The 57,287-nt window shown below is 64.6% G+C and carries 53 protein-coding genes and 2 pseudogenes (1 of these 55 only partly in view); 25 read left to right on the forward strand and 30 right to left on the reverse strand.

The window, feature by feature from the left end:
* Positions 1-95: 95 nt before the first annotated feature.
* The 10 genes from QFZ69_RS07975 to QFZ69_RS08020 form a co-directional block, all read right to left on the reverse strand.
* Positions 96-1,433, reverse strand: a complete 1,338-nt coding sequence (locus QFZ69_RS07975) for a hypothetical protein (RefSeq protein ID WP_306917079.1) — start codon at positions 1,431-1,433, stop codon at positions 96-98.
* 125 nt (positions 1,434-1,558) lie between these two features.
* Positions 1,559-2,518 carry an IS481 family transposase gene (locus tag QFZ69_RS07980; RefSeq protein WP_306913615.1) on the reverse strand — a complete coding sequence of 320 codons (960 nt, stop codon included), beginning with the start codon at positions 2,516-2,518 and terminating at the stop codon, positions 1,559-1,561.
* A gap of 111 nt (positions 2,519-2,629) precedes the next feature.
* Positions 2,630-3,970, reverse strand: a complete 1,341-nt coding sequence (locus QFZ69_RS07985; RefSeq protein WP_306917081.1) for a NosD domain-containing protein — start codon at positions 3,968-3,970, stop codon at positions 2,630-2,632.
* Between the two features lie 27 nt (positions 3,971-3,997).
* Positions 3,998-4,135, reverse strand: a complete 138-nt coding sequence (locus tag QFZ69_RS07990; protein ID WP_306917082.1) for a hypothetical protein — start codon at positions 4,133-4,135, stop codon at positions 3,998-4,000.
* A complete protein-coding gene (locus QFZ69_RS07995; protein WP_306917084.1) occupies positions 4,132-5,082 on the reverse strand; it encodes a carbohydrate kinase in 951 nt (316 codons plus the stop codon). Before QFZ69_RS07995 ends, QFZ69_RS07990 begins: the two co-directional genes overlap by 4 nt.
* 152 nt (positions 5,083-5,234) lie before the next feature.
* Complete coding sequence (locus QFZ69_RS08000; RefSeq protein WP_306917086.1) at positions 5,235-6,818, reverse strand: glycoside hydrolase family 32 protein; 1,584 nt, start codon at positions 6,816-6,818, stop codon at positions 5,235-5,237.
* A 39-nt stretch (positions 6,819-6,857) separates the two neighbouring features.
* Complete coding sequence (locus tag QFZ69_RS08005; protein ID WP_306917089.1) at positions 6,858-7,901, reverse strand: LacI family DNA-binding transcriptional regulator; 1,044 nt, start codon at positions 7,899-7,901, stop codon at positions 6,858-6,860.
* Positions 7,902-8,181: 280 nt separating this feature from the next.
* A complete protein-coding gene (locus QFZ69_RS08010) occupies positions 8,182-9,099 on the reverse strand; it encodes a carbohydrate ABC transporter permease (RefSeq protein ID WP_306917090.1) in 918 nt (305 codons plus the stop codon).
* A gap of 50 nt (positions 9,100-9,149) precedes the next feature.
* Complete coding sequence (locus tag QFZ69_RS08015; protein WP_306917091.1) at positions 9,150-10,037, reverse strand: carbohydrate ABC transporter permease; 888 nt, start codon at positions 10,035-10,037, stop codon at positions 9,150-9,152.
* Between the two features lie 65 nt (positions 10,038-10,102).
* The gene (locus tag QFZ69_RS08020) at positions 10,103-11,380 is read right to left on the reverse strand and encodes an ABC transporter substrate-binding protein (RefSeq protein WP_306917092.1); all 1,278 of its coding nucleotides are present in this window, start codon (positions 11,378-11,380) and stop codon (positions 10,103-10,105) included.
* A gap of 1,020 nt (positions 11,381-12,400) precedes the next feature.
* Here QFZ69_RS08020 and QFZ69_RS08025 point away from each other — a divergent pair.
* Complete coding sequence (locus tag QFZ69_RS08025; RefSeq protein ID WP_306917094.1) at positions 12,401-12,823, forward strand: Hsp20/alpha crystallin family protein; 423 nt, start codon at positions 12,401-12,403, stop codon at positions 12,821-12,823.
* Between the two features lie 465 nt (positions 12,824-13,288).
* Here the strand turns inward: QFZ69_RS08025 and QFZ69_RS08030 are convergent, their stop codons facing one another.
* From QFZ69_RS08030 to QFZ69_RS08040, 3 genes are all read right to left on the reverse strand, one after another.
* Entirely contained in the window at positions 13,289-13,897 is a 609-nt protein-coding gene (locus QFZ69_RS08030) for an EAL domain-containing protein (RefSeq protein ID WP_306919634.1), read from the reverse strand.
* A gap of 356 nt (positions 13,898-14,253) precedes the next feature.
* Positions 14,254-14,436, reverse strand: coding sequence for a hypothetical protein (locus QFZ69_RS08035; RefSeq protein WP_306917096.1), 183 nt, complete (start codon positions 14,434-14,436; stop codon positions 14,254-14,256).
* Positions 14,437-14,482: 46 nt separating this feature from the next.
* Entirely contained in the window at positions 14,483-15,307 is an 825-nt protein-coding gene (locus QFZ69_RS08040) for an NAD(P)-dependent oxidoreductase (protein ID WP_306917098.1), read from the reverse strand.
* A gap of 223 nt (positions 15,308-15,530) precedes the next feature.
* Here QFZ69_RS08040 and QFZ69_RS08045 point away from each other — a divergent pair, with 223 nt between their 5' ends.
* A complete protein-coding gene (locus QFZ69_RS08045) occupies positions 15,531-15,704 on the forward strand; it encodes a hypothetical protein (RefSeq protein WP_306917100.1) in 174 nt (57 codons plus the stop codon).
* Positions 15,705-15,750: 46 nt separating this feature from the next.
* Here the strand turns inward: QFZ69_RS08045 and QFZ69_RS08050 are convergent, their stop codons facing one another.
* The 4 genes from QFZ69_RS08050 to QFZ69_RS08065 all read right to left on the reverse strand — a co-directional run bounded on the left by QFZ69_RS08050 (position 15,751) and on the right by QFZ69_RS08065 (position 19,195).
* Complete coding sequence (locus tag QFZ69_RS08050) at positions 15,751-16,161, reverse strand: nuclear transport factor 2 family protein (RefSeq protein WP_306917103.1); 411 nt, start codon at positions 16,159-16,161, stop codon at positions 15,751-15,753.
* An 891-nt stretch (positions 16,162-17,052) separates the two neighbouring features.
* On the reverse strand, positions 17,053-17,739 hold the full coding sequence (locus QFZ69_RS08055) for a hypothetical protein (protein ID WP_306917105.1): 687 nt from the start codon (positions 17,737-17,739) through the stop codon (positions 17,053-17,055).
* Positions 17,740-18,274: 535 nt separating this feature from the next.
* Positions 18,275-18,709, reverse strand: a complete 435-nt coding sequence (locus tag QFZ69_RS08060) for a helicase associated domain-containing protein (RefSeq protein ID WP_306917107.1) — start codon at positions 18,707-18,709, stop codon at positions 18,275-18,277.
* A gap of 333 nt (positions 18,710-19,042) precedes the next feature.
* On the reverse strand, positions 19,043-19,195 hold the full coding sequence (locus QFZ69_RS08065) for a hypothetical protein (protein WP_306917109.1): 153 nt from the start codon (positions 19,193-19,195) through the stop codon (positions 19,043-19,045).
* A gap of 148 nt (positions 19,196-19,343) precedes the next feature.
* Here QFZ69_RS08065 and QFZ69_RS08070 point away from each other — a divergent pair, with 148 nt between their 5' ends.
* Positions 19,344-19,763, forward strand: coding sequence for an excalibur calcium-binding domain-containing protein (locus QFZ69_RS08070; protein ID WP_307000027.1), 420 nt, complete (start codon positions 19,344-19,346; stop codon positions 19,761-19,763).
* On the opposite strand, the gene QFZ69_RS08075 is transcribed toward QFZ69_RS08070, so the two are convergent.
* Positions 19,747-20,106, reverse strand: a complete 360-nt coding sequence (locus tag QFZ69_RS08075) for a hypothetical protein (RefSeq protein ID WP_306917112.1) — start codon at positions 20,104-20,106, stop codon at positions 19,747-19,749. The two genes, QFZ69_RS08070 and QFZ69_RS08075, sit on opposite strands and share 17 nt — an antisense overlap.
* A gap of 152 nt (positions 20,107-20,258) precedes the next feature.
* Between QFZ69_RS08075 and QFZ69_RS08080 the strand changes: the two genes are divergently transcribed.
* Positions 20,259-21,077: an alpha/beta fold hydrolase gene (locus QFZ69_RS08080; protein WP_306917114.1), complete on the forward strand. Its 819-nt coding sequence runs from the start codon at positions 20,259-20,261 to the stop codon at positions 21,075-21,077.
* A gap of 118 nt (positions 21,078-21,195) precedes the next feature.
* Here QFZ69_RS08080 and QFZ69_RS08085 read toward each other — a convergent pair whose 3' ends face one another.
* From QFZ69_RS08085 to QFZ69_RS08095, 3 genes are all read right to left on the reverse strand, one after another.
* A complete protein-coding gene (locus QFZ69_RS08085; RefSeq protein WP_306917116.1) occupies positions 21,196-22,422 on the reverse strand; it encodes an NAD(P)-binding domain-containing protein in 1,227 nt (408 codons plus the stop codon).
* A gap of 409 nt (positions 22,423-22,831) precedes the next feature.
* The gene (locus QFZ69_RS08090) at positions 22,832-23,569 is read right to left on the reverse strand and encodes a VOC family protein (RefSeq protein ID WP_306917118.1); all 738 of its coding nucleotides are present in this window, start codon (positions 23,567-23,569) and stop codon (positions 22,832-22,834) included.
* A gap of 80 nt (positions 23,570-23,649) precedes the next feature.
* A complete protein-coding gene (locus QFZ69_RS08095; protein ID WP_306919635.1) occupies positions 23,650-24,705 on the reverse strand; it encodes a DNA polymerase IV in 1,056 nt (351 codons plus the stop codon).
* A gap of 195 nt (positions 24,706-24,900) precedes the next feature.
* Between QFZ69_RS08095 and QFZ69_RS08100 the strand changes: the two genes are divergently transcribed.
* From QFZ69_RS08100 to QFZ69_RS08125, 6 genes and pseudogenes are all read left to right on the forward strand, one after another.
* A complete protein-coding gene (locus QFZ69_RS08100; protein ID WP_306917119.1) occupies positions 24,901-25,644 on the forward strand; it encodes a cysteine hydrolase family protein in 744 nt (247 codons plus the stop codon).
* 1,320 nt (positions 25,645-26,964) lie between these two features.
* Positions 26,965-27,213, forward strand: a complete 249-nt coding sequence (locus QFZ69_RS08105; RefSeq protein ID WP_306917121.1) for an SCO4226 family nickel-binding protein — start codon at positions 26,965-26,967, stop codon at positions 27,211-27,213.
* A gap of 107 nt (positions 27,214-27,320) precedes the next feature.
* Positions 27,321-27,701, forward strand: coding sequence for a hypothetical protein (locus QFZ69_RS08110; RefSeq protein ID WP_306917123.1), 381 nt, complete (start codon positions 27,321-27,323; stop codon positions 27,699-27,701).
* Between the two features lie 1,079 nt (positions 27,702-28,780).
* Complete coding sequence (locus QFZ69_RS08115; RefSeq protein ID WP_306917125.1) at positions 28,781-29,722, forward strand: PLP-dependent cysteine synthase family protein; 942 nt, start codon at positions 28,781-28,783, stop codon at positions 29,720-29,722.
* 39 nt (positions 29,723-29,761) lie between these two features.
* A pseudogene (locus tag QFZ69_RS08120) lies at positions 29,762-30,142 on the forward strand (transposase); the annotation flags it as partial.
* A 150-nt stretch (positions 30,143-30,292) separates the two neighbouring features.
* On the forward strand, positions 30,293-30,433 hold the full coding sequence (locus tag QFZ69_RS08125; protein ID WP_306917128.1) for a hypothetical protein: 141 nt from the start codon (positions 30,293-30,295) through the stop codon (positions 30,431-30,433).
* On the opposite strand, the gene QFZ69_RS23295 is transcribed toward QFZ69_RS08125, so the two are convergent.
* Positions 30,402-30,524, reverse strand: a complete 123-nt coding sequence (locus QFZ69_RS23295; RefSeq protein ID WP_373461831.1) for a transposase — start codon at positions 30,522-30,524, stop codon at positions 30,402-30,404. The genes QFZ69_RS08125 and QFZ69_RS23295 overlap by 32 nt on opposite strands.
* Positions 30,525-31,187: 663 nt before the next feature.
* Here QFZ69_RS23295 and QFZ69_RS23300 point away from each other — a divergent pair.
* Positions 31,188-31,727 (forward strand): annotated as a pseudogene (locus QFZ69_RS23300) (plasmid pRiA4b ORF-3 family protein); the annotation flags it as partial.
* Entirely contained in the window at positions 31,711-31,995 is a 285-nt protein-coding gene (locus QFZ69_RS23305; protein WP_373461832.1) for a hypothetical protein, read from the forward strand. The pseudogene QFZ69_RS23300 and the gene QFZ69_RS23305, both read left to right, overlap by 17 nt.
* Positions 31,996-32,230: 235 nt before the next feature.
* Here QFZ69_RS23305 and QFZ69_RS08135 read toward each other — a convergent pair whose 3' ends face one another.
* From QFZ69_RS08135 to QFZ69_RS08155, 5 genes are all read right to left on the reverse strand, one after another.
* Positions 32,231-32,914: a response regulator transcription factor gene (locus QFZ69_RS08135; RefSeq protein WP_306917132.1), complete on the reverse strand. Its 684-nt coding sequence runs from the start codon at positions 32,912-32,914 to the stop codon at positions 32,231-32,233.
* Positions 32,907-34,283 carry a sensor histidine kinase gene (locus tag QFZ69_RS08140; protein WP_306917134.1) on the reverse strand — a complete coding sequence of 459 codons (1,377 nt, stop codon included), beginning with the start codon at positions 34,281-34,283 and terminating at the stop codon, positions 32,907-32,909. Before QFZ69_RS08140 ends, QFZ69_RS08135 begins: the two co-directional genes overlap by 8 nt.
* Before the next feature lie 230 nt (positions 34,284-34,513).
* Positions 34,514-36,739 carry an ABC transporter permease gene (locus QFZ69_RS08145; protein ID WP_306917136.1) on the reverse strand — a complete coding sequence of 742 codons (2,226 nt, stop codon included), beginning with the start codon at positions 36,737-36,739 and terminating at the stop codon, positions 34,514-34,516.
* Positions 36,736-37,449 (reverse strand): ABC transporter ATP-binding protein, encoded by a 714-nt coding sequence (locus QFZ69_RS08150; RefSeq protein ID WP_306917140.1) that lies wholly within the window; start codon positions 37,447-37,449, stop codon positions 36,736-36,738. The genes QFZ69_RS08145 and QFZ69_RS08150 overlap by 4 nt, the downstream gene beginning before the upstream one ends.
* Positions 37,446-37,970, reverse strand: a complete 525-nt coding sequence (locus QFZ69_RS08155; RefSeq protein ID WP_306917143.1) for a PadR family transcriptional regulator — start codon at positions 37,968-37,970, stop codon at positions 37,446-37,448. Before QFZ69_RS08155 ends, QFZ69_RS08150 begins: the two co-directional genes overlap by 4 nt.
* A 214-nt stretch (positions 37,971-38,184) precedes the next feature.
* Here QFZ69_RS08155 and QFZ69_RS08160 point away from each other — a divergent pair, with 214 nt between their 5' ends.
* Positions 38,185-38,595 (forward strand): hypothetical protein, encoded by a 411-nt coding sequence (locus tag QFZ69_RS08160; RefSeq protein WP_306917144.1) that lies wholly within the window; start codon positions 38,185-38,187, stop codon positions 38,593-38,595.
* Between the two features lie 302 nt (positions 38,596-38,897).
* On the opposite strand, the gene QFZ69_RS08165 is transcribed toward QFZ69_RS08160, so the two are convergent.
* Together QFZ69_RS08165 and QFZ69_RS08170 are read right to left on the reverse strand one after the other, a co-directional pair.
* Positions 38,898-40,187, reverse strand: a complete 1,290-nt coding sequence (locus tag QFZ69_RS08165; RefSeq protein ID WP_306917145.1) for an MFS transporter — start codon at positions 40,185-40,187, stop codon at positions 38,898-38,900.
* A gap of 25 nt (positions 40,188-40,212) precedes the next feature.
* A complete protein-coding gene (locus QFZ69_RS08170) occupies positions 40,213-41,472 on the reverse strand; it encodes a M20 family metallopeptidase (RefSeq protein ID WP_306917147.1) in 1,260 nt (419 codons plus the stop codon).
* A 127-nt stretch (positions 41,473-41,599) separates the two neighbouring features.
* Between QFZ69_RS08170 and QFZ69_RS08175 the strand changes: the two genes are divergently transcribed.
* Complete coding sequence (locus QFZ69_RS08175; protein ID WP_373461833.1) at positions 41,600-42,634, forward strand: Lrp/AsnC family transcriptional regulator; 1,035 nt, start codon at positions 41,600-41,602, stop codon at positions 42,632-42,634.
* A gap of 268 nt (positions 42,635-42,902) precedes the next feature.
* On the opposite strand, the gene QFZ69_RS08180 is transcribed toward QFZ69_RS08175, so the two are convergent.
* Positions 42,903-43,943 (reverse strand): LacI family DNA-binding transcriptional regulator, encoded by a 1,041-nt coding sequence (locus tag QFZ69_RS08180; protein WP_306917153.1) that lies wholly within the window; start codon positions 43,941-43,943, stop codon positions 42,903-42,905.
* Positions 43,944-44,190: 247 nt separating this feature from the next.
* On the opposite strand from QFZ69_RS08180, the gene QFZ69_RS08185 reads away from it, so the two are divergent.
* From QFZ69_RS08185 to QFZ69_RS08235, 11 genes are all read left to right on the forward strand, one after another.
* A complete protein-coding gene (locus QFZ69_RS08185; protein ID WP_306917155.1) occupies positions 44,191-45,039 on the forward strand; it encodes a sugar phosphate isomerase/epimerase in 849 nt (282 codons plus the stop codon).
* On the forward strand, positions 45,036-46,046 hold the full coding sequence (locus QFZ69_RS08190; RefSeq protein WP_306917156.1) for a Gfo/Idh/MocA family protein: 1,011 nt from the start codon (positions 45,036-45,038) through the stop codon (positions 46,044-46,046). Before QFZ69_RS08185 ends, QFZ69_RS08190 begins: the two co-directional genes overlap by 4 nt.
* Positions 46,047-46,282: 236 nt before the next feature.
* Positions 46,283-47,821, forward strand: coding sequence for an ABC transporter substrate-binding protein (locus tag QFZ69_RS08195; RefSeq protein WP_306917159.1), 1,539 nt, complete (start codon positions 46,283-46,285; stop codon positions 47,819-47,821).
* A 92-nt stretch (positions 47,822-47,913) separates the two neighbouring features.
* A complete protein-coding gene (locus QFZ69_RS08200; RefSeq protein WP_306917161.1) occupies positions 47,914-48,855 on the forward strand; it encodes an ABC transporter permease in 942 nt (313 codons plus the stop codon).
* Positions 48,852-50,747, forward strand: coding sequence for a dipeptide/oligopeptide/nickel ABC transporter permease/ATP-binding protein (locus QFZ69_RS08205; protein WP_373461834.1), 1,896 nt, complete (start codon positions 48,852-48,854; stop codon positions 50,745-50,747). Before QFZ69_RS08200 ends, QFZ69_RS08205 begins: the two co-directional genes overlap by 4 nt.
* Entirely contained in the window at positions 50,744-51,649 is a 906-nt protein-coding gene (locus tag QFZ69_RS08210) for an ATP-binding cassette domain-containing protein (RefSeq protein WP_306917163.1), read from the forward strand. The genes QFZ69_RS08205 and QFZ69_RS08210 overlap by 4 nt, the downstream gene beginning before the upstream one ends.
* Before the next feature lie 62 nt (positions 51,650-51,711).
* Positions 51,712-52,572, forward strand: coding sequence for a sugar phosphate isomerase/epimerase (locus QFZ69_RS08215; RefSeq protein WP_306917165.1), 861 nt, complete (start codon positions 51,712-51,714; stop codon positions 52,570-52,572).
* A 49-nt stretch (positions 52,573-52,621) separates the two neighbouring features.
* Positions 52,622-53,788 (forward strand): Gfo/Idh/MocA family protein, encoded by a 1,167-nt coding sequence (locus QFZ69_RS08220; RefSeq protein ID WP_306917167.1) that lies wholly within the window; start codon positions 52,622-52,624, stop codon positions 53,786-53,788.
* Positions 53,789-53,890: 102 nt separating this feature from the next.
* Positions 53,891-54,952, forward strand: a complete 1,062-nt coding sequence (locus QFZ69_RS08225) for a LacI family DNA-binding transcriptional regulator (protein ID WP_306917168.1) — start codon at positions 53,891-53,893, stop codon at positions 54,950-54,952.
* 56 nt (positions 54,953-55,008) lie between these two features.
* Positions 55,009-56,415, forward strand: a complete 1,407-nt coding sequence (uxaC, locus tag QFZ69_RS08230; RefSeq protein WP_306917170.1) for a glucuronate isomerase — start codon at positions 55,009-55,011, stop codon at positions 56,413-56,415.
* Positions 56,412-57,287, forward strand: the 5' portion of a protein-coding gene (locus tag QFZ69_RS08235; RefSeq protein WP_306917172.1) for a mannitol dehydrogenase family protein. 591 nt of this gene lie beyond the right edge of the window; 876 of the gene's 1,467 nt are visible here — the first part of the coding sequence; its start codon is at positions 56,412-56,414; its stop codon lies off the right edge, out of view. The genes uxaC and QFZ69_RS08235 overlap by 4 nt, the downstream gene beginning before the upstream one ends.

A 57,287-nucleotide genomic window follows, 5' to 3' on the forward strand; every position in this document is an offset into this window, starting at 1 on the left:
GGTTTCTTCAGCGATTCACGACCGTCAGCCTGGCGGGCACAGCGCTGCTGCTCGTCGCAAGATCGTCCGTCGCCGTTCTGACTCGGGTGGGTGCTCTACTGCCGACTAGGAGTGACCGGGTCCTCGCTCGGCTTGGAGGAGACGCTCGACAGCGGGCGCTGGCCAGGGTGCTCGGAGTAGAACACTTCTCGCGCCCGCTGTTTCTCCATGGTGAAGCTTTGGCGCAACTGCGGTGACACCTGCTCAAGCAAAGTGTCTAGCGGAAGAGACTTGCCATACTCCGTCCAGGTCTCGAAGTGCACCCAATCCCCGCTGTTGCCCTGGGCGAGTTCGCCGTCGTGCGGCTCCATGTCGAAGAACACCCGCACGTGCTCGGGACGGGCATCGGGTGGACCTTCGCCGCGGCCGCGAAGATCGAGGGAGATCCCGCTCGGGTGGGAGACCCGGACAATGCAGGCGAAGATTGTCTGGGTCGGGTGGCGCAGCGCCTTCTCCAACCCCGACGGGAGTTCCTCAGCCAGCCGGTCGCGGATGACGGCTTCCAACCTGGCAAGGCGCTGATCGAGGATGCCGCGATGTGCCCACGCAGTGATAAGCCCGACAAGCGCGCCTATGATCAAGCCCTGTACGAGGTTTCGCGCCATGGCCCTCAGTAGTCCGCTTTCGACGGCTTCGCGGAGCACGCTACGGAGAGTGACTGGTAGCAGGCTTCTCGATTCAGCGGTGGCAACCGCCCCCGAAGCCCCACTCGTTACTGCAGCCGGCGGAAGCTGGTGGCTGGGAGGCGTTACAACCCCGCTAACGCGGAATACGCTGACGACTGTTTCCTTGGTTCCCGCGGCGATCACCGTCTGCGGTCCACCTCCCGGATAGGACTTCGGCAGTCCCGGAGCAGCGCTGCTTTCGGGCTGGGAACGTACGGCGCCCGCGACGGTTGGCGTCCCGGCCGGCACCTCGACGACATAGACGTTGACGACCGGGTTTCCGGGCACGGGTGCGCCTCCGGGGGCCTTGGCGGGCAAGGCGCGAGGAAGCCCCGCGGAGTCGCGAATTGCCCCTTCTCCCTTGGCAGCAACTGACTTCGCATAGGCCTCTGCTTCTGCTCGCGACTCAAAGAGATGATCGAACCACAGGCCGTCGGGGCGTTGGGGTCCCGCCACTCGCACGCCGTAGGTCACCTTCTTGGTGACGGAGAAAAACCCGCGTTCGAGATCACCACGATCTGCCGGGATGTTCGCTGCAGGTCCACTTGGCTGACGCTGAAGAGGTGCCGAACCGATCAGCCCGCTGACGGCTCGGTTACCTGCAGCATGCTGCAACGCCAGCACCGTCCCAGTGGCGACTTCTCGTCCGGGCGCGCTCTCGGCGCTGCCACGCCGCGACGTTCGAACGGTCTCCAAACCGGCATCGGCCTTCTGATGGAAATCTCCCACGGCTAGCTCCCGCATTAGGCGTCTCAAGCTTGACACCAAGGACGGGCAAGTTCAACTGAGCATTGCTCGTTCGATCGCGCTCCACCGTGAAGCTGGGCCACAAGTGCACATGCCGCCTAGATGTATTACCCACGGAGGTTGGTGACACGGCTGGCGGGTGGTTGACCCTTGAGTGAGGTGTGGCCTCGGTTGTGATTGTAGTGGTGCAACCAGGCGGGGAAAGCGGCAACACGCTCGGCCTCTGATGCGTAGGGCTTCGCGTAGGCCCATTCGTCGAGCATGGTGCGGTTGAACCGCTCAACCTTTCCGTTGGTCTGGGGGCGATAGGGGCGCGTGCGTTTGTGCTTGATGTCCGCACCGAGAGCCTGGGCGAAGACGCGGGAGCGGTAGCAGGAGCCGTTATCTGTCAAGACCCGGCTCACCGTGATCCCGGCGGCGTTGAAGGCAGCGTTTGCCCGTTCCCAGAAGCCGGCGGCGGTTTCTTTCTTCTCGTCAGAGAGGATCTCGGTGTAGGCAAAGCGGGAGTGGTCATCGACTGCGTTATGCAGGTAAGCGTAGCCGGGCCTGCGGTTGGCGTTTGTGCCGGTCTTGTTCCGGTTCCCCGCGGCCCGGCCGGTCACGCGGTGTCCGCCGCCGTCAGGAATCCGGCCGAGTTTCTTGATGTCCACGTGGACCATGTCCCCGGGGTTCTGGTGCTCGTAGCGGCGGATCACCCTGCCCGTGGCCCGGTCCAGCCACGACAGCCTGGCAAGCCGGTACCGGGAGAGGACCTTGTGCACGGTGGACGGGTGGATACCGAGCAGGTAACCGATCCTCGCCGGCCCCCAGCGGCGGTTGACCCGCAGCGCGATGATTCGTCGTTCCCGCCGGGCAGGAGTGCGGCGCGGGGACCGGGACGGCCGGCTGGAGAGGTCCTCCATGCCGTCTTCGCCCAGCTCCCGGTAGCGGCTGGCCCAGCGCGCCGCGGTCGGGACGGAGACCTGAAAACGTTCTGCAGCCCGACGTAACGGCCAGCCGTCCTCGACAATGCACTTTGCCAGCTCGATCCGTCCCCTGCGGGCGAGAAAAGCATTAGGGTGGGACATTGAAGACCTCCGTTTGTGGAATTGGACTCTAGACAAGCCCCACTCCACTCGGAGGTCTTCTTCATGTCACCACACCACGCCGACCGTCACTAACGTCTGTGGTTAATACACCTAGAAACCGACCGTGGGTGTGGCCCTAAAGGCGTTAACAGCCCTATCTGCGATAACTTGGGCGTCACTTCCGGAATCAAGGATCGTATTCCGAGCTGATTCGGAATCGACCATGACGGCCGTAACGGCGAGGCTGTCCGAAGCCTTGGTCGTCAACAGAGCGTCCACCTGAGCCGAGAAGCAGGAATCACTTGACTTGGAGTGAACGTCCATCGCCACCACATGGTTGTTGGAGACGAAGTTGCCAACCCCCGCCATCAGCCGGATGATGACAGGCGTCGCACCTGTCGGCCGGATGCTCTGTGAGTCGATGATCTGGGAGAAGTGGTTGCCGATGACAGAGTTGTTGTTGCCGCTGACACAGAGAAGTCCGTTGAGGTCGTCCAGTCCGTTGTCGACTCCCAGGAAGGGCGTCCAGGGCTCGTGGTCACGCAGGAAGTGATTCGTGGCCACGAGGTTTTCGGAACTATTCGCTGCGAGAATCAGCATCCCAGGGTAGAACGAATGCAAACGGTTGTTGGTGACGCTTGAACGCGTGACGCCGTCGAGATGGACGCTGCTCGCACCACGGGGGAAGACGTTGTTCGCGGTTATCAGGAGCCCGCCATGGTTCTCGGCGTAGATCGAGTGACCCTTGAAGCCTGCTCCGACCAAGTTGTCGGTGATCTTTGATGCCTGTCCCCACCCGCGCAGCTCGATGCAGCTTCCGCATTCAGCGATGAAGTTGTCGTGAACGGAAAGCGCGTCCGCGTTGTAGATAGTGAGAGCGTTCTCAAGGTAGACGAACCCCATGCCGGTTACGCGGAATGAGTCATTGGCGTTCGCGACATAGATGCCGGTCTTGCCGTTGACGTAGGTGTTCTCCGGATGCATCCCCGAGCCATCCGAGTTGAAGTGCAACCCGTCGATGCAGAAGTTGGAGAACTCGACCGAGCTGATCCGCGGGCTCCCGCTTCGCTCAACGTAGAAGGCGGCTCCCTTGGATTCCTCCCCGTCTCCGCCGAGGGGAATGTCGACAAGAATGCGACTCCCTCCGGGCCACAGCTCATGCAAGTCCGGCCATTCGTCTTCGGGAACGTTGAACCGGATGCTCGACGACGTAAATCCGTGTCCCGAGCCATGGATCCTGAGGAAGCTGACGTCGATCACCACCTGCGTACGAAGGTGGTAGTCCCCGGGCGGAATGTAGATCACCGCGCCTGGCTTTCCTCCATTGTTCGCATCGGTGAGAGTCTGCCGGTCCTTGATGTCAGCGATGATGCTGTTGATCACTTCACCGACGTCCTCGGACGGATTGCCGACGGGCCACGTAGTCACGTCGTAGCAGTTGTTGCTTGGCATAGGTTCTTCCCTTTGTGTTGTGGTTTCTCAGCCCTTGACGGCGCCGGGAGTCAGGCCGGCCACGACGTGGCGCTGCAGGATGATAATTCGGATGATTACGGGGGCCCGGTAGTGGATCGCCTGCGCGGTCATCGCACATGCCAGGGCGCCTGCACCGGGCTTCATTGGGCCACCGGTTGATACTCCGGGAGTTCCGCTCGTAGTTCCTCTGACGTTGGAGGGTGAGCGCCTGGGCGGCGTACTGTGATGGCCGCTGCTTTAGATGCCATGCGGCCTAGCGACTCCAGCACCGACGGTGCCAGCCCATCTGCCCCGCGCATGAGGAGTCCGTAGATCAGGGCAGACATATACGAGTCGCCGGCCCCTATGGTGTCGACCACGGCAGACTTAACCGATGGAACGACTACCCGCGTGCCTCCCGTTGTAAGCAGGGATCCCTCCGCTCCCATGGTGACGACGACGAGCCCGGGCCCAAGTTCAAGGATACGTTTTGAGATGTCTTCCAGGGATAGCCGCGGATAGAGCCACAGTGCGTCCTCGTCGCTGAGTTTAACTACCTCTGTGAACGAGACGAGTTCCTCGAAGATGGTTTTTGCCTCAAATTGGCTGCCGAGCAGTGCAGGGCGGATGTTGGGATCGTAGGTGACGACACAGCGCTGATGTGATTGCTCGAGAAGCTCTCTTACTAATGCCGCTCCCGGCGCCAGGAAGGTAGCTATCGAGCCGGTGTGCAGGACCTTGGGAAGGGTCGCCGGAGCGATCCGCGGGAGGTTCCATCGGATGTCGAAGTCATAATGTGCTGAACCATCGGAAGCCAGAATCGCAGTCGCCGTAGCGGTTCGGCCACGGCCCTTGGAACCGGGCAAGAGATTAACACCGGCGCTCCGAAGGTGCTTCTCGATAGCGGCGGCATAGCGGTCGTCGCCGATCGAGGTCAACAATTCGGTGTCCACACCCAGCCGTCCGAGTCCGTAGGCAACGTTTGCGGGTGATCCACCGGGGTGCTCCACAGTGCCTCGGGGAGAGACAACTATGTCCACGAGGGCTTCACCGACAACAACGACATCAATGCTCGGTTTGGGGTAATCGTCGGTGTGCTGGACTGTTGGCATTCTGGACCTTTCATGGAGTCACCAAGCTGGATTCAGCGCGAAGCGCGAAAGGCGCACTTCTAACGTGGCATCGGGCTGAGGTGGATATTGGTTTGAGGGTATGAGGAAGATTCTCGGAGGCTCATCCCTCCGCCGTTACCTCCAGCCTGCGGTTAGGTGAGTGTTGAGACCGCGAGCTTCAGTATTGTTGCCGCGCCTCCCTCAGCCGATAGCCAGTTCTCCCGGTTTTCGGTTTCGGGGAAGATGAGATCAGTCAGGACGACCTTGCCGCCCTGGACGAATACTTCGACCGAGCAGCGGTCCACGACGATGAGTAATTTGAGCACACCGTTTTCAAGGTCAACTGGTGCTGACTCGACCGAAGCGAATTTCCCGTGGAAGCAGGTGTTTCCTGATTGTCTGCGGTCAAGGATGAGTTGGGCGCTGGTTGTGTTGTAGCTAAGAATGGTGCCCTTGCTCCCGTCACTGCTTCCGAAGAGTCGGAAAACAAAACGTTCGGCGCTTCCGGGCAGTATCTCCGCCTCGATGATTTGGGCGCTACCTGGTACCGCATCCGGCAATCGGAGGGCTGAATTTCGCAGCTCAAAGGTGTCTGCGTTCATTTGGTCCTTGGCAGTAGCCAGCTCTTCTCCTGCGCAGGGGTCCGCCAGGACCGGTTGCTGGATCAGACGGGCGGAGCCGTTGACTGCTGTGAGGCGCACTTCGCGGGCGAGGGTCATCGAGGACCGCCAGGGGGCGGTGGGCAGCTCGTTGGCGTAGTCCCAGTTGTTCATCCAGCCGATGATGATACGCCGGTCATCCGGGGTGTTGCTAAAGGATACGGAGGCGTAGCAGTCGCGTCCCCAGTCCAGCCACAGGCATTGCTGCAAGGCTGCAGGGCCCGCCTCGGGGTCGGGGAGGGAGGCCAGTCCTGCTGGCGCAGCGAGTGAACCGGCGTCCGGGAGGAACCGTGCGCCATCGAAGTGCCCGATGAAGTACTGGCCGCCGGAACCTCCTGCCACTGCGCCGGGGTTAATGTTTACGATCAGTACCCATTTGATGTTGTCCGGGTCCCCGTCCACCGCCAGGGGAAAGAGATCGGGGCACTCCCATTCGCCGGCGTCGGCGTTGGCCGGGCCGAAGTTGCTCAGAAAGTCCCAGGATTTGAGGTCTTCCGAACGATAGAAGACCACCTTTTGGTGCTGCGCTTCGACGGCGATCATGACCCAGCAGGCACCTTGGTCCCCTTGATAGCGGAAGACTTTGGGATCGCGGAAGTTCGCGGAGTTTCTGCTGAGGACAGGGTTTCCTTGGTATTTTCGCCACGTCATTCCTGCATCTGTGCTGTAGGCCAGAGACTGGGCCTGCGTGCCGCTGTGTTCGGACGCGGCTTTGTAGGCACTGGTGTAAATGGCTACGAGGGCAGGTGCGTCCGCCGTGCCGAAACCGGACGTGCTGCCGTGGTCGACTACGACACTCCCTGAGAAGATGTCCTCTGTCTCGTCGCAGGCAATGGCAACAGGGTGTTCCGTCCAGTGCAGCAAATCACGGGAGGTGGCGTGGCCCCAGGACATGTTGCCCCAGACGTTGCCGTACGGGTTGTTCTGGAAGAAGAGGTGGTACAGGCCGTCGTGGAAAACCAGGCCATTGGGATCGTTCAGCCAGGTATCCCTTGCCGTGAAGTGGATGGCAGGCCGGAACCCGGAGGTTCCGGCCGTGGCTGTTTCCTGGCGTGCGGCATCAAGGCAACTGGACATGTCTGGCGTTCCTCTTGGGAAGTGGAAGGGGCTGGCTGCCTATTGCCGGGGCGCCGTGATGGAATCGCGGCGCACCAGGGGGCAGCTCAGAATGGTCGGGTGAAGTGCCATGAGGGTAAGGTCGGTCTTTCCCTCGACGGCGTCAATCAGGTGCTCGGCGGCCCAAGCACCCATCTCGTAGTGAGGCAGGGCCACGGTGGTGAGGCCCGGGTGAAGGTTGGCGGCGATCAGTTCCTGGTCATCGAAGCCGACGACTGAAAGGTCAGCGGGGATGGTGAGTCCCAACTCCGCAGCGGCGCGGTAGGCTCCCATCGCCATCCGGTCGTTGTAACAGAACAAGCCGGTGGGCGGGTCCTCGCGTGCCAGGATCCGCCGGGCCGCTTCATAGCCGCCTTGCACCTCGGAGACCTCGGACTCGACAGGTGCCGCGTCGCCGTCGAGCCCTGCTTCGGTCAGCGTGGCCCGGAACGCCTGGAGCCGCTGACGGGTTGCGGGGACATCATCGGTGTTGTTGATGAAGCCCACCCGGGTGTGGCCCGCTTCGAGGAGCGCGCCCACGGCGGCGCGTGCACCACCTTCTTCGTCCGGAATCACGGCTGTGATGTTTCCACCGGTGGCCACCGAATCGACCAGGACGGAGGGCACACTGCCGAGGTTGGCCGGCAGCTCCACGTTGCGGTGGTACATGGTGGCGTAGAGGATTCCGTCCACCCGGCGCTCCAGGAGGTTCTCGACGTCGGCCTGCCGGGATTCGAGGCTGGCCGAGCCGGAGGTGTTGATGATCATGAGGTTGTACCCCCGGGCTCTGGCGGCCTCGTCAGCACCGAGGATGATCCGGCCGGCGTGGGGCGTGGTGGCGATATCCTCGCTGACCAGACCTAGCATGCCGGTCCTCTGGGTGCGAAGGGCCTGGGCAAGGCGGTTGGGGCCATAGCCTAGTTGCTCCGAAATGGTCCTGACCTTGTCTCTGGTTTCGGGGCTGATTCGGGCGTAGGAAACCTCGTTGAGTACGTGGGAGACAGTTGTCACGGAGACGCCGGCGGCGACGGCCACGTCCTTAATGCCGATGTTCTTGTTGCTCATCTGTCTCCCACGTTCTTATGGTTGGTGTTGCTCTTGAGGGGCCGGGTTTACTCGTCCCAGAGGCCGTGTTCGGGCCAGCGGCGAGGAAGCCGTTCCTCGACCGGAGGCAGCTCTTCGTGGTGCGCGTGCTTGCCGGTCTGGTACCAGTAGGCTGCCGAGGAATAGTCGTTGCCCTTGTGCCAGGCCGTTGAGCGGGCTAATTGGCTGCCAAAATTCCATGTTCCATTGCGTACCTTTCGATTTTCCCGTGCGGGGTGTTGTTCGTTTCGTTGTTGGTGGTCTAGCCCTTGACGGCGCCGAGCGTCATGCCTGCGACGATCTTGCGCTGCAAGAGAAGGGTGAGGAGGATGACCGGGATGGAGTACACGGCGGCAAGTGCCGTCATGGATCCCCAGTCCAGGCCGAACTGGGTCTGGAAGTTTGCGATCACCACTGGGGTGGTCTGGGACCGGACGGCGGTCATCAGGAGGGCGAACAGGAATTCGTTCCAGGAGGCGAGGAAGGCGAAGATCGCCGTGACCGCGATGCCGCCGGACACCACGGGGATGACCACGCGCCACAGGGCTCCGAGCCTGCTGCAACCGTCCACGGTGGCCGCTTCCTCCAGGTCCTGCGGCACGGCTTCGAAGAAACTGGACATCAGCCAGATGGAAAGCGGCAGCGAGATTGTGGTGTGGGCGATGGACAGGGCAATCGGAGTGTCGGCAAGTCCCGCTGCCGACATCATCGATGCGAGGGGGATGCCGATGGCCACCGGCGGCACCATGCGGGTGACCAGGGCCGCCATGATGAAAACGCGGCCGCTGGGTGTTTTGTACCGGGTGATGCCGTACGCGGCCGGAACCGCCAGCACGAGGGACAGGACCGTGCTGATGATGGCCGTCTGCGCGCTGTTGATGAAGGAGGCCAGCACCCCGCTGCGTCCCAGGGCGTTGGTGTAGTTCTCCAGGGTCCATTCCCTGGGCAGGATGGTGGGCGGGACGGCGATGGTGTCGATCGGTGTCTTGAACGACGTGAAAAGCAGGTAGAGGAACGGGAAGCCGTAGAGGATCATGGCCGCCGCGAGGAGGATCCAGAGCAGCGTCCTGGTGCTGCGCTTGCCTGCCTCAAGGCCCTCCGCGTGGTAGCGGCGGCGGCGCGCGCCGTTGCCGTCCGACGCCTTGGTGCTGACTGGGGAAGTCACTGTTGAGGTTGGCATGGTGGTCTCCGTTGCGGCTGGACCTTGAAGGCGGGGGTCTGCGAGGCTCATCAGTTGTCCTTTCCTGGCCGCCAGATGGTGGAAACGGCGAAGAAGGCGACGGCGAGCATGGCCAGCAGATAAATGGTGCCCATGGCGCTTGCCAGTCCGGGATCGCCGAAGCGGATCATGGTGCGGTAAATCAGCAGGCTCATGGTTTCGGAGGCGGACTGGGGTCCGCCGTTGGTCTGGATGAGGATGGTGTCGAAGGCGCGGGCTGCGTCGATGCCGCGGACCACCAGCGCGACGGCGATGACCGGCCGCAGGAGGGGCAGGATGATCCGGAACAGCATGGCGGGTGCACGGGCGCCGTCCAGGCGGGCCGCCTCGATGAGGTCACCGGGGATGTTCTGCAGGCCCGCGAAGAGCACCAGGCACATAAACGACGTGGTGAGCCAGATGTCCGGAATGGCCACCGAGAACAGCACGATGTTGGGGTCGGACAGCCAGCCGATCTGGTTGGGGTTGGCCAGCATCCCGGCCTGGTGCATGAGCGTCCCGATCAGGCCGAAGTTGTCGATCATGAGGAACTTCCACAGCAGGCCTGCCACGATCGGCGCAATCATGAGCGGGTACAGGAACACGGTCCGCCAGATCTGGGAGTTGCGGCCCAGCATGGTGAAGAGCAGGGCCATGCCCAGCCCGAGGGCGAATTCGAGGGTGACCACCACCAGGGTGTAGGCGAGGGTCCGCCAGCCGGCGCCCATAAACGCCTCGGAAGCGAAGGCCCGGAAGTAGTTGTCCAGACCCACGAAGTCGCGGGGTCCGCCGGCGATGGGCGAGATCTTGAAGAAGCTGTCGGCCACCAGGCGGAACAGCGGGTAGGCGACGAAGATGGCGAGGAACAATGCTGCCGGGGCCATCAGATACGTTGCGAAGCGGCGATCGGAGATGCGCACGGTTTTCTCTTCTGTTTGTTGGGGCCGCGGCCGGCACCGGTTGGGCAGGTGCCGGCCGCGGAGTCTTACTTGAGGAGGTCCTGGATCTGCTTCTTGGCGTCAGCCAGGAGGGCTGCGGAGTCCCCGCCGGCCACGGCCTTCTGGAGGAGGGGCACCAGGACGGTGTCCACGATCTGCTGCCACTTTTCCGTTGCCGGCCGGGTGGCAGTGGCGGCACCGTTGAGCGTCTTGATCAGCGGGCCGAAGCTCTCGTACCCGTCCTTGTCCTGGTACTTCTCGAATGCCGAGATGCGCGAGGCGAGGCCCAGGCTGGACTCGATGCCCATGCTGTTGTAGTCGTAGGCGCACTTGACGAACTTTTTGGCGTTGTCCGTGTTCTTGGTGGCCTTGGGGACTGAGAGGTACCAGGGACCCGGAACGCCTGCCACGCCTGCGCTGCCGCCGATCATCGGGGCCGCGCCCACTTTGCCGGCAACCGGTGCGTCCTTGGGGATCTGGCGGTAGGCGTGGGCCCAGAAGCGGGTCATGGCGGTTTTGCCCTGGTTGAACAGGTTCTGGGCAGCGGCCCAGTCCACCTGGGCGGCACCCGGAGGCGCATAGCTGGTCAGACTGGTGTAGAAGTCCAGTGCTTCCTTGTGGGCCGCGTTGTCGATGACTACGTTGTTGTTTTCGTCCAGGACCATCGGGGAACCGGCCTGGAGCACGTGGGCCAGCCATTCGGTCTCGACGCCGCCCTTGACGTCGGTTCCGTACATGCCGTCCTTGGTAAAGAACTCGGAGATGTCCTTGTACTGCTGCCAGGTGGTGGGTGCCGCGAGGTCGTAGCCGTACTTTGCCTTGAAGCCGGCCTTGTTCGCGGCGTCTTCAAAGAGATCCGTGCGGTAGAGGATGATTTCGGCATTGGTCCAGGCGGGCATGCCGATGAAGTGGCCGTCCACGTTGGCTTCCTTGACGAGGGCCGGGAAAATGTCTTTCTTGGCCTCGTCGGTGAAGAGATCGTCGATGGGCTGGATGGCGTCCTTGAAGCTGGGCAGCCACACGGAGTCCAGTGCAGCGACGTCGAAGGAGACGTTGCCGGAGGAGAACTCGCTGGAGAGCCGGTTGAACATGCCGTCATAGGGCAGTTCGACGAAGTTGACGTCGATTCCCGCGTCTTTCTTGCACTGCTCGGCCACGCCTGTCAGCTCGGCGTGTCCGCCGGCCTCCACCAGGACGTTGACGGTGCTGGCGGCGCTACCCGAGGTGGTCGGGCCCCCTGCGCCGCAGCCGGTGGCGGCAAGTGCGACGGCGGTGCAGATGCCGCCGATGGTGGCGAACCTGTTGATGGTCTTTCGAGTGGACATCGCTGTCGACTCACTTTCTCTCGAACGGAATGGCGAGACGGTCTGTGGGGTGAATAATCGTTTTGCCAAAACGACTTGGCAACACCCTAGGATTAATCGCTCGGGCGTGTCAAGGGCCACATTGGGATTGTTTCCCGGTCTTGACGCAAAAGGTTTGCGCGGCCCTAGAGTCGTCGTCGCAGGGATGATAAACCGTTTTGGCTTATTTGGCCGATTTGGCAGGTTTTCGGCATCACGTGCACACCAAGGCAGGCCTAGATTGCAAGGAATGGCGGCTGATGTGTGCCATCGGACCGCGAGAAGGGACGCCCATAAACAAGGACCGAGCAGCTCCTGCGGAGCAGGACCCGGACGATAGCGGTTCCCCGGAAGACGGAAGCGCCATACCGAAGTCGAAGGACGGCGTCGGGCCGCGACGACGCCCGAAAAATCGAACTTCGAGCCGGAGGAGGATGATCCGGCTGAAGACAGCGAAGCCAAATATACCGGAGGATCAGCAGACGGGCCCTGATTGCTGCCACGGTAGCCGTAGACGGGACCTCCAGACGCCTGCGAGCACCCTCGACGGGTCAGTCAGGGTCATCGGGGCCAGCTGTCGATGACAGGGGAAACCACATATGCATTCAAATATCCCCTGCCGATTCCTGACCATTCTGTGACTTGGGCAGCCGCCGAAACGCCTAGTGAGGGCGCGTTCGAGCCTGTCCGCATCGACCACGGACGGGCTACCGCACGCCGACCGCCGACCGTAGCCCCCGACCTCACCTGTGCAGCGCGTTTCCCCGGATGCGTTCCCTCTGGCAACGAGCCTTGGCAGAATTTCGGAAAGATACCCCACGCGCGGCGCATCCGGACGGCTGCCGGACCTCCGTCCAGGGCTCCTGACGCCGGAAATAGGCAAAAAAACCTTTCCAAACCCTTGAAGACTCTTCCCGCCGGTGCTAAAAAATCTATATCAGCCAATACAGATCGGCTGATGGTGGAAATGTGTTGGACTGTCTCATTTCGAGGAGGGAAGCCATGTTGATGCGAACCGATCCGTTCCGCGAGCTGGACAGGCTGGCCCAGCAGGTCCTCGGCACGGCAGCGCGGCCGGCAGCGATGCCGATGGACGCGTGGCAGGAGGACCAGGAATTCGTGGTGGCCTTTGATCTGCCCGGCGTGAATGTGGATTCAGTTGAACTGGATGTGGAACGGAATGTCCTGACGGTACGGGCTGAACGTCCCGATCCGGCAGGCAAGGATACCGAATTGATCGCGTCGGAGCGGCCGCGCGGTGTGTTTAGCCGCCAGTTGATCCTCGGGGACACCCTGGATGCTGAGAACGTGAAGGCAACCTACGCCGGCGGTGTTCTGACCTTACGCATTCCGGTCATCGAGAAGGCCAAGCCGCGCAAGATCGAGATCGAAACCCAGGGGGGACAGCACCAGGTCGCCGCTTAGTTCCCCCGCAGGGCCGGGAGGTCCGGACGCTTTGCCGACTGCCATTTGGGGCGATTCGCCATTCTGTGCACGCCACAGCGCCAGACAGCGCACCGGCAGCAAGCGACCGCACCTTCGGGTAAGGCTGCCCCCGGCACTGCCGGGGGCAGCCGCCAACACAACCCCAGATGGCCTAAACAGGGGGCCAGGCCTTCATGGTGGCCTCGTCCCCCTGTACCTGCAGTTCCGGGTCCGACTCCGGGTGCACCCGGAGGGGCAGACGTCCTGTCCCTCCCGGCCCCGCGAGGTCCAGCGAAAGGACGGCGATTCCTGATGAATTCCGAACTTGAGCGGTTGCGGGCACTGGCGGCAGTGATCGCGACGGCGGAAGCGGCCCTGGACACGGCATACCGGACCGCTGCAGGCATCCGCCGCCGCACTCCTGCGCACCGGAGATGCGACGCTGGCCGAGGCCAGGGCTGGCGGTCAGAACCAGATCGAAGCAAGTGGGGAAGAAGTTTCGGGTCCGGTTTTGGCAGGATCCGGGTGTTTCCAGCCGGCCCAGTCCTGGGGCCGTGTGGTGGGTCGGCCGAGGAAGTAGCCTTGCGCGGCTGTCGCGCCGAGACCGGCGACAGTTGCCAGTTCATCGAGTGTTTCGATGCCTCGGGCGATAAGCGCTGCTCCGAGCTGCTCGGCGAAGCCGACCATGGCCTCGCCTAAGGCGCGGCGGAGGGGGTCCGTGTCGATTCCGGCGATGAGGTTGCGATCCAGCTTGATGATGTCGGGTTTGAGTTGCCTGATGTGGCGGATCGAGTTGAAGTACGAACCGGTATGGTCGATCGCGAGCCGGACTCCGCGCTGTCGCAGGGGTGTCAGGGCGGCGATAAGGGCTACGGGCTGCTCTTCAGTCAGGGCTTCGGGGAGTTCGAGGACCATGCGGTCCGGGGCGAGCAGGGATTCCTCCAGCAACCCCGGCAGCAGGGGATCCAGGCAGGTGGCCGGGGACAGTTTCAGCGCCACATACACGTGGGACGGGAGATGCCCGGCGGAGGCCAGGGCGGACTCCAGGGCAGCGAATTCAAGTTCGCTTCCCAGCCGTGCCTCTGCAGCTTCCGCGAACCAGTAGTCCGTTCAGGCCCAGTGCCTTGTCCCGCAGCGACCCTTCCGGGAAGGACGTCGTGAGCAGTGACAGAGCTGCGGGCATGACGGCCGCGGTCGCAGACGGCTGCGTGGCTGGCTCTGCTGGCGGGCTTGTTCACCGTTCTTATTGGAGTGTTCATGCTCGGCGTGGAGGCCCTCCTCAGGGGGCGACTGCCCCAGTGGGCGGGTGTGGGGCTGGTGTCCGCGCTACCGGCCATGATTCTGGCATTCGCATGGGAACCACTCCTTCCATGGCCGCTTGGTTTGGCTGCCGTGCTCGCCGGTGGCCTCGCGGTGTGGCCAGCGAGCGGTCAGACGGTGTGGCCGACGAGGGATCCGTTGCGCGGGTTGGACCCGCTGAGTTTGGCTGCGGCAGGGGCATTGAGGTCCGGGTCTTTCTCGGCGAGCCCTGCCTTGTATTCGGTCCGGCACGCGTGCAGCGCCTCGTAGACTGCACGGCTCTTCGCAATTTCAGTACTTCGGGCCTTCTTCACCAGGCCTCCCGGCTCCTCTCGTCCGCGCCTGGTGATCAGGAACAGGCTACCTTTGCCGGAGCAGCTGCCGAGTCCAGCTGAGGATCTCGGTAGACCAGGGGGAGTTGGTGCCGGAGACGGCGTACCGGAGCCTGAACGTTTCCTTGGCGGCAAACTCTTCAAGCAGGATCCGGCGGAAGTCCTCGTGGTACAGCCAGGTGCGCTCCATCCGGGCGACCACCTGCTCCGGGCTTCCGATGTAGCGGAAGGCCCGGCTGCCGGCCAAGGCTCGGGGATCATCGACCACGCGCATGGTCCCGATCCGCAACACTGACACCGGCAGGCCGGAGCACTCGGCCGCCGAGCGGCCCAGGGCTTCGACGAACGCCTTGCTGGCCGCGTACAGGCCGTCCGGACGCAGTGGATCCGACGGAGCCGCCTGGGACAGGGCTGCGCCGGCCAGCTGGTCCAGTTCATGCCATCCGGAGACATGGTTGCTGGAGGCGAGGACGACCCGCACGCATCCTGATTCGAGGGCCCCATCGATGACGTTGCGGGTACCGCCCAGCTCCGCGTCCAGGAGTCCGTCCCAGCCTTTCGGGGCGCCGCCGGCGAGGTGCAGGACGTGGTCGGCCCGCGCTGTGGCAGAGAAGACCAGGTCGCGGTCGGCCACGCTGCCGATGATGACATCGAAGAGTTCCGGTTCAGCCGGCGGCTTCAAATCGAGGGAGACGAGTCGAAACCGGCCCTGGAGTGCTGCCGCGGCGATGGTCCCGACCGTCCCTGCGGCGCCGGTGATGAGGAGCGTGCCGAGAGGGTGGGGCGGGGTGGCAGTCGGGCGTCGGCTGGTGCAGACGATGGGCAGTGCCGAACCGGCGGGAGGAGTAGTCACACCCTATTCAAAGCGCAGATGCAAGTCCGACGGAAGGGCATGCGGGAGAAGGGGCTCCGGCTGCCGGAAACATGAGGAGGATGAAGCTTCCTTCCCGCCCCGGCTCCTGGCCGGTCCACATCCACCCGGGATTCTTCATGATCACTCTCGCCACGTCTGCGGCCTGTGGATTTCTGCTCGGCAGCATCCGCTTCCGGACCACCGGAGTGTTCAAGCTCGAGTGGTGGGAAGCCGTCATGGCAGCGGTGCTGGCGCTGTCTGCGGTGGCCCCACGAGGGTGCACACCCGGACCATCGACAGCCGGCTCCGCGAAGTCTACGACGCCGACATCGACGCCGATGACGTTCACACCACCGGCAACGCCATGGCCCCGCAGCCGCAGTACGCCGATGCCTGAGTTTCCGCTGTAACCAGGGCAGCCCTTTGCGGGTACAGCTGTCGGGCTAGGGAGGTGGAGGCGGCGGGTCTGCGGACCGTTCGGCGCGCCAGGGGGTGCGCCACTCGGCGGCCTCCCAGCCATCCATGATGTAGATCCGCTCGTGCGCCACCCGGTCGCCCCTGAACTCCAACAGGTTGACGCTGTACATCCATGGGGCGCTGTCGTAGCTGATCAGGTTCTCTACGACGACCAGGTCGGCACGATGAGTGATGCGTCGAGTGTGGAACTTGAGCCTCGCCGGATACTGCCGTCGCCATTCGCGGAAGTTCTCCACGCCTTCGAACCGTTCGCCAGATTGAGGAAACTCCAGCACCGCGTCATCGTGGTAAATCTCGTGGGAGACGTCCTCGTCCTTGCCTGAGTACTCCCAGTGCCGCCGCAGGGCGTGCATGAGGTCCGGCTCGTCGAGCACCACGCACCTCCTCGTGTCGGAACCAATGCTAACTTCAGGCCTGCTGCATAACAATGGGTACGGCCTGGACCTCAGCACCTGTAGCGGCCGTTTCTGCCTGTGCGCCGCACACACCAGGTATGACCAACCAGAGCTTTGATACGCCAAGCACCCGCCCATCGGCGACGGCACATTCACCGCCGTCACCCGCCCCGAAGGCCCTTCCCTGAACGCGGCCCCTCCCATCCACATCCCCTCGCCCCCGACCCTGCACAGCTGGATCTGACTGGCATCGACACCATCGTCTACGACCCCTGTCCCGCAGCACCGCCACCACCCCGGCCGGCGAAACCCTCGAGCTGCGGATCTTCGGTTCGGAGGCCGACACCATCGCCTTCACCGAAGGCTCGAATTCCACAACGGCTGGCGGAAACGCTACCCCCCGCCTACCTCGGGTCGCTGCCGTTCGGCGCTGACCCGGACGAGCTGGCCGCATCACCGGAGTTCGCCGCCGAGAAGTGCGCCCCGGAGCCGGAAGACCCGGACGACGTCGCCTCCCGGCAGATCTCGCTCGCGGTGACGATCGACGCTGAATTCGCCGCGTCCCTGAAGGGCTGAGCCGGGCCACCGCCCAGCTGCGGATGCGATGGGTTCACGTCCATCGGCGGAGTCGCTGGCTGGAAACGTAGCTATGAATGCAAAGCTCACCCTGTATGACGTCGGCGTCTCAGTTCCTTGGCCAAAGGGAGTAGCCGCCCCCATGGTTATACGGGAAAGTGGGGGCTGCGGATCCCGCAACCCCCACCCTTAAACCAGCTGCCTTGGTGCGCGCCCTAACAGCCCGCCCACTATGCGGAACCCGGCGCGGCCGCCGTCGTTCTTCAGCACCCCTGCTGGGCTGTCTAGTCTCAGGCGTCACCAGCGATGTGCTACATCGATCACCAGCCGAGACCCGTTGCCCGGGCCGGCCAGCGTGAATACCCGGAACGGCAGCCGTGCGCGGACGCCCAGCCCGATCTGCGTTACAGACTCGTAGGTGCCGGCGAAGGCCACCTGGCGGAAGGTCTGGAAGCCGGCAACGTTCACCGCTTCGTCCCGGTTCGCCGGGGTGTAGGTCGGGTTGTAGTTCTGGTCATGGGCCGGTGCCATGACTGTCACATCGATGAACGCGCCGCCCCGCAGCGGAAGGGTAAAGCCGGACCCGTGCTGTGTCACGGCCCTGACATAGCGCACGGTGTATCTGGGGGCCTCGCCGTTGACGTCCACCACCAGGCGGTCGAAGCAGGCGTGGCGCCCGGAGCGGATATTGGTGATCGGGTCCTGGCTTGGACCCAACGCCAGCGTCGCGGTCGACTTGGCCAGCGAACCCCAAGTGATTCCGCAGAAGGAGGCCGCAGAGGCGGTGCCGGGCACAACAAGTCCCAGTCCTGCGGTCAGCGCCAGGGCCGCCAGCAGGGCAGGCACCTTCGCCATGATGCGCCGGCGCTTTGGCCGCGCGGGATTCGGCAGCGTTTGGGACATGGTCCCGCGGGCGAGGATCCCGTTTCCGGGTCCGGAATGCTTGGGCAGCCGTCCCCACGGTGCCCGGAAATTGATGCTCATTTACATCCTGCTTGCTCAAGGGATTGCGAGTGAAGACGTCCACTGGACGTGATGGCCCCATGGCCAGTAGTTGCGTGTCACCTCCGCCCCCGTTCAGGTGCGGTGTGATGCGTTCAGTTTGTGCTGCCCAGATGACGGCAAACAAGCAAGATTCGGAGACGATAATGAAACGGTTTTGCATCTATTCACGAACTTTTTAATCCCCGATTATGGGCGATGAACCAGGGGCATGTGCCGGGTCTGTGGCAGGGCAACTCCTTGCCGCTCCTGTGTATCTGTTCTCGGTTCGGCGGAACCAGCATAAGGAAGTGTCGTGAACTGCGAAAGCGCAAGCTCAGCGAAGACAAGGTCGCCGATGTGCTCCGGGAACTCCAGAGCCACCTGCAGGACACAGGCGCGCGCCCCGAAGAAGCCTTCGGTGGTCCAAAGGACTACGCGGCGCGGTTCCCCGAGGGGAGCACCGTCGCCCCGGGGTCAAAGCTCGGTTATCTGGCCGCCGGCTACATGGCGATGACACTCCTCCTGACAGGGGTGCTCATCGGATGGAGCAACGGCCGGCTGAAAAAAACTTCCCCATCCCATGACGGAAGAGCTCAGCGGCAGCAGTAGGACGCCCAGGCCACGCAGCTGCCGCGGGCCGCCGGCCGCGCTTCCTGCCGACGCGCCACCCCGGCACGGTGGCGTCCAGGGCCGCTGTCTTGTAGGGGTCGAGTTGGCTGCGGCGCTGCTTGATCCGCTGGCCGTGCAGCCAGACGCCGAGCTCGTGTTCCTCGCCGGTCACGGTCACCTTGTGCCGCGGCCAGTCGTTCCCGGCGGCCAGGTACGCTTTCAGCGCGGCCAGCCGCTCCCACCACCGTTGCTCGTCCGCCTGGACGCGCGGTTTCCCTTCCCAGTCAGGCACCGCCAGGCCCTCGCGGACGGCCGGGGCCAGTCGGCCGGCCCGGCGTCGGCCCGGCGGTGCTGAAGCCATACGGCCAGGGTCCGTTCCGAGGTGCTGGCCGCGTTCCGGGACGGTAGCGCCCCGTATCCTGGATCATGTTCACGAGCTCCTGCATCCGTTCCAGGCGGCCGCCGTCACGCTGGAAGGAGTCGCTCTGACGGCCTCCTCGTGGGCAGGCCGCAGCTCCGGGTCCGCGGCGCGCGCGAGGCGCAGGTGATGGTTCAGTGTTGAGGCAGAAACGCCGACTAGCTCCGCGATGCGCTGCCCGGGGAGCCCGCCCCGGTACATCAGTACCACTCCTCATTCGGGGCAGGGGCCCCGCCTCGAGACAGTCACGGAATCGTCCCCGTCGATCATTATGATCTAGTTCGGTGGAAGGCCGTGGCCGCCGCCGGATTGCCGCTTCCTTACTAGGCGCACCGTCCAGAGGACGACGAGAGTCACTGCAACGACGACGGCGACGGCCAGCAGCAGCATCGCCAGAAACACCATGACATGCCAGCCTTCAAGCCTCATCGGTTCTCCCCATTCCGGTCGGTGCTTTGCGCTGACTCTACCGGCCTGACAGGCTTGACGCTTTGTGCCGCTGGTTGCACTGTCTTACGACGGCTACCAAGGCGACCGTCAGCCGCCGTTGCCCGGCCTTCTACGCATGGACTGGAGAGTGCCTATCATCGACCAGAACGACTCAGAGCTCGCAACCCCGACAACTAGGCGCAGCAGGGTCAGCCCCCTGGCATGGACTGCGGGAGGGCTCCTCATCCTGGGCATGACCGCCGGCGCCGTCCTCTCCGTGATCCCGGACGGGACAGTCCGCGGAGCAGCCCCAGTGACAACGACCGCATCCGAGCCGGAACCGTCGGCCACAGCGACTGCTTCCACGAAACCCGGGACCGCCAGGGCGACACCCGTCCCGGAACGGACGCTTCGTTACACGAGCTGCAACGACGTGTGGGCCGGCGGCCAGGGCCCCTTCAAGGAAGGCGAACCCGGCTACACGAAACAACTGGATTCCGACGGCGACGGGATCGCCTGCAAGTCCCCCCGCCCCAAAATAGCCGGACGGGCTATGCCGTTTGCGTGAAGTGTTCCGCGACCGCCTGAAAATCAGCCGCCAGGGCTTCCATGGCCGGCGTAGGCGGCTCCGGCTCGCCCGCGGCCTCCCCGGCACTGTTCCCGAACCACCTGTGCCAGACCGTGGCCACAACATCCGGGGTGATGGTCTCGCGCTCGGCAATCAGCCGGGCAAAGTCCTCCATCTCCGCGTCGTACTCGGTCTCGGGCGCCCCGAGGTCCATGACGCCGAGCAGGTCGTGGGCGTTGAGGTGCCCGGTGAGGGCGGTCTTCGGGGCGGGATGCTCGGGAGCGTTCGGAGATCCTGAGTGACAGAGTCGGGAGGAGCCACAGTCATGGCTCCATGCAATCACGCTTGCGTCAGTGCGGGGTGCTCGAGAGCTGTGCCGCATCCTTATGGGTCAGTAGGTGGCTGCACCAGCGGGCTGGAATCGAACCAGGTCAGCCGAGGTCGTCGGCCTCCATCGGCCTGTACGGAAAGATTCAGGAGTTCTAGGCTGGGGGCATGCCCAGAGTGAGCGTCAACGGCGTCGACCTCTATTACGAAGAACACGGCGAAGGGGTGCCGATCCTCGGCATCCACGGAACGCCCAGCTCCGCCGCCATGTGGGCCGACGCCGCCCTTGAACTCGCCAAGCACGGCCGGTGCATCATCTACGACCGCAGGGGCTTTTACCGCAGCGCGCCCCCCGAACCGTTCAAGACCATGGATCTAATCCACCATGTGGACGATGCAGCCGCCCTCCTTGCCGCCCTTCATGCCGGGCCCGCAGTGGTGATCGGACGGAGCACGGGCGGCCAGATTGCCCTCGAGCTCGCCCGCCGCTTTCCGGACAAGGTGAAGGCCCTGGTCCTCCTGGAGCCCGCCCTGTTCACGATCGACCCGAAGGCCAACGCCTGGGCGGCTGACGCGCGCCGGAGGCTCCTGAGGCAGGCCGCGGTGGACCCTTCAATGCTTGCGGAGGCATTGGTTCGGGACGCACTGGGGGATGAAGTCTGGGATTCCTTCCCCAGCGAGCTCCAGGACATGTTTGCCGCCACCGGTCCGGCGGTCCTGGCCGAGATGAGGGGCCACGGACTGGACCTTGCCCAGGACCCGGTCGAGCTTAGCGAGGACGAACTCGCAGGGATACGCCGTCCCGCTCTGATCGTCACCGCGGAGGACTCGCTGGAAGCCTGCCGGCTCGTGAACGCCCGCTTGGCGGGGGCGTTACCTTTCACCGAGTCGGTGCTGGTGCCGGGCGGCCATCTCATCAATCCCGCCCACCCGGCCGTACTGTCCTTCATCGATCGTCTTGCGGCACGACCAACTTCTTGGACCTAGGCACGGCGTTCAGTTCCGTCGGCGGCCACAGCCCTGTGGCGACGAAGGCTTGGTAGAGCGGATCGCCGATGCGGTCCGGTAAATCAGCGGGCTGGACTGTGCTGGCGGGTCATCTGTCTTAGCCTCTAGCCATGTGATCGGCGAGAAATTCTGCGTCCGCGCCGACACCTGAGAGCAGGCCCGATTTGAAGGTGTGCATCCAGTGCAGCCCGAGGAAGTACAACCCAGGGACTGGAGTGACGCCGCGCTGTTGGATGGGCCGACCGTGGTCGTCGAACACCGGGATCTTGACCCAGTCGAAGTCGTAGGCATAGCCGGTCGCCCAGATGATCGTGTTAATGCCTTCCCTTGCAAGATCCAGCGAGTGGACCTCTTCCACGGCGGGGAGATGGATCGGTTCCTCCGGCTCGTCCTGGTCGAGCTGCCCTTCGATCCCGTTGCTGCTGATGAACTGGCGTGCTGCCGACAGGAAACCGGTGTAGGCCTGGTCGGCCTCATCGAGCACTTGGTTCGCATTGGCCTGGACAGCGAGGTTTCGGCCAGATGCGCCGATGACCCTGCCGATGACCCTGACGCCGTCCGCGGCGAGTTGCCGGACGTTGACGTCGTATCCGCCGTTCACGCCGGTGACGACCGTGGAAGGCGGATATTGACGAGCGGGAAAGCTGTCTATTGTCTGCGCAAAGCGGCCCAGTGCCTCCAGCCACCAGTAGACATCCCTGCCCCTGAAGCGTCTCGGGGCGCGCCGATGCCGGCTTACCGACAGGTACACGCGGCGCCCGGCGTGTAGCAGTTCGTCGGCGATCTGACAGCCTGAGGCGCCGCTGCCCACTACGAGCACGGCGCCCGCCGACAGCGCCTCTGGAGATCGGTAACGCGTGGGGTCGATCTGCAGCACCGAAGGTGAAACGTCACGCGCGAGCTCGGGGATGCGTGCACGCTGAAACGGTCCCGTTGCGATCACTACGCGTTGCGCGTGGATGGAACCTTCGGCCAGGGACACTTCGAAGCCCTCGCCCATGCCGCGTCCAGTGAGGGCGAGAGCTTCGGTGTGCTCACGCACCGGGGCCCCGGTGCTCACCGCGTAGTCCTCCACCACACGAAGGATCTCGCTGTAGTGTGCGAACCGCTCGGGATCGTTTCCCCGGTACGTGTAGCCCGGCAGTTGGAGCGTCCAGTTCGGGAACTGAAAGCGCAACGAATCCCATCTTTCGGCGCGCCAGCGTTCGCCGATTCGTCGACGCTCCAAGACGACGTGCTCGCGCCCTTGCTGCCGCAAGACGCTGCTCATCGCGAGCCCGGCCTGGCCGGCGCCGATGACAACGACGTCGTTTTGCTCCCGCATGCTCAGCTCCTTGCGAACTGGTGACACGCCGAGCGTACCAGCGGCGGTGCACAGGGTGGGAGTGAGGCTATAGCGCCAGGCCAAACCCAGCCGGTCCGGTGAGGGAAGCCCGAGGCCTGCCGCCGGAACCGCCACTTTGGGCTGTGCTCTAACCGCCATTTTCCGCTAACAGCCACAGGTCAGGCAGCGCCGGGTTCCAACCCCTGGTCCAGCGAGGCCTGCTGGTGATGCTCGTGATCGGGTTACCCGCCGGGTCCAGAACATTAACGGGCAAGGCGCCCCTCGGTTTGATCAACCGTGCTGAAGTTTTTCACGTCTGGGCTAGGCAAGCTCGCCATTCCCTACCGCGCCGCCTACATCCGCTGCGTCTGCATAGCCTGGACGCGCGTTTAGGAGCCGAGGCTCTGCGTCAGCCCGGGGTGAGGACGCAGAACTCGTTGCCCTCCGAGTCGGCGAGGCACACCCATGGCACATCGCCCTGGCCGACGTCGGCGTCCGTGGCGCCCAGAGCCCGCAGCCGGGCCGCCTCTGCCGCTTGATCATGACCGGGGTACGGCCTCAGGTCGAGATGGACACGGCCCCACACGGTCTTCGCGGCGGGCGTGCGAAGGAACTCCAGATACGGGCCGGCACCCTTGGCCGAACGCAGCCTCGCATGATCGTCGGTCACCTCGTGCAGGGTCCAGTCCATCGCCTCGCTCCAGAACCGGGCCATGGCCCGCGGATCCGCACATCTGACCACCACCGCGGCGATCGGCCCGGTGTCCCGGTAGATCGATCGTGGCTCCAGCACACGGAACAGGTTGCCCTCCGGGTCGGCCATGACCGTCCACGGCACATCACCCTGGCCCACGTCGGCGGGCGTCGCACCGAGCTCCTTCAACCGTGCGACCAGCTCTGCCTGATGGACCGCAGAGGTGGTCGCGAGATCGAGGTGCGCGCGGTATCTCACTGTCTCGGGGTCCGGGACGGTGACGACATCGACGCAGACGGCGACGGGGTCCGGCCAGACGAGGCCCACGGGTTCAACATTGGTCACACCGGGTCCCTCGCTGGACACACCCCAGCCGAGCGCCTCCGCCCAAAACCGGCCGAGCGCTAAGTCATCCCGAGCCTTGAAATTCACCTGAACAAGTCGCAGCGCCATACCGCCCGACCCTATACCCAGGTACTACCCGATATGGGAGGCACGCCCCAGTTGGTGTGGGCGTAGGCCTCGAGTGTTTTTCACCAGCCGCCGCGCGTCGGCGTGTGTCCCTTTCGGGCATCGTCGGGCATTGCCATTTCGGCCCGCAGGCCTAGGAGTCGGATCGGACGGCCCGCTTCGATTCCGGCTGTGAGGTCCAAGGCCCGCGCGAGGATTTGGTTCCGGTCGAATGTCTCCGGAATCTTCCTCGCGTGGGTCTTGGTGAGGAACGGCGCGTACCGGACTTTGAGGGTCAGGCCGACCACGGGCCGTCCTTCGGCCACAACATCCTCAAGGACACGCGCTGTCAGCTCCCTTACGGCGTCGTCTACCTGGACGGGCTCGGTCAGGTCCCGCTGGAAGGTGGTCTCGCGGCTATGCCCGCGGGCAACCCATGGGGTGTCGTCCACAACGCTGGCGCCGTCCCCGCGTCCGAGCTCCGCGTACCAAGGACCCATCTTGGGGCCGAACTCCGGGACCAGGTCCTGGGGGTCGGACGCGGCGAGCTCGGCGACGGTGTTGATGCCGAGTTTGGTCAGCCGGCCCGACACTTTGGTTCCGACACCCCACAGGTCCTTGGTGGGCCGACTGCCCATGACGTCGAGCCAGTTCCCGGCCGTGAGACGGAAGACGCCGGCCGGCTTGCCGAAACCGGTGGCGACCTTGGCCCGGACCAGCGTGTCGCCGATGCCCACGCTGCAATGCAGCTGCGTTCGCTCCAGGACAGCGGCCTGCACCTGCCGGGCGTAGGCTTCCGGATTCTCAGTCTCGGTGCCTACAAAGGCTTCATCCCAACCCAGCACCTGCACGGTGGCGCCGGGCTGCACGCGCAGGGTAGCCATCACCGTTTCAGACGCTGCGAGGTAAGCCTCCTGGTCGACGGGCAGGATCACGGCGTCGGGCACTTTCCGGGCCGCAATGCGTAAGGGCATTCCGGAACCCACGCCGAACGCCCTGGCTTCGTAGGATGCGGTCGACACCACAGCTCGTTCCGTGGGGTCGCCCCGACCGCCGACAATGATCGGCCTGCCCGCAAGCTCCGGCCGCCGGAGCACTTCGACCGCCGCGATGAACTGGTCGAGATCGACGTGCAGCACCCACCGGATTCCGTTCACGCCACCAGTCTGCCCTAAACATCCCCGGCAAGCATCGGCTCTCCACCGAGCTTGGCCGCTGAGCCTGCGGCGTCCCTGTTGCCTCACTAGGAAGAGAGTCTTAAACTGCTGACACAGCGGAAATTCTTCCTACTCTCGCGGCGGGCGCTGGGAGCGTCCTCGTCACAGGGGGAGCACATGGCACCTCAGGATACGGCGACGGTCGCGGCTCGGCCTGGGCCCTTCGGTCTCGATCTCAGCCACGCGGCGGTGATTGTCGTCGACATGCAGAACGACTTCGGGTCGGCGGGTGGCATGTTCGACCGGGCCGGCATCGACATCGCCCCGATCCGAGCCGTAGTCGAGCCAATCGTTCGCGTCGTGGGCGCGGCGCGCCAGGCAGGAATCCCGATCGTTTATCTGAAGATGGGGTTCCGGTCCGATCTCTCCGACCTCGGACCAGATCACGCCACCAACCGCCAGCGTCACCTGTTCATGGGCGTGGGTGAACCGGTCGAGGCGCCAGACGGCACACACAGTCGTGTGCTTGTCCGCGACACCTGGAACACCGACATCGTCGACGAGTTGACGCCGGCGCCGGAGGATCACGTCATTTACAAGCACCGCTTCAGTGGCTTCTTCCAAACCGGCCTGGAGGGGTTGCTTCGGAGTCAGGCGGTCCGCGACATCATCTTTACGGGTTGCACGACGAGCATCTGCGTCGAGTCGACGCTTAGAGACGCAATGTTCCGGGACTTCCGGTGCCTTCTCCTGGAAGACTGCACCGCCGAGCCAATCGGCGCGGCGGCTGATCGCACCAACCACGAGGCATCGTTGCTCGCCATCGAGACACTCTTCGGATGGGTAGCCCCATCGACCGCGCTGCTCCACGAACTCACGGCGGCCGCACCGGCAGATCTGCGTCACGCGGCCACCGTTTAGGCCGAAGTTACGTCTGTCGTGACGCGTGAAATCCCCGCTGTGGCTCGAACCTCACGTTCGCGCGTCTGCTTAGGGGCTGACACATGCGGTTCTACACCTATAGCGCCCGCAAGAATTTCGAGGCCAACGAGCATAAGCAGCCCATCGATGTTTAGTTTGCTGAGGTCACCTCCGAGCTTGTCGAAATAGAAGAGGTCCCCTTCCGAACGTCCAGACTGAACGAACCATCCTGGGAGATGGGGGAGGCTCAACCCGGCGCCAGGATCTGATCGCTGATTTCAATATGGCCCTCATCGTCCAAGCCCAATTAAAGGACCCGTTGACTTAGGAATTGCCGGGATTTTCCGTCATAGGAATCAAGACGTCACGAGCTGCAGTAATTGCTCACTGAGGACCTCACTCGTTGCTGCCCGCAGGGACTCGATATGCCGGGGACAGGCGCATGCAGACCCACAGGGATACTAGCGCCTGAAATTCGCCGATAACATCCCGAACGACTTTCGCTACGGATACAACATCGGAGTTGTCCACCAGCGATTTCCAGCTTGCCACGGAATTATCACCCCTATATTGCTTACAAGAGGATTTCAGCCAGTCGTTAGGGGCGAATAGTGGGGGTTGTATGGCCCTTGGATTTCCTCGCGAACGCGTCGGCCCATCGAGGTCATTACGATGACGGTGCGAAAGTTTCCTCTCTCCATGCCTTCAGATCGGCTAGGGCTGTCGGGCCGGTCATGATGCTCTGAGAAGGCAGTCTCGGGTTCGACGGCGACGATCTCCGCGTCCAGGGGCGGCACGTTGGCGATGATGCGGCGGACGAACACTCGGGCGGGTTCGGCGGTCGTGAAGTTTTAGATGCTGCCGCCCACGTTGCCGATGTTGCACTGAAGGTTCCCGTACGTTGTCCCTTCAGCGGGACACGGCCTGCAGCGATGTCGATGGCGCGGCGGACCGCGGCAACATCTTCCGCCAGTTGCCCGGTCAGGGTTGCCGGGCCGGTTTCCCGGACATAGTGGCAAACTTCGATTGTGCCGCTGTCGGTCGGGTTTTCACTGATGCACAGCAGCTCCGGCATCCGACGGCAGTAAATCTGCGTGGCGTCCGGACTCTTGGGCATAGATGAGCGGCGGAGGGCTATTCGCCACCCGGCGCTCGGCCCCTCAGAGCCTGACCGGTCTGCCAGAGGCCGAAGCCGCATCCACCCACAAAAATGTCCCTGAACCCTGTTAGTACTGACATCTTGACGACGCACTGGCACGAGTCTAGCGTCGGAATTATCCCTCCAACGGCCCACGTCGGCCACGGCTAAGGAGCGTTATCATGGCGGAATTTATGGACATTCACCACAACATGAAGGGGCTTACCAAGGAAGACCTGAAAGCGGCTCACGAGGCAGACCTTGCTATTCAGGCCGAGGAAAACGTCGTATTCAAGAGTGCGTGGGCTGACCCTGAGGCTGGCGTGGTTTACTGCCTGTCCGAGGCGCCTTCCGCGGACGCAGTGAAGCGCATTCACGAACGCACCGGTCACCCTGCGGACGAGGTGCATCCGGTTCCGCTCTCAGTTTGATACTGCTGTCCTGCCGCCCCTTGGGGGCTTTAGCTGTCGTATGGGGCACCTCAACTGAAGAAACGAATCTGGGCGGTCCTCGGCAACGCGGCTGCCCCCGGTGTGCCATGACCTGGCTCTCCCAGGAAATCGGCAACCCCGCCTTGGCTATGCTTCTGTCCGAGCGCCACGGATCCCGAGGCCGGGCTTCCGGCCTCCGGCTCAACATCCAATGTCTCTTCGATGGCCGGCAGGAAGTCGTCCACGTTTATACCGTCAGGGTCACCGGTGGTGCCTCCCCGACAAATGAGTGCCGGTCAATGTTCGGTGACGATTCGCGTTGGATTACGGCTGAAGACTATCCGCACAGGCTCGCTCTTGCCATTATGGATTCCATCTTCTCGACAGGTTCGCACTTCCAAAGTGTCATCAACGTCGTGGTGCGTACCGGGCGTACCGGCTCGGTCAGCGTGGTGACGCTGACCGGGACGACACCAAAGAATTGCTGACTACTTTTGAAGAAGCAGGGTGGCTGGTAGTCGGTTTTGTCGCTCATGCGATGGCCACAACATCCACGATGGCGCGGAGATCCACATGGTCCTGCGACGCGGGCCCGCGGCAATGGCCTCAATGTTGAACTGGGATTCATAGATGGCGGCGTCCTCGAAGCAGCGATTGCAGCGCCTCGGCCGCGGCCGTTATTCAAGAAGCGCTTCCTCATCCCCGCCGGAGTCTTGGTGCTTGGCATCGCCATGGGCGCCTGCCCCGGCGGCTCCAAGCCTTCCCCAGATGCCGACTCGGCGGCCGTGGCCTCGGCGATGGCCGCAGCAGCACCGGCCACATCAGCGGCTGTGTACCGGCGAAGACCGCCGCGCCCGCCGTCGGCGTTCCGTTCAGCGTTAAGATGCGCAACGACAGTTTTGCGGACGGGGCATACACGAATCTAGGTCCCAGCCTCTGTAAGGGATTTTCGCGGCGGGGGAGCGGCTCGAGCGTGTCGCGGTGGGGGAGTCGGGTAGTCCTTGAGCACCTCCAAGCGCTCGCCGATGTCAACCATGACTCCTTACACGCTGTGGTCCGGCGCGAGGTCGTCGAAGCGTCGTTTTGATCACTATGTAGCATCAGCAGCTGCACAAATGACAGGGGTTTCCCCGGAGTGCTCGCAAACGCTCTGGGGACTCGCCGAGGTGGACGGTGCGGGATCGGCCGGGCCTAGTGTTGCCGGCTACGCCGTCGTTCAGTCGCATGCGGGCAGGAGCTGGGCGATCAGGTACGCGATCTGCCTGAAGCGGGCCCAGGTCTTCGCCCAGTGTGAATGCCCACGTTTGCTTGGGCCCTGACAGTGGCCAGGCAATAAGCTACTTTAGAATACTCGTCGATACCGGTAGTACCTGCGATCCCGACACAGATCCCGTAGCGGAAGTGTCACAGTCCGACTACACGCGTCATTCGTGCTGGCTTATTGGCCATTGAGATGCGATGGAAACTGAGTGGGCAAACCGGACTTGACGGGATATGTTTGCTCCCTCACCGGTATGCACTATCCGGATACCACCAAGATGCTTGCGTAAGGCGAGAAGGCGACGGCATGGAAGGCATAAAGGACCTTGGTCCCGGGGTCCTCGCAGCAATTGGCTCTACGCCCCTGGTTGAGCTGCAAAGCATAGTCCCTACGGGATCGGCGCGAATACTGGCCAAGCTGGAATGGGCGAATCCGACCGGAAGCATGAAGGACCGGATGGCGCTGGCAGCCATTAATGGTGCTGCGGAACGTGGCGAGATAAGACCGGGGGACACCGTCGTCGAATACACGGCAGGCACAACCGGCATCTCCCTGGCCCTCGTCTGTGCGGCAAAAGGGTACAAGCTTCACGTCGTCTTCTCTGACGCCTTCAGCAACGAGAAACGACGCACCATGGAGGCCTTCGGGGCAATAGTGGAGGATGTGCCCAGCGACCAGGGACGGATCACCGAGAAGCTGATCAAAGCGATGATTGCCAGGGCGGGCGAAGTGAGCACCCAGCCGGGCCACTGGCCCTGCGACCAACTCAACAACCATGACGCCATCAATGGATACCTGCCCTTGGGTGAGGAAATCTGGCAGCAGTCAGGCGGGCGGGTAGATGCCCTTGTCCAATCCGTCGGTACCGCCCACTCCATCCACGGCGCGGCCCGCGCCCTTCGCAGCCATCAACCACGGCTTCAGGTCATTGCTGTGGAGCCAGCCGAGTCGGCGGTACTGTCGGGAGGGCCGACAGGATCCCATCGCATAGAAGGGATCGGTATCGGCTTTATCCCGCCGCTGTGGGAACCGCAGGAGGTCGATGAGGTCGACCAAGTGTCCTCTGAGGAAGCGATTGATATGGCCCGTCGGCTCGCCCGGGAGGAAGGTATTTTCGCCGGTACCTCGTCCGGGGGAAACGTTGTTGCGGCTCTTCGAGCGGCTAAGCGGCTTGGGCCGGAAGCAACCGTGGCCACGGTTATTGTCGACTCCGGCCTCCGTTATTTGAGCACTGGCCTGTATGGTTAGCCGGTCTCCAACACCGGCAACACGAAGCTTCACAGGCTCGGCTTCGGTCCCGTCCTCGCCGCGGAGTTTCTCGCCGCCACCGGCGGGGACCTCACCGTTTTTCAAAGGGCGGACCGGTTCGCCGGCGTCGCCGGACTCGCCCCCGCACCCCGGGATTCGGGCAGGATCACCGGCAACCACCACCGCCCCCGGCGCTACGACCGAAGGCTGCTCCGCGTCTTCTACCTCTCCGGCCTTTCGGCGCTGAAGAGGTGCCCCGCATCATGGGCCTACTACGACCGCAAACGCGACGAGGGCAAAACCCATATCCAGGCGCTCCTCTCCCTCGCCAGACGACGCCTGAACGTCCTCTGGGCCATGCTCTGCGACGGCACCACCTACACCCCACTATCCGCAGGGGCGTCATCCATGGCGGCCTGACGAGAAACTCCTGCGGCGTCGACCGCCCGAACGTGTGAAGCGCAGGGCTATATCGGGTGGTTTCGGCAGCGGCTTTTTGGCGCGTGCCTGGAGCAAGCCGGACTACTGGGGGCATGTCGGGGCGAGGGTGCTGTTGGTCATGAGCCGCTGATGGAACGCGGCCAGCCGTGGGTCCATGGTCCGGGCGACGCTGCCGGCCTGGTAGAAGGCCAGGCGCTGCGGCGCGGTCCTTCCTTGCTGATGGCGCGGTGCGACTGGTTCATTGTCCCGGAGGACCAGTTCGAGGGGTAATGCCTACGTAGTCGGCTGCTTTCTTGGCGCTGTCGAACCTGGAGCCGTCGCCGACGTAGGCGCGGATGCAGGGACCGTTTGCCGGGCCCATGCCGGGCAGGGACAGGATCAGGGGTCATCGTCGTAGAGATGCTCCCACCACTGGCGTGTATGGAGGTGAGGCGCTCCACCCGGGCGCGGGACTCCTGAAGGTCGGCCAGGTGTTCGGTGACGTCGACGGCCAGCGCATCCAGGTCCAGGTGACCGTCCCAGAAATCCGCCGACCACCCACCTCAGCGGGGGTGCTTAAGAGATACAGGCCCATTAGGGCTATCAAGGGACCAGCGGACGCAGGGTTTACCGAAGGTTTTTCGCTTACGTTGACTCAAGGCGGGACTAAGCGCAACGCAGCCGGTCTCCTGTCAGCGACAAGGAGATAGCGATGGATATGTCAGCTTCAGGAAGCCGATCAGCGAGCAGCCGTCAAAGACGGCGCAGGTGGGTGGCGGCCGTGCTGGGCGTGGACTCCGGAGACTTCCTGACCGGCGGGGCCTCGGAGCGGCTGCAGGAGATCACCTATTTCATTGACTGCTTCCTGGAGACGGCTGTGCTCGGTTACGATCCGACGCTGCCGTGGGAAAAGCCGGTCGCCGGGCTGCAGGCATCCATCCTGATCGCTGCGACGACGGCGGACCCGCCGCTGCTGGAACGCGTCCTAAATACCGCAGACCACGCGCCGGAAGCGCACAGAATGATGGCCGGCCTGCTGGCCAACATGGCCGTGGAGCGTCTGGAAGCGCTGGCCGAGCTGGGGCTGCTGACCATCGACACCCATTTCCGGGTGCCGCCGGCGCTCGTCGGCTGCTTTGCCCATGTGTTCGACAACGTCCGGGTGCTCGCGGACCTGGGCCTCGCGGAGGCCCCCGACGATGCGGATTTTGAACCGACAAGTGCTGAGTCTGCAGCTCTTCAGTCGTCCGTGACGGCGGCTCAGCCGGCTGCCACCTCAACTTTGCAGCTGAAGATCATGCTCAAGAATTCAAAGCCGCCCATCTGGCGGCGGGTTCTGGTTCCTGCCGGGATGCCGCTGACCCAGCTGCACCAGGTGATCCAGGCACTGTTCGGCTGGCTGGACTACCACCTGCACCAATTCCAGACCGGCGGATTCGACGGCCCCACCTATGCGCCGGTGGACCCGGAGGGCGAGGATGATTTCTACGGCGAACCTTCTCTCGACGAGTCGACGGTGACTGTCGGCGAATTGCTGCCAGCCGCGGGCAGCGTCATGACGTACACATATGACTTCGGCGACGACTGGGTGCACGCCCATCACGGTAGAGAAAATTCTAGCGAACGACGGCGGCGGGGAGCTGCCGCGGAGCACCGCGGGGCGCGGTGCCGCCCCGGCGGAAGACAGCGGCGGCACCTGGGGCTGGTCGAACATCGTCCAGGCCGTCAACGATCCGGGCCACGAGGAGCACGAGGAATACCGGGAGTGGCTGGGACTGCAACCGGGCGAGACGGTGGACCCCAAAGCCTTTGATGTGGACCAGGCCAACGAGGATCTGGCAGATCTCTTCTGACGGCTAGCCGAAACGGCGTCCGCCACTGCGGGGTGCCGCTGTCCCTTTTGGCCCCCCCGAGTGACCGGAGGTCCTTCTGGCCTGTCGAGTGAAAGTTCGGGCTTCGAGTCCGCTGATGCGTGGCAGCGTGGCGGCGAATTCCTCCGGCAGCGACTTCACAGCATTGCTCTCTCAGCATCTGTCCGCGCAGGCCCGCACGCAGACGCGTGCGGGGCTGTTTTCACGTTCTGCCTGTTCAGGCGCCCAAAAGGCGGCGTTCGTGGGCGAAGGCGACGAGCTGGAGCCGGGTGCGGAGTTCCAGCTTGTCCAGCACGCTGCGCAGGTGGGTTTTTATGGTGGCTTCGGAGACGAACAGGCTCTCGGCCATTTCGCCATTGCTCAGGCCCTTCGCCGCGAGCAGAAAGACGTCCCGCTCCCGCACCGAGAGGACATTGAGAACGGACAGGTCCGGGCCCGCGGCCGGAGCACTGCGGGCGGCATGCTCGAAGAGGGAGTGGATGGATCCTGGTGCGATCACGGAGTAGCCGGAGTGAACGGTGCGGATGGCCGCGAGCAGGAATTCCGGTTCCGCACTCTTGAGCAGATACCCGCTGGCCCCGGCCTGCACGGCCTGGACCACGGCCTGATCGCGATTGAAGGTGGTCAGGGCAATGATCCTGGGCTTGTCGGTGCCGACCGCATCGGCCTGCTGCACGATTCGCCGGGTGGCTTCGACTCCATCCAGGACAGGCATCCGCAGGTCCATCAGCATGACATCGGGCCGCCGTTCGGTTGCCAGGGCTACCGCCTGTTCGCCGTCGCCGGCCTCTCCGGAGAGTTCCATGTCCTCCTGGCTCTCCACGAGCATGCGGATGCCTGCACGGAACAGGGGCTGGTCATCCACCAGGGCCACGGTGATGCGTGACCCGGCGTCAGCCACGGTCGTCCGCTTCCGGGTCAGGCCCCGCCGGCCGGGGCAGGCCTCCTGCGGCCGTCACCGGTCCGGCTTCCGCACCCGCAGTTTCTGGAAGAGAGCCCCCGGTATCGGTGCCGGCCGCAGTGTCGCCCGGTCTGGGTTCCCGGGTTCCGTAGGGGATGAAGACCGTCACGCGGAAGTGTTCGCCGTCGGGCCCGGCCGTGAGCCAGCCGCCGGCGAGATGGGCCCGTTCGCGCATACCGGGAAGTCCGCGGCCGACCCGGGGTGGGGCCGGATCGGCGGCGTCTTCCGGGCCGATGCCGGCTATTTCCGAGGCCACGTGCAGGGTGAGGCCGGGCCCGGTCCAGTCAAAGTGGAGCCGAACATCGGTGCCGCGGCCGCCGTGTTTGAGGGCATTGGTCAGGCATTCCTGAACGATCCGGAAGACCGCCACCTGTTGGCCCGTCGAGAGCTCCACGGCCGCCCCGGATTCGCTGCGGTGGATGTTCAGACTGCCGCGCTGCATGCCCTCAATCAGCGCCTTGAGATCGCTTAGCCGCGGTTGGGGCGTGACCATGCCGTCATCGCGGACTCCTTCAATGACGCGTTGGGCATCGACCAGCGCGCTGCGGGCCGATCGGGCGATGGTGTCCAAGGCGTTGAGGACGGCCTTGGGCTGGTCCTTGCTCAGGTAGCGGGTTCCGTCCGCCTGCGCGGCGATGACCGCCAGGGAATGGGCGAGGACGTCGTGGAGATCGCGGGCGATGCGTGTCCGCTCCTGCTCCACGACCAGGCTGATCTCGGTTTCCTTCAGGCTGCTCTGGGCCAGCTCACGGGCCCGGAAAAGGCTGCCCCGTTCCTGGTACAGCGCCAGCAGAAGTCCGACGGCGGCGCAGGCGCCGGCGATCAGCAGGAGGAGCGCGAACAACTGCCAGCCATACCTCATGAACATCGGCCTGTCACCGGAATTCATGGGCATGTACCAGCCGACGCCGCCGCCGTATCTCCACGAGAGCATGAGGAAGGTCATGAGGGCCACGAACACCAGATTGGCGCCCGCCGCGATGTACCGCATCCGCCGTGGTGCGGTCCACAGGATGAAGCCAAGCGCGACAAAGGAGCCCAGGTAGATGGCCCAGTGATTGGAATACATCGGAGGCAGGGCATAACTTAACTGTCCGGCAAGGAGTGCAACCGTGAACCCGAGCGACACCAGCGGTTTCCAGGTGGCCGTAGCAACGGCCAGCGTCATCAGCGCCAGCGGCCAGTTCCCTGACCAAGTCAGCCAGGACCCTCCCATCCTGCCGGCCTCGGCCACACACCACAGGGAGAAGAAGATGACGGCCGCCACGGGGGCGCCCCAACGCCGTGCAAATTTCAGAACTGATTCCATGTCTGTCACCATATCCGCGGCCATCACTGCTTCTGCCGGTATCGCTGCAATCTCAACCTAAAAGCCAGATGATTCATTCTTTGAGCCAGTTTCCGGGCCCTGCTCCCGGACTCACAATGCTTCCGCCCCGCGGGCCATCCCTCTCACCGTCGCAGCGCGTGGTCAGGTGTTGCGGATCCACACCGCCTACCGCATGAGGATGGACCGACGTTCTTGCGGGTGCGGCGCTTTCATTCGAAGCGGGTAGCAGCCAATGCGGTATGTCCCCTGAGGAGGCTGAATGTTGCTATGACCGCACTGAGGGCCAGGAGAAGGCTCAGGGCCAAGGCCGCGAAGTAGTCCGGCGCAGGCCAGGTCATCCGATAGGTGTCGTTGATGCCGGTGACCATCAGCCACGCCACAAAGAACCCGAGTCCGATCGAGAGCAGCAGCACGGTCAGGAGCGGAACGGCAGCCTCGCGGCTGATGATCCGGCGCAGGACGGATACCGGCATGCCCATCAACCGCATCAGGCCGAGGACTCTTTTTCGGTCCAGGACAGCGGAGGCAGTGGAGACGGCCAGGGACATGCCAGCGATTGCGATCGCCACGAACATGCCGAGGTAGGCGAGCACCGCCAGTCCCTGAACAAGGCGCGTTGGGCTCTGCAGCTCGTTGTCCAAGGAGGAGGTGGCGGGATGCGCAGTGACGCCTGAGCTGTTCAAAAGAGTCCGCGCACGGTCCATGGCCTCGGGGGTCCCGTCGGTGCCGACCACCACTACGACCGGTACCAGGCCATTCAGGCTGTCGACGGGAGCAGGGGTCAGCGGCAGCGGCTGCTCTGTCCAGAGGCGGAGGAACGACGAATCGACGGCAACGATCTCTGTCCTTGGGATTTCCTCGAAACCCAAACCAGGAGCATCCGCGGCGCGAAAGTAGGTTTTAGGGCCGGCATTCCCTTCTGAGAGGGCTGCGGCGCCGTAGCCGATGGTGGCGTTCCGGACTCCGGGCAGTTCCTTGGCCTGGCGCATGGCCTCCGACACCTGAGCCGGAGTGTGTCCGGCGCCAACTGTCGCGTGGAGACTGGTGGGCTGGAGCAAACCCGGTCGCGCCGGCGGCGCCTCTGTTGATTGGATGATGCTGGATGCTCCGGCGAAGACGGAGACAACGAACACTGCGACAACCAGACCCGATACGGAGCGGAATGTCGCGACCGGGGTTCTTTGGATCCGGCTGGCGGCAATGACTGCCGCCGCGCTGCGCGCCTGGCGTAGCCCGATCCGGCTCGTCAGCCGCGTCAGCCACGGTCCGATGACCACTATGCCCGCCAGGATCAGCGCAAAACCGCCGACGAGCAGCGGCAGCTCAAGCAAAGGTGAGCGCAGTTGCGGGATCCGGGTGATCCCGACTGCCATCATCATGGCGACCAGCCCAGTCAGCAACGGCACGATCCGCCATACGGTGGGCGTTTTTTCATGTACGGACCGCGTCACCCCAATGCCTGCCCGAGCAGTGCGGTATCCGGCCACCAGGGCCGAGGCCGTCACGACCAGCCCGACGACGGCGGCGGCGGCCAACCAGCCAGTGGCCAGATCGGCGGTGAACATCCTGGTGCCGTTGACCGGTATCTGGGCCGTAGCCGGTCTCAGCAGGGTGGCCAGGACGACGCCGAAGATCGCGCCGATCAGACTGGGGACGGCGGTTTCGACGGCGGCGATCCGCGAGACTGTCTGTGGGGATGCGCCGATCAGCCGCAGGGTCGCGAAGCGCTCCCGGCGCTGGGCTGCACCCAGGCCGGTGACAATGCTGATCAGCAGCAGAACGGGGAAGAACACCGCAATGGCCCCGATGAGCAGCACCGTGCTGTAGGCGGCCGCGCTGCCTCCATAGGGGTTGGTGGTGAACCCTGACACCAGGGACGCCCTCCCGCCCTGGCGGAGTTCGGATTCCGTGGCGCCGGTGATGACGATCAGGGAATCCGGGCCGGGCAGGGCAGCATCGTCAATCGTGCCGGCGAACTGCCCGAAGCGGTCTCCGAGCTGGTCCCGGGGCGTTGACTCGATCAGGCGCTGGAGGGCCGGGGAGGCATAGTACTGGCCCGGCGCCGGAGGGTTTCCGATCCCGGGAATCTGAACGGTCGTCGTCGAAAGCGCTGCGAAGTTGCGGCGGTTGATCAGTTGGTCGCGGAAGACCTCCACCGGGTTGGTCTCCATGAGCACCGTGTCTGCGGTCAGCGGCACCGGTGTTGCCGGTCCGGAAGCGGACGGATCGCCGGCTGCCACCGGAACGGACACTGAGGACATCCCGGTTTCGCGCAGCCAGGCACCGCGGTCATCGCGGGCGCTCAAACCGTTGGCGCCGCCCCACAGCAGCAACAACAGGCACACTCCGACAGCGACCCCTCCGGCGATTCCGGCGAGCCTGCCGTAGGCGGACCGGCTGCCGACGACGGCCAGTTTGAGCAACCCGGGATTCACGCGGACACCCGGTAGCCGGCGCCGATCACGCCGTCGCGCACCATGACTTCCCGGTCCGCATACGCGGCGGTGCGCGCATCGTGCGTGATCATCACCACCGTCGTCCCTGCGTCGCGGACAAGCTCGAGCATGAGCGTCAGCACGTTCTCGGATGCGAGGGAATCCAGGGAGCCGGTGGGCTCATCGGCGAACAGCACGGCGGGGGAGGTCACGAGCGCGCGGGCAACGGCGACGCGTTGGGCCTGTCCACCGGACAGTTCACCGGGCAGTTTCGCTGCCATCCCCTCCAGACCGAGGCGTTCCAGCAGGTCCGCTGACCGGCGCAGCGCCTCCGGCCGCCTGGTCCCGGCCAGCAGCAGCGGGATGCTGACGTTATCCACCGCTGTGAGCTCCGGCAGCAACTGGCCGAACTGAAAGACGAACCCGAAATCGGTCAGCCGCAGCCGGGCCCGTTTCGGCTCAGCGAGGGCGCTGATCTCCATCGGGGACCGGCCGGCGGGACTGTACGTCACCGAACCGCCGTCCGGCGCGAGCACACCGGCCAGGCAATGCAGCAGCGTGGACTTGCCGGATCCGGAGGGGCCCATGACGGCGAGCACTTCGCCGCGATGGACGTCGAGGTCGATCCCGCGCAGCGCGTCGGTCGGTCCGAAGGAGTGGAACAGGCCGCGGGCGCTGAGGATGGGTGCAGCGGTGTCCTTGGTTCTCATTTCTGGAGCTCCTTCTTGAGTTGTGTCAGGCGGGCGCTGGTGAGTTCGATCCAGCGCAGGTCGGCTTCGATGTGGAACAGGCCGTGGTCACACATCAGGACCTGCAGCAGGTCCGCGTCCTGCTTCAGGCGGGTCAGTTCACGCATGCGGGCCATATGCTCGGCGCGCTGGACGTCCAGCAGCCGGTCGGCGTCGTCGTCGAGCAGCAGGGCGATCACTGTCTTGGCGAACAGCTCGCTCTGCATGGTCTCGGAGGGAACGTCGGGGGTGAACAGCCAGCGGCGCACCTTGTCCTGGCCGGCGGCCGTGATCTCATACTTCTTCCGGTCCGGGCCGCCGCCGGTCTCCTCTCCCAAAGCGCGGATCAGTTCATCACGGATCATCCGGGCCAGGGTGGAATACACCTGACCGAAGGCCAAGGGCTTCCCGGTTCCGAAGTAGCGGTCATAGGAGTGCTTGAGGTCGTAGCCGTAGCTGGGCTGGCGGCTGAGGAGGCCCAGAAGGGTGAGGGAGTTGTTCACACCCCCATCTATACACTGAGTGAATAGTCCGACGCCAGTTAACTGGAGAAACCAGTGATCTAGGAAATACGACGCCGGTCCCCGGGCTGGATGAACAGGCATCGGTGCTCGGCCGCGGTAAATCCGTACGCCGCTCCCCGCCGCCGGGCTTACAAGCCCCCAAGAGGGCACAGCGGCCCTACTCCATGGGGGCGCGAATGCATAGCCTTGGAGTATGGAAGAACTTCAAGACCGGAGCATCGAGGAACCCGCATTGTCCGCCACCACGGTGTTCGCCAGCCTCGCGGAGCTGCGGGATGCTCCCGGCTACAGCCCGAAGGCAATCACCGAGCGGCTCATAAATTCGCTCGGCAGTGACGCGGCGGCACCCCTTCTGGGCGTCAGCCAGGAACTTTTGAACCGCTGGGCGTCCGGCCGGGATGCACCGGATGCGGAGGGACGGCTCCAGCTTGCGGACCTGGATGCCCTCGTAGGCCATCTGCACAGTGCTTTCACGCCGGCGCAGGCGATGATCTGGATGTGCGGGTACAACGGGCACCTCGGCGCCCGGCCGATCGATGTGTACCGCACCCAGGGATCGGCGCCGGTGATCGGAGCAATCCGCGCCCATGCCCACGGAGCTTGACCGGCCCTGCCCGAGGCGCCACAAGCAGCCCTACATCTGCAGGCCGTGCCCGTTTCTGATCGAGCCAGGCACGGTCCATCCCGGTGAACCTTAGGGTTTCCTCCTGCGTCCACCACGGCGATGTTCATGGCAGGGCCTATTTCGCGGGACTGGAACTGTCCCGCTCAGGTTACCTGAGCAGGACAGTTTCACGGCGGGTATATGCGATGCTCCGAAGGCAGCAAGCTTAAGGGAATTTTCGGGGCGGGGGAGGAACCCGAAAGTGTAGCGGTCATGGCTCGGCGGGATCCGGAGGGCGCCCGCTAATGTGTCAGGTCCTTGCCTTTGGTCTCGGGGAGGGTGAAGATGAATGCCGCGCTGACCGCGAGCAGTGCCACCGCGTACACGTTGAACAGGTTGGGCAACTGGAGCGTCGTGCCGAGCCACTGCTGGAGGTAGGGCGCGGTCCCGCCGAACAGCGCCACGCAGATGGAATACGGAACACCCACGCCCACCGTACGGATGCTGGTGGGGAACAGTTCCGCATAGACAGCCGGCACGATGGCCGCGCTCGCAGCGATGAAAATCAGCATCACGGACATGCCCACGGCGAGCTGCCACGCCGAATCCTTCAGCAGCCACGTCATGGGGAAGTGCATGACGGCGGACCCGACGGCCCCGGCCCACAGGACCTTCTTGCGCCCGATCCGGTCCGACAGCTTCCCCCAGAAGGGGAGGGCGGCAATGAACACGATGTTGCCGATGACGCCGGCCCACAGTGCTTCTCCGCGGTCGATCTTCAGGGCGGTGGTGGCATAGCTTGGGGCCACAACGCCCCAGATGTAGTAGATCACCGTGAGGCCCACCGTCAGGCCGATCACCTGCAGGGCCTGCTTGCGGTAGCGGACAACCTGGGGCCAGATCGGGGCGCGCTTCTCCGTGGCCGACTCGCCCTCGAAAGCCTCCGTCTCGTGCAGCCTGGACCGCATGATCAGCGCATACAGGCCCATGGCGGCGCCGATCAGGAACGGGATCCGCCAGCCCCACGCGTTCATGGCCTCGGCGCTCAGCGCCATGTTCAGGACCGCCCCCAACAATGTTCCGAACAGGATGCCCACGGTGCCGGAGGTGTAGATCAGCGTGGCCCAGAACCCGCGGTGCTCTTTGGGCGCCATTTCCGCGAGATAAGTTTGTGACGACGGCAACTCACCGCCGTGGGCCAGGCCCTGGACGAGCCGCGCCACCAGCAGCATGAGTGACGCCCAGGCGCCGACGCTCGCAAAGGTCGGGGCGACGCCGATCATCAGGCTGCCCAGCGACGCCAGGCCGACGGCCAGCGTCATGGAGGCCTTGCGGCCCACGCGGTCGCCGATCCAGCCGAAGAGGAATCCGCCGAACGGGCGTGCGACGAAGCCGACGGCGAAAATCGCCAGGGTGGACAGCACGGCCGACGCCGGATCCGACTTACTGAACAGCTGGCTGGCGATGAAGGGGGTGAAAGTCGCGTAGATGGCCCAGTCGTACCATTCGACGGCGTTTCCGATACCGGTGCCGACGAGGGTCTTCCGGGTGGACACGCGGTTCGCGCTCTGCGCGTTGGTGATGGCGGTCATGGTTTTTCTCCCTGTGGTGGGCGGGCTAGGAGGCTTGTGTTGCGGTCGGAGCGTCGGCCGGAGAAGTGGCAGCGAGCGCCGCCAAACGGGAAATGGCGAGTTCCGCGTAGAGGGCGGCCCCGTCGGCCAGCACGCCGTCGTCGAACGTTGCGTACGGCGAGTGGTTGAACGGCGAGGTGGCATGGTCGGTGCCCTGGGGCACCGCGCTCAGGCCGACGAACGTGCCCGGCACTTCGGCGAGCACGCGGGAGAAATCCTCGGATCCGCCCAGCGGGGTGGCCCAGCGCGTCAGCCGTGATCCGCCGAACAGGCCGGCGATGACCTTTTCCGCTGTGTGGGTTTCATCCTCGTCTGTGATGGTGAGCGGATACTCCTGCTGGTAATCCACGTCGACGTCGAGGCCGTGAGCGGCGGCGATTCCCCGGAGCAGCCGCGGCACAAAGTCCATCATTTTCTGCCGGGACTCTTCGGAGAAGGTCCGGATGGTGGCTTCGATGCGCGCGGTTTCCGGGATGACATTCCGCTTGGTGCCGGCGTGGAGGACGCCCACGGACAGGACCACGGGGTCGAACATGTTGAACTGGCGGGTGACCATGACCTGCAGGGCCGTCACCATTTCGGCCGCGGCCGGAACCGGGTCCTTGGCCGCATGCGGGGTGGAGCCGTGGCCGCCGGCACCAAGCACGGTGACGACCAGCCCGTCGGAGGCGCTCAGCATGACGCCCGGCTTCGTGCAGAACGTGCCGTACGGCTCCAGCGAGGAGAACACGTGCATGCCGTAGGCGGCATCGACCCGCCGGCCGGGGGCGTCGAGGACGCCCTCGCGGATCATGTAGCTCGCACCGTCGAAACCTTCCTCGCCCGGCTGGAACATCAGCACGACGTCGCCGGTCAGTTGGTGCCGGCGTTCCGCCAGCAGCGTGGCCGCTCCTGCCAGCATGGACGTGTGCAGATCGTGGCCGCAGGCGTGCATGGCGCCGTCGATCGTGGAGGTGTACTCGACGCCGGTCTTTTCCTGGACGGGCAGCCCGTCCATGTCCGCGCGCAGGAGCACGGCGGGCCGGTCAGCCCCGGCCGCAGCGCCGGGTCCGCCGCCGCGGAGGACCGCGGTGACCGACGTCGTCTCCTTGCCCAGGATGATTTCGTAGGGCAGCCCGTCCAGGGCCCTGAGGACCTTTTCCTGGGTTCGCGGCAGCTGCAGGCCGATCTCGGGTTCGCGGTGCAAGCCGCGGCGGAGCCGGGAAAGGTCCGGCTGTAGCTCCCGGGCGTCTGCGGTAATCGGCACGTGTGCTCCTCATCTGTGGTTCAGGCTCTGTGGTCTATTCTGAAGTGGCGTACTTCACAAGGAGCTGAAGTGCTGGAAAAATACATTTCTAATGGCCGGCAGGCAGGATTTATGCAGGGAGGGACGCTTGGATCTCAGCGAGGAAGACCTGGCACTGATCAACGCCCTGCAGATCGAACCACGCCTGAGCTGGGCGGACGCCGCAGGGATTCTTGGTGTCCATGCGACCACGCTGGCGGCCCGCTGGGAGCGGTTGCGGTCCGGGGGAGTCTCCTGGGTCACGGCGCATTTGATCGGTGACCCGAAGCAGATGTGCCTCGCGTTTGTGGCCGTGGACTGCGAGATGAACCAAAGGGAAAACGTCACGGCCCAGCTGGCTGCGATGCCGCAGATCGTCACGATAGAAGAGGCGGCGAGTAACCGGGACCTGATGCTGACTGTCATTACCGGATCGCTGGAGGAGTTCAGCACCAGGGTGGCGTCACGGCTGAAGGACATTGACGGCCTGCTCAAGTACCAGACCGCACTGTGCACGCGGCTGCACACAGGGGGTTATGCCTGGCGGCTGAACGTACTGAGCCGTGCCCAGCAGGCATCCCTCCGGGCGCTGGGGAGATCCCTGCCACCGGACGCAGAACGTCCCGGCGCGGTGCGGGCGCCGCTGCCGGCAAGCCATCTGGACCTCCTGCCCTTTCTTGCGAAGGATGGACGTGCGACGGCGGCCGACATCGCACGTGCGCTTGGCCGGAATCCGGCGACCGTCCAGCGCCAGCTGAACCGCGTGCTCACCAGCGGGATCTTGTCCCTGCGATGTGAGATGGCGCAAAAATACTCGTCCTTTCCAGTCACCTGTCAGTGGTTCGTCCGCGTCCCGGCAGGCCAGCACGACGCCGCCGCGGCCGCTATCCGGACCATCCGGAATGTGCGCCTCAGCGCCTCAACCACGGGCCCCACGAATTTTGTGATCATCATGTGGCTCCAGTCCCTGGCCGCCGTTATGGATGCGGAACTGGCCCTGCAGCAGAAGGTCCCCGGCATTGAACTGGTGGAGAGTGTGGTCATGCTCAGCACGGTCAAGCGCGTCGGCTGGATGCTGAACCCGGATTCGACGGCGAGCGGTGCCATCGTCGTGACCGCAGGAGGACCGGAGCCGGCGGATTAGCGGGCAGCGGCGGCACAACCATCGAAATCAACTACTTCGCCGGAATCCGCGAAGCCGTCTATCAATGCTCGCTCCCGCTCGCCATCCGCTGGATAGAAATAGCCGGTTAGAAATGGCCGGCGCGACCCGTGGCAACGAGGCCGGCGTGATCCCCTCCTCGAAGATCGCCGCGAGCTCGGCCAAAACTCCACGCTATTTCTGTGCAACGAGGGCAGATCATCCCGCACGGCTTGCGGAACACGCTTCCTGGGACAGCGGCTGGCAGCGGTCAGCTGCGTATCTCAGTGCCGGCCGGCTTGTCCGTAGCGGGTCCCGTCGAGCCGCGGACAGTGAGGTGGGTGGGCATCACTGACCGGCTGCGCGTAGCGCCGCCCGAGAGGGGATTGAGCTGGGCGAGCAGCATCGACACGGCCACGCGCCCGACCTGCTCGATCGGGGAGGTCATAGTCGTAAGGGGCGGGTTGCAGAAGTCGGCACCGAAGATGTCGTCGCAGCCCACAATGCTCATGTCCGCCGGGACGCGGAGGCCTCGTTCGCGGAGGCGCTGGAGCATCCCGATCGCGATCAGATCGTTGAATGTGATGCACGCCGTCACGCCGCTGTGGACGGCGGCGTCCGCCGCGGCCGCGCCAGCCTGTGTCTTCGGCGCGAAGGGCCCGAGCTTGCGGACTTCGACTCCGCGCTCGTCCGCGGCTTCGGAAAGCGCCGCCCATCGCCGCGTGCTGGACTGGGAAGTGACCGGACCCGCTATGTAGGCCACCCGGGTGTGGCCCAGCGAGACCAAATGATCAAGGGCCTGGCTGGTCGCCGTCGGTGTATCGATGATGACCGCCGGCACGCCGCGGACATCCCGGTTGACAGTGACCAGGGGCATCTTCGCCGCAGCGGCAAGCAGGTCATCATCACTCAGCCTTGAGGCCGCCACAATGAGCCCCTCGGCCCCCTTGCGCAGCTGCTCCATTGCGCTGGCTTCAACTTCATCCGACTCCTCCGTGTCCACCAGCAACTGGGTGTAGCCGGCAGCTTTGAGCTGGAGCTGGGTTCCTCTGATGAGATCGAAATAGAAGGGGTTGGTGATGTCCGGGACCAGTACCCCCACAGCGCCGGTCCGGCCGGAGCTCAATGCCTTTGCCTGGCTGTTGGGTGTGTACCGCAGCTGGGCGGCCGCGGCCTCGATGCGCTCCCGCGTGCGGAAGTTCACCCGGTCCGGTGTGGAGAGCGCCCGGGAAACCGTCGATGCGGCCACCCCGCACAGTGCTGCGATGTCGTGGATGGTGGCGGGACGGTTGATTCCGGCCTGTGCAGCCATGGCCTTCACCTCTGTTCGTGTTGACGCGCTCGTGTTGACGCCGTGCCGGAAGTCGCCAGGTGACTCACGCCACCACGCCAATGGATTAAGGTTGCCACACGACCGGGAGGTTGGCAATCGGTTGTCAAAATTCTGCAGGACAAACTAGACTGGCTTCAACACCTCAAGGATGTGAACTGAGTCACCGGGCGCCGGGAGCCGACCCTACGGCGGTCCGCCACCGGTGGCCTAACCCAAGGAGTACTCCATGACCGAAGCATTGACCGCCGTCTGGCCGCTCTCCGGATTCGGCGACGAAGTTGACCCCGACCCGGCCGTGCAGGCGGCCGTTCTGCTGGCCCTGGGCGCGAGCCATATCGAAGTCCGCAGCGCCTGGGGCACCAACGTCTCTGAGCTGGATCCCCACCAGGTGGGCACGCTCAAGGCCATCCTTGATTCGAAGGGCCTCGGGGTTTCTGCGGTTGCGAGCCCGATCGGGAAAGTGGATGTCAGCCTTCCGGTGGAGCACGAGCTGGAACGCCTCCGCCGGATCATTGGCGTGGCCAAGGCACTCGACACCGGCTACATACGCATTTTTTCGTTCTACCGCGGTGCCGGGCAGAGCCCGGCGGATATTAGGGACGATGTCCTGACCCGGATGGCGGCGCTGGCCGACGAAGCCGCGGCAGCCGGCGTCGTGCTCCTGCATGAAAACGAGAAGGGCATCTACGGCGATACCCCGGAGCGCGTGCTGGACATCATGGAATCCGTGAATTCCCCGGCATTGAGGATCGCGTGGGACAACGCCAACTTTGTCCAGGTAGGCGTCAAACCGTACACCGAGGGCTATCTCATGCTGCGCCCGTACCTTGAGTACTTCCAGGTGAAGGATGCGATCCTGGCGACCGGCGAGGTGGTGCCGGCAGGGGAGGGCGACGGCGAGCTGGATGCCACCATCGCCGCCCTGAAGGCCGACGGATTCGCCGGGTTCGCCTCGCTCGAACCGCACTTGGCCAGCGCCCATGAACTGGGCGGCTTCTCCGGCCCGGGAGCCTTTGGCGCCGCTGCCCGGGCCTTCGCCGGGCTCGCTGCCAAGAACGGCGTGACGCTCTCATGACGGTCAGGGCGGCAGTAATCGGCTGCGGGGATGTGTCGTCCGTGCACTTCGGGGCCATCGCAAAGCTTGAAGACGTCGAACTCGTTGCCGTCTGCGACACGGACCCGGGACGGCTTGCTGCAGCCGTAGCGGGCTATGGCGTGCCCGGCTTCGCCGACCATCTCAGCCTGCTGGCGAAGCTGAACCCGGACGTGGTCCACATCAGCACCCCGCACCACCAGCACGCGGCGCCGGCAGCCGACTGCCTCGAGCGCGGCGTGAACGTCATCGTGGAAAAACCGTTGGCGCACACCCTGGCCGAGGGGCACCGGCTGATGGAAGCCACCGCCGGCAGCAGCGCCAAGATCGCCGTGTGCTTCCAAAACCGCTACAACGCGACCTCCCAGGCCATGCATGCGCTCCTGTCATCCGGGGAGTTGGGCGCTGTCCTCGGGGCGTCCGCCACCGTGATGTGGCAGCGAAGTGCCGAGTACTACCTGAACCGGCCCTGGCGCGGGAGCTGGGCCGGCGGCGGCGGCGGCCTGATGATGAACCAGGCCATCCACACGGTGGACCTGCTGCAGTGGCTGGTGGGGGACGTGGTGTCGCTGAGCGGCAACGCGTCCACACGCTTCCTGCGTGGGGCCATCGAGGTTGAGGACACCGCCGAATTCGTGGCCGAGCATGCCGGAGGTGCCCGGAGTGCCTTCTATGCCACCCTGGCAAATGCCGTGAACGCCCCCGTCACGCTCGACATCGTCACGGAGCAGGCCACCCTGAGCCTGCGCGGCGACCTCACTGTGACTCATCAGGACGGGCGCGTCGAGGTGGTGCCCGAACGCCTGGCGGAGTCCGGCGGCAGGGCCTACTGGGGCGTCTCCCATGAGCTCCTGATAGCCGATTTCTATGCCCGTCTGGGCGAGGACGGCCCGTTCTGGATCGACCCTTCCGAGGCCGCGAAATCGCTGCGGATCGTCAAGGAGATCTACCGGCAAAGCTACCCGGAGTTACACGACATCGTATGCTGACGCCTTCGTCTTCGCCCGCGGAGTCCAGCGCTCGCGCCGGCCGTGTCTCACGGCAGAACTTGCGCCTGCCTATCCGCGGACCCGGCGCCCCAGAAGCGTCCGAGTATCTTTGACAATCGGTTGCCAAGGCTGGCAACACTGCGTACTGTAATCACAACCGGTGGATGTGTCCCAGGCCACACGCGGAATCAATTCAAGACTCGTCAAGATGTTCCAAGGACTCATAGGAGCCAACAATGAAGTTAGGTCCCAAGGCGGTAGCAACTGCCATCACCGTCAGCGCGGCTCTCGCGCTGACTGCCTGCGGAGGCAACGCAAACTCCGGCAACGCAAACTCCGGCGCCGGAGCGCCGGCCGCAACGGCCCTCACCCTCGGAACCATTCAGGACGTGCGTTCCTGGGATCCGGCACAGGCTCACGTGGGCCATGTGCTCCAGCCCTACCAGGCCGCCTATGATTCCCTGGTCCTGCGGGAACCGGACGGCAAGCTGAGTCCCATGCTGGCCACGGCATGGAAGTACAACGCCACCGATACAGTGCTCACCGTCGATCTCCGGACGGATGTCACCTTCAGTGACGGTGCGAAGTTTGACGCCGAGGCAGCCAAAGCCAATCTGGACCACTTCAAGAACGCGAACGGCCCGCAGATGGCCCAGCTCGGCGCTGTTTCCGAGGTGAAGGTGGTGGATGCCGATACTATCGATCTCAGCCTGACCGCCCCGGACCCGTCGCTGGAGTTCTACCTCAGCCAGGCTGCCGGCCTGATGGGAAGCCCGAAGGCGTTGGGGACCGAAGGTATCAAAACCGAGCCCGTCGGAAGCGGTCCGTACGTGATGGACAAGGCTTCCACGGTGAAGGATTCCCAGACCGTGTTCACCGCCCGCGAAGGCTACTGGAACAAGGACCTGCAAAAGTTCAGCAAACTCACCCTGAAGATCCTGGCGGATCCGACCGCCCGGACCAATGCCCTGGTTTCCGGTCAGATTGATGCCACGCTGCTCGATCCGAAGACGGGCAAGCAGGCAGAGGGCGCCAAAATGAAGCTGGCCAGTAACCAGGTGGACTGGCAGGGGCTGCTCCTGTTCGACCGTGACGGCGCCAAGAACCCGGCCCTGAAAGACGTCCGTGTCCGCCAGGCCATCAACTACGCGTTTGACCGCAAGACAATCCTCGACCAGGTGATGCTGGGACAGGGAACACCGACGTCGCAGCCGTTCGGCAAGGAAAGCGGCGCCTGGGTGGAAGAACTGGAGAACAAGTATTCCTACGATCCGGCCAAGGCAAAGGCTCTCCTCAAGGAGGCCGGCTACGAGTCGGGGCTGACCCTCGAGGTTCCGGCCATCCCGATGTTCGAGACCCAGATTTCAGTGGTCAAGCAGCAGTTGGCGGACATTGGCATCACGCTGAACCTGGGCGCGGCACTGACCAACACCTTCACCAGTGACATTGCGGCCCAGAAGTTCAACGCCATGTACTTCTCGCTCTTCCAGGGTGAACCGTGGGTAGCCATCAACCAGATTGTCTCCACCAAGGCGCTCTACAACCCGTTCAAGAACGCCCCCACGGAGCTGCAGGCCAAGATCGACGCGGTCCAGACCGGCGGCACGGACGCAGCCAAGCTGGCCCAGGAAGTCAACAAGTACGTCGTGGACCAGGCATGGTTCGCCCCGCTGTTCAGGGTCAACCAGATGTACTTCCACAACACCAAGGTCACCGTCGCGCCGCAGATTCAGCAGGCCGTCCCGTCAATCTACAACTACTCGCCGGCCAAGTAGTTCCGCGCCAGCAGCCCTCCGGTTTCGGCAGCCGTCCGCAAGGGCGGCTGCCGGACCAGGCAGCCAACCACGCCATTTCAACGGAGCCCGCAATGACCAGATTCATCCTGAAACGCCTCGGCAGCGGACTTGTCGTCTTGTTTGCCGTATCGGCACTGACTTTCTTCCTGCTTTACATCGCCAGCGGCAGCATTGCCCGGAACATCCTCGGCGACCAGGCCTCACCCGAGCAGGTGGCCCTGAAAGAAGCCGAACTCGGTCTCGACCAACCCATCCTGGCCAGGTACATAAGCTGGCTCAGCAACGCCGCTGGCGGAAACTTTGGCTCGTCCTGGTTCTCGTCCGAACCCGTGGCCAACTCCTTGGCCACGCGTATCCCGGTCACCATGACAATGGTCATCACGGCCATGATCCTGATTGCGATCATCGCAACCCTGATCGGCGGGGCCGCGGCAGTCCGGCGTGGTTGGGTCGACCGCATCGTGCAGGTCGGCGCCATCGTAGGCGATTCCGTCCCCGGCTTCGTCATCGGCATCATCCTGGTGACCATCCTGGCGATCCAGCTGGGGCTGTTCCCGGCCACCAGCACCATTTCGCCGGATGCCCCGGCAAATGCCTGGGCGCTTTCCATGACGCTGCCGGTGATCGCCCTGCTGATCAATGGCGTCACCGGCGGCGCGCAGCAGATCCGCAGCGCCGTCATCAAGCAGCTTGAGCGTGATTACGTCCGCACCCTCCGCAGCCGCGGTATCGGTGAGCGCGAGATCCTCTTCAAACACGTACTGCGCAGCGCGGCCCCCGCTGGCCTCACTGTCCTCAGTCTCCAGCTGATCGGGATGCTCGGCGGTGTGGTCATCATCGAACAGATCTTCGCGCTGCCAGGCCTGGGTCCGCTCGCCGTCGCCGCGACGGGCCAGAGTGACCTGCCCGTCGTCATGGGAGTCGTTATGTACACCGTCGTCGTTGTGATCGTGGTCAACCTGCTGGTGGACCTGCTCAACGGCTGGCTCAACCCGAAGGTGCGTGCCTCGTGACCGAGTCCGTTGAAACTGCGGCACTGACGCCGCTAACCGGCCAGCCTGAAACCGCCCAGCCTGCAGCCGGCCAGCCTGCAGCCGGCCAGCCTGCAGCCGGCCAGTCCGGAGCCGTGGTCAGGTCCACAGTCCTGAAGCGGCTGCTCAGGAACCCGCTCGGCCTCGTGGCCATGTCGATTCTGCTGGTCATGGCCCTCTTGGCGGTCTTCGCTGACGTTCTGGCCCCCGTCGAGGAGAACTTCGCCAACATCGCCAAGACCCTGGCGGACCCCGACAGTACGAACATCCTGGGAACGGACAGTGCGGGCCGCGATGTTTGGACCCGGCTGCTCTTCGGCGCACGGCTGACCCTGCTCTCTGCGCTGCTTTGCGCTGGCGTCGCCATCGCCATCGGGCTTCCGGCCGGGCTGGTCGCCGGCTACTACGCCGGGAAATTCGAAGCCGTTTCGAACTGGGTTGTCAGCATCCTCATGAGCCTCCCGGGCCTGATCGTGTTGCTGACCATCCGGGCAGCTTTCGGCCCGTCCGTGTGGGTCGCCATGATCGCCTTCGGCGTCCTGATCAGCCCGTCCTACTTTCGCCTGACCCGAACCGCAGTGCAGTCGGTACGGAACGAGCTTTATGTTGACGCGGCCCGCGTCTCGGGACTTTCAGATATCAGCATCATGAGCCGCCACATCTTCTCCGTGGTGCGGGCGCCCATCATCATCCAGACGGCAGCGATCGCGGGCGTTGCCATCGCCATCCAGTCCGGCCTCGAGTTCCTGGGGCTGGGTGACCCGTCCAAGGCCACCTGGGGTGTCATGCTGAGCGAAGGCTTCAAGAACGTCTACCTGAAACCGGAGCTGCTGTTCTGGCCGGCTTTTGCCATGGCGCTGACCATCGGCGCCCTGGTACTGCTCGGCAACGCCATCCGCGATGCCCTTGAGGACGGCGAAAAGATCAAGCACCGGAGGAAGACCGGCGCAGGAACGACGCCGGCGCCGGCCAGGTCCCGCGCCGAACGTAAGTCAGTGGCCGCCGTCGACGCCGGCACCGAACACCATCTGGTGAAGGTCACGAACCTGGGGGTGGGCTACCCGCAGGCCGACGGATCCGTCAAGAAGGTCGTCGACGATGTTTCCTTCCACGTTGACCGGGGCGAAATCCTCGGCATTGTCGGCGAGTCCGGGTCGGGTAAATCCCAGACTGCCTTCTCCATCTTGGGTCTCCTGCCGGACAACGCGGGCGTTGTCGGCGGTTCCATCCAGTTCGACGGCAAGTACACCGTGGCGCCGGGCGACGAGAAGGTCAACCAGGAACGGCTCTCCAAGTTGCGGGGCAAGCGGATCTCCTACATTCCGCAGGAGCCCATGAGCAACCTGGACCCTGCGTTCACCATCGGTTATCAGCTGGTCACTCCCATGGTGCGGGTGCTGGAGATCTCCAAGGCCGAGGCCACAAGGCGCGCTATGAAGCTCCTGTCCGACGTCGGAATCGTGAACCCCAAGCGCACCTTCGACGCCTACCCGCACGAAGTATCCGGCGGAATGGCCCAGCGTGTTCTCATCGCGGGGGCAATCAGCTGCGAACCCGACCTGGTGATCGCGGATGAGCCCACCACGGCGCTTGACGTAACAGTGCAGGCAGACGTCCTGGACCTGATCCGTGACCTCCAGCGGCGCCTGAACATCGGCGTGATCCTGGTGACGCACAACTTCGGCGTTGTTGCCGACCTCTGCGACCGCGTTGTGGTGATGCAGAACGGCCGCCTCGTTGAGGAAGGCCCGGTCCGCGATATCCTTCGGAACCCGCAGGAAAGCTACACCCAGACGCTCCTTGGTTCCATGCTGGAAGGCAAGGAACCTATGACCATGCTCGTTTCATCGACTCCAAGGGGGGCAGCATTATGACTGCAACCGCAGCTTCCGGCACTTCTGCCGGCGCCGGCGAACGCTCAAAACTTCTCAGCGTGGAAAGCCTCACCGTCGAGTATCCGGGCAAGGGCTTCCGCGCCAAGCCGTTCCGTGCCCTGACCGACATCAACATCTCAATCGGCCAGGGCGAGACCCTGGGTCTGGTGGGGGAGTCCGGCTCGGGCAAGACCACGCTGGGCCGCGCCGTACTTGGCCTGGCACCGGTGACCCAGGGCAGGATCGTCTTCGAAGGAAACGACATCAGCAAGGCCGGCCGCAAGGAACGGCGAATCTTGGGCCGGGATCTTCAAGTGGTATTCCAGGATCCCTACACCTCGCTGAATCCGGCCCTGGAAATCGGCGACATCCTCGCCGAGCCCCTCGGCGTCCAAGGCAAGTCGCCGGCGGAAGCCAAACAGCGCGTCCGGGAACTCCTGGACCAGGTGGGCCTGCCCTCCGACGCCATCCACCGGCTTCCGCGGGAGTTCAGCGGCGGCCAGCGGCAACGTGTGGCGATAGCCCGTGCCCTGGCACTATCGCCCAAACTCATTGTCTGCGATGAGCCGGTCAGTGCCTTGGACCTGTCCACCCAGGCCCGGGTCCTGGATCTCTTCCTGCAGATCCAGCGGGACACCGGAGTGTCCTACCTCTTCGTCTCGCACGACCTTGACGTGGTCCGCCACATCAGCCACCGCGTGGCCGTGATGTACCACGGCGAGATCGTCGAGCAAGGCCCGGCCGACGTCGTGACGCGAGATCCCGATCACCCCTACACGCAAAGGCTGCTGCTCGCCTCACCGGTGCCTGATCCGGACCGTCAGGAGCAGCGCCGCGCCGACCGGCACCGGCTGCTCGAAATCCAGCGGATGCAGAACGAGCAGGCCGGCGCCCTCGCCTGAGGAGACACCTCTGCCGGCAGGCAGCCGCGGCACTCATGAACAATCAACAACGGAGGAACAAAATGGCCACCATAGGCGTACAGGCAATGATGCTGAAGGACAGTTTCGCGGACCTCGGGGCGTTCGAAACGCTCCGCAAGGTGAGCGCGATCGGGTACAACGCCGTCGAAATTTCCCAGATCCCGATGACCGCGGACAACGTGGCTGAACTGGACCGGTCCCGCAGCGAGCTCGGCATGGACATCGCCGCGCTGTCCGTGGCGATGGAAACCCCGAAAGGCCGGCCGGGAGACTCCCTGACCGACGACTTCGACAAGATCGTCGATGACGCCAAGCGGCTGGAATCCAGGCTCCTGCGCATCGGCATGCTGCCGTTCCCCGCGATGACGTCCCTCGGAGCCGTCATCGACTTCGCCAAGGAGGCCAACGGTTACGCGGAGCGGCTGCAGGAGTACGGGATCGGACTGTACTACCACAACCACCACATCGAATTTGCGAAGTTCGGCGGTAAGCACCTGCTGGACATCATCGCGGAGAACTCCCCGGCCATGGGGATGGAAATCGACGTCCACTGGGTGCAGCGCGGCGGGCTGGACCCGGTCCGGACCCTCGAGAAGTACGCCGGGCGCACGGCCATGGTCCACCTCAAGGACTACCGGATCGGTGCATTGCCCGAGGCTGCGTTCGGGATGCTGGAGATCGGGGACTTCCCGGGCTTTATGCAGGAATTCAAGAACGTGGTGCAGTTCGCCGAAGTGGGCGAGGGCAACCTCGACTTCCCGTCCATCATTCCCGCGGCCCAGGCCGCCGGTGCGGAGTACCTGCTCGTGGAGCAGGACGAGCTCTATGGCCGCAGTGTGTGGGACGCCCTGCAGACCTCCTACGACAATCTCGTGGCGATGGGCCACTCGGACCTCTTCTGAACAGCCCTTTCCAGGGATCCCTTTTCAACCCGACAGGAAGCAGCATCACATGAGCAAGAAAGTACGCCTCGGCATCATAGGCCTGGGCCAGCAGGGCGGCGCCTACGCCAAGTTCATCAACGACGGCCTGGTCCCCAATATGGAGATCGGCGCACTCTGCGACATTGATCCGGCCAGGAAGGAAGCGGCCGCGGCCGGTTACCCGGAGGTGCCGTTCTACGGGGACTACATCACCATGCTGGAAAGCGGCGACGTGGATGCCGTTGTCACGTGCGTACCGCACTTCCTGCACCCCGAAATGGGCATCGAGACGCTGAAGCGCAACATCCACGCCCTGGTGGAGAAGCCTGCGGGTGTGTACACGAGGCAGGTGAAGGAACTGAACGAGTTTGCCGCCGGCAAGCCGGAACTCTCCTTCGCCATCATGTTCAACCAGCGCAACAACCCGCTGTACAAGAAGCTCAAAGAGATCGTGGAAAACGGCGAGATCGGCACGATCCGCCGCAGCAACTGGATCATCACCAACTGGTGGCGTCCGCAGGGCTACTACAACTCCAGCGAATGGCGCGCAACCTGGGGCGGCGAGGGCGGCGGCGTCCTGGTCAACCAGGCACCGCACCAGCTGGACCTGTGGCAGTGGATCTGCGGCGTGCCGAAATCGGTCTACTCCAAGGTTTCCTTCGGCTTCCGCCGCGACATCGCCGTCGAGGATGAAGTCACCGCGGTGGTGGACTACGGAGACGGCGTTACCGGCGTCTTCGTCACCGCCACGCACGATCTGACCGGCACCGACCGCTTCGAGATCCTGGGCGACCAGGGCAAGATCGTCGTCGAAGGCAGCAAGACCGCCACCGTGACGCGCCTGCATAAGCCCGAGCGCGAACTCAGCGACGGCATGGGCATGGACGATGTCCGCAAGCTCTTCATGGGCGAACTGAGCCCGGAGGAGTACTACACCACCGAGGTCATCGAGTTCGAGTCCGCCTGGGGCGCCCAGCACTCTGGCGTCCTGGAGAACTTCGCCGCCAACATCCTGGACGGCACCCCGCTCCTCGCCCCCGGCTCGGACGGCATCAACGGCGTCCGCCTGGCCAACGCCATCCATCTCTCCAGCTGGACCGGCCGGGAAGTGGGGCTGGACTTCGACGAGGACGAGTTCCTCACGGAGCTCAACAAACGGATTGCCGAGGAAGGCAAGTTCCCGCAGCGCACGTAGCGGTGCCACTGCGGGGGAGCGATTGGCGGAGGCAGGACGGCCGGGGCCGTGGCAACCGGCTGGCCTGCCCGCTTTCCCGCAGTAGCTATGTACGATGGGCCAGTGACCGAACCCGCGAAGCCCGAAGTTGCCGCAACAACCGCTGCTGCCAGGAAGGCCGGCCGGGATGGAAGGCCCAACGCCACCATCTACGACATCGCCAAGCTTACGGGCGTGAACCCGTCCACGGTGTCACGGGCGCTCAGCAAGCCCGGCAGGGTCAGCGCCAAGACGCAGAAACTGATCGAGGACGCGGCCGCCGAACTCAATTACCACGTCAACCCGTTCGCACGCGCCCTGCCTACCGGCCGGACCAGCACCCTCGGGCTGATCGTCGCGGACATCACCAACCCCACCTTCTTCGGCATCATCCGCGGCGCGGAATCAACAGCCACCGCCCGGAACTACACCCTGATGCTCGCCGAATCCGCCGAATCCCCGGAAACGGAACTCACCGCGGCCCGCCGGATGATGGCCACGGTGGACGGCCTGATCCTGGCGAGCCCGCGGATGGACGATGACCGGATCCGCGAGCTCGCCAGGGAAAAACCGGTGGTGGTCATCAACCGCGAGGTTGACGGCGTCCCCTGCGTCGTCCCGGAGGTCAACAAGGGCATCGGCGAAGCAGTCCGCAGCCTCGCGGCCAACGGACACCACAAGATCGCCTACGTGGCCGGCCCGCACCAGTCGTGGATGTCCGGCCGCCGGTGGCAGGGCGTCCAGGCGGCCTGCGAATGGTCCGGGTTGGAGGCCGTCCGGCTTGAGTCCGTGAAACCAACGGTCGACGGCGGACGGCAGGCTGCGCGCGATGTCGTCGCCAGCGGTGCCACGGCCGTGATTACCTACAACGACCTCCTGGCCATCGGACTGATGCAGGAACTCCAGGCCGCCTCGGTGGTGGTCCCGGACCGGATCAGCATCGTGGGCTTCGACGACATCTTCGGCGCGGACTTCACGACGCCGCCGCTCACCACGGTGCGCTCGCCGATGACCGCCTGCGGCACGGAAGCCGCCACGCTTCTGCTCAACGTGCTGCACGGCGCGGACCAGATTGCCGCCATTGTGCGGGTGGACACGGAACTGGTGCTGCGGGGATCCAGCGGGCGGCTGCTTCCCGCAAGCTAAATGGCAATTTTGGCAACCGGTTGACAAAGCCGTTACGTGGGTCTGATCATAGAGCTATGTCACAGACAATTGCCGCCAACCCCGACCGGCTCCTCCCTGCGGATCCCGGAACGCGCCGTATCGCCCGCGCGCTACTGGAACGCGTGCAGGACCTCCCCATCATTTCGCCGCACGGCCACGTTGACGCTGCCGTTCTCGAACACAACACGCCGTTTCCGGATCCTGCCGCCCTGCTGGTCAGTCCGGACCATTACGTCACCCGCCTGATCCACGCCAGCGGGGTGCCGCTGGACCGGCTCCGCGCCTCGAAGCAAGCGGCGCCGGAATCCCGCAGCGTCTGGCGCGAGTTCTGCGCCGCGTGGCCGCTGTTCGAAGGAACGGCGTCCGGGTACTGGCTCCGCCACCAGTTCGAGAGCGTCTTCGGCCTCCGCCAGGAGCTCAGTGCCGAGACGGCGGACGCCTCCTATGACACCATCAGCGCCAAGCTGCAGGAGCCGGGTTTCCGGCCCCGCCAGCTGTTCAAGGACTTCAACATCGAGGTCCTCGCCACCACCGATGATCCGCTGGATGACCTCGCCAGCCACAAGGCCATCGCCCAGGACCCCACCTTCCACGGCCGCGTCCTGCCCACGTTCCGCCCGGACCAGTACCTGAACATGGCGCACCCGCGGTGGCCGGAGAACGTCGAGCGGCTCATCGGGGCAGCGGGCGACGGCGCCACCGGCTATGCCGCCTACATCACCGCGCTGGAGAACCGGCGCCGCTATTTCGTGGAGCACGGCGCAGTCTCGGCCGACCACGGCGTCCGCACGCCGGCAACGCTGAAGCTCGGCGACGCCGAGGCGGCCAGGCTGTTCGACCGCGCCCGCGCCGGCCAGGCCACGGCCCAGGACCGCGAAGAGTTCGAAGCCCACATGATGTATCAGATGGCCCGGATGTCGGTCGAAGACGGACTGGTGATGACCATCCACCCGGGCTCCTACCGCAACCATCACGAGCCCACGTTCAACGGCTACGGTCCGGACACCGGCCACGACATCCCCTTCGCGGTCAACTACACGGAAGCCATCCGTCCCGTGCTGCAGGACTTCGGCACGGCCCAGGACTTCCACCTGGTGCTCTTCACCCTGGACGAGACCGTGTTCTCCCGCGAACTGGCGCCCCTGGCCGGCTTCTACCCGTCCGTGTACCTCGGCGCCCCGTGGTGGTTCCTGGACGCACCGGACGCCATGCTCCGTTTCCGTGCGGCGGTGACTGAAACCGCCGGCTTCTCCCGGTCGTCCGGCTTCATCGACGACACCCGTGCCTTCTGTTCCATTCCGGCCCGGCATGATGCCTCCCGCCGGATCGAGGCGGCCTTCCTGGCCCGACTGGTGGCCGAGCACCGGGTCAGCGAAGACCGCGCGCACGAGATCATCGTCGACGTCGTCGATTCCTCCCCGAGAAGGGTCTTCAAGCTGTGACCGTTGAACTGCAGACGGGCGAACCGGCAGAGCCCGCGCCGGCGTCGCTTCCCGGGCTGAACCGGACCAGCCGGCCAGCCGCCAAGGCCCCGGTCCGGATTGTCCACCTGGGGCTGGGCGCCTTCCACCGCTCCCACCAGGCCTGGTACACCCAGCAGGCAGGCGACGCCGCCGGATGGGGCATCGCCTCCTTCACCGGCCGCCGGCCGGACGCCGCCCTTGCCCTCGCCGGGCAGGACGGCCTGTACACCGTGGTTGAACGTGCCGATGCCGGCGATTCGTTCGAGGTTGTCAGCAGCATCGTTGAGGCCGTGGACGGCGCCAACGTGGACCGCCTCGCCGAGCTGGTCGCCGCCCCGGCGACGGCGGTCATCACCCTGACCATCACCGAGGCCGCCTACGGCCTTAACGCCCACGGCCAGCTTGACCGCACCGCTCCCGGCGTCGTCGCCGACCTGGCGCTGCTGGCAGCCGGAGCCGCCGACGCCGGCAGGCCGAAGACGCCGCTGGGCCGGCTGGTCTTTGCCCTCGCTGCGCGTAAGGCAGCCGGGGCCGGCCCGCTCGCCGTCGTCTGCTGCGATAACCTCGCGAACAACGGAACCGTGGCCCGCAACGCGGTGCTTGGCCTGGCCGCAGCCTGGGATGCCCGCCTGGCTGCCTGGGTAGATGCCAACGTCAGCTTCGTCAGCACGTCCGTGGACCGCATCACGCCACGGACCACGGAGGCCGACGTTGCAGCGGTCCAGGCCGCCTGCGGTTTCAGCGACAATTCCCCGGTGGTCGCGGAGCCCTTCCGGAACTGGGTGCTCAGCGGCGACTTCCCGGCCGGACGCCCGCGCTGGGAAGACGCCGGCGCCGTGTTCGTAGACGAG

Origin of the sequence: Arthrobacter sp. V1I7 (genome assembly GCF_030817015.1) — a bacterium.
Classification (GTDB): domain Bacteria; phylum Actinomycetota; class Actinomycetes; order Actinomycetales; family Micrococcaceae; genus Arthrobacter.

Excerpts from the sequence above, each read along its gene's own strand:
- QFZ69_RS07980 (WP_306913615.1), bottom strand. The coding sequence starts at position 2,518 with ATGTCCCACCCTAATGCTTTTCTCGCCCGCAGGGGACGGATCGAGCTG.
- QFZ69_RS07985 (WP_306917081.1), bottom strand. The coding sequence starts at position 3,970 with ATGCCAAGCAACAACTGCTACGACGTGACTACGTGGCCCGTCGGCAAT.
- QFZ69_RS07990 (WP_306917082.1), bottom strand. The coding sequence starts at position 4,135 with ATGAAGCCCGGTGCAGGCGCCCTGGCATGTGCGATGACCGCGCAGGCG.
- QFZ69_RS07995 (WP_306917084.1), bottom strand. The coding sequence starts at position 5,082 with ATGCCAACAGTCCAGCACACCGACGATTACCCCAAACCGAGCATTGAT.
- QFZ69_RS08000 (WP_306917086.1), bottom strand. The coding sequence starts at position 6,818 with ATGTCCAGTTGCCTTGATGCCGCACGCCAGGAAACAGCCACGGCCGGA.
- QFZ69_RS08005 (WP_306917089.1), bottom strand. The coding sequence starts at position 7,901 with ATGAGCAACAAGAACATCGGCATTAAGGACGTGGCCGTCGCCGCCGGC.
- QFZ69_RS08010 (WP_306917090.1), bottom strand. The coding sequence starts at position 9,099 with ATGCCAACCTCAACAGTGACTTCCCCAGTCAGCACCAAGGCGTCGGAC.
- QFZ69_RS08020 (WP_306917092.1), bottom strand. The coding sequence starts at position 11,380 with ATGTCCACTCGAAAGACCATCAACAGGTTCGCCACCATCGGCGGCATC.
- QFZ69_RS08025 (WP_306917094.1), top strand. The coding sequence starts at position 12,401 with ATGTTGATGCGAACCGATCCGTTCCGCGAGCTGGACAGGCTGGCCCAG.
- QFZ69_RS08055 (WP_306917105.1), bottom strand. The coding sequence starts at position 17,739 with ATGAGCATCAATTTCCGGGCACCGTGGGGACGGCTGCCCAAGCATTCC.
- QFZ69_RS08060 (WP_306917107.1), bottom strand. The coding sequence starts at position 18,709 with ATGGCTTCAGCACCGCCGGGCCGACGCCGGGCCGGCCGACTGGCCCCG.
- QFZ69_RS08065 (WP_306917109.1), bottom strand. The coding sequence starts at position 19,195 with ATGAGGCTTGAAGGCTGGCATGTCATGGTGTTTCTGGCGATGCTGCTG.
- QFZ69_RS08080 (WP_306917114.1), top strand. The coding sequence starts at position 20,259 with ATGCCCAGAGTGAGCGTCAACGGCGTCGACCTCTATTACGAAGAACAC.
- QFZ69_RS08085 (WP_306917116.1), bottom strand. The coding sequence starts at position 22,422 with ATGCGGGAGCAAAACGACGTCGTTGTCATCGGCGCCGGCCAGGCCGGG.
- QFZ69_RS08090 (WP_306917118.1), bottom strand. The coding sequence starts at position 23,569 with ATGGCGCTGCGACTTGTTCAGGTGAATTTCAAGGCTCGGGATGACTTA.
- QFZ69_RS08100 (WP_306917119.1), top strand. The coding sequence starts at position 24,901 with ATGGCACCTCAGGATACGGCGACGGTCGCGGCTCGGCCTGGGCCCTTC.
- QFZ69_RS08105 (WP_306917121.1), top strand. The coding sequence starts at position 26,965 with ATGGCGGAATTTATGGACATTCACCACAACATGAAGGGGCTTACCAAG.
- QFZ69_RS08110 (WP_306917123.1), top strand. The coding sequence starts at position 27,321 with ATGACCTGGCTCTCCCAGGAAATCGGCAACCCCGCCTTGGCTATGCTT.
- QFZ69_RS08115 (WP_306917125.1), top strand. The coding sequence starts at position 28,781 with ATGGAAGGCATAAAGGACCTTGGTCCCGGGGTCCTCGCAGCAATTGGC.
- QFZ69_RS08125 (WP_306917128.1), top strand. The coding sequence starts at position 30,293 with ATGGAACGCGGCCAGCCGTGGGTCCATGGTCCGGGCGACGCTGCCGGC.
- QFZ69_RS23295 (WP_373461831.1), bottom strand. The coding sequence starts at position 30,524 with ATGGGCCCGGCAAACGGTCCCTGCATCCGCGCCTACGTCGGCGACGGC.
- QFZ69_RS23305 (WP_373461832.1), top strand. The coding sequence starts at position 31,711 with ATGACTTCGGCGACGACTGGGTGCACGCCCATCACGGTAGAGAAAATT.
- QFZ69_RS08140 (WP_306917134.1), bottom strand. The coding sequence starts at position 34,283 with ATGGAATCAGTTCTGAAATTTGCACGGCGTTGGGGCGCCCCCGTGGCG.
- QFZ69_RS08150 (WP_306917140.1), bottom strand. The coding sequence starts at position 37,449 with ATGAGAACCAAGGACACCGCTGCACCCATCCTCAGCGCCCGCGGCCTG.
- QFZ69_RS08160 (WP_306917144.1), top strand. The coding sequence starts at position 38,185 with ATGGAAGAACTTCAAGACCGGAGCATCGAGGAACCCGCATTGTCCGCC.
- QFZ69_RS08165 (WP_306917145.1), bottom strand. The coding sequence starts at position 40,187 with ATGACCGCCATCACCAACGCGCAGAGCGCGAACCGCGTGTCCACCCGG.
- QFZ69_RS08180 (WP_306917153.1), bottom strand. The coding sequence starts at position 43,943 with ATGGCTGCACAGGCCGGAATCAACCGTCCCGCCACCATCCACGACATC.
- QFZ69_RS08185 (WP_306917155.1), top strand. The coding sequence starts at position 44,191 with ATGACCGAAGCATTGACCGCCGTCTGGCCGCTCTCCGGATTCGGCGAC.
- QFZ69_RS08190 (WP_306917156.1), top strand. The coding sequence starts at position 45,036 with ATGACGGTCAGGGCGGCAGTAATCGGCTGCGGGGATGTGTCGTCCGTG.
- QFZ69_RS08195 (WP_306917159.1), top strand. The coding sequence starts at position 46,283 with ATGAAGTTAGGTCCCAAGGCGGTAGCAACTGCCATCACCGTCAGCGCG.
- QFZ69_RS08200 (WP_306917161.1), top strand. The coding sequence starts at position 47,914 with ATGACCAGATTCATCCTGAAACGCCTCGGCAGCGGACTTGTCGTCTTG.
- QFZ69_RS08210 (WP_306917163.1), top strand. The coding sequence starts at position 50,744 with ATGACTGCAACCGCAGCTTCCGGCACTTCTGCCGGCGCCGGCGAACGC.
- QFZ69_RS08215 (WP_306917165.1), top strand. The coding sequence starts at position 51,712 with ATGGCCACCATAGGCGTACAGGCAATGATGCTGAAGGACAGTTTCGCG.
- QFZ69_RS08220 (WP_306917167.1), top strand. The coding sequence starts at position 52,622 with ATGAGCAAGAAAGTACGCCTCGGCATCATAGGCCTGGGCCAGCAGGGC.
- uxaC (WP_306917170.1), top strand. The coding sequence starts at position 55,009 with ATGTCACAGACAATTGCCGCCAACCCCGACCGGCTCCTCCCTGCGGAT.